Source organism: Halomonas halmophila (assembly GCF_006540005.1).
Taxonomy (GTDB): Bacteria; Pseudomonadota; Gammaproteobacteria; order Pseudomonadales; family Halomonadaceae; genus Halomonas; species Halomonas halmophila.
This window is the reverse complement of record NZ_BJOC01000027.1, coordinates 1-49346: the sequence shown is the minus strand read 5'-3', so window position 1 is coordinate 49346 and position 49346 is coordinate 1. Positions and strand designations below refer to the sequence as shown.

The 49346-nt window shown below is 63.5% G+C and carries 36 protein-coding genes and 1 tRNA gene; 25 read left to right on the top strand and 12 right to left on the bottom strand.

The window, feature by feature from the left end:
* Positions 1-20: 20 nt before the first annotated feature.
* Positions 21-1508 carry a sodium/proline symporter PutP gene (gene putP / locus HHA01_RS10440; RefSeq protein ID WP_141320423.1) on the bottom strand — a complete coding sequence of 496 codons (1488 nt, stop codon included), beginning with the start codon at positions 1506-1508 and terminating at the stop codon, positions 21-23.
* Between the two features lie 112 nt (positions 1509-1620).
* On the bottom strand, positions 1621-2412 hold the full coding sequence (locus HHA01_RS10435) for a pyrroline-5-carboxylate reductase family protein (RefSeq protein WP_141320421.1): 792 nt from the start codon (positions 2410-2412) through the stop codon (positions 1621-1623).
* Positions 2413-2520: 108 nt separating this feature from the next.
* On the opposite strand from HHA01_RS10435, the gene HHA01_RS10430 reads away from it, so the two are divergent.
* Positions 2521-4557 carry an NADH:flavin oxidoreductase gene (locus tag HHA01_RS10430; RefSeq protein ID WP_141320431.1) on the top strand — a complete coding sequence of 679 codons (2037 nt, stop codon included), beginning with the start codon at positions 2521-2523 and terminating at the stop codon, positions 4555-4557.
* An 11-nt stretch (positions 4558-4568) separates the two neighbouring features.
* Positions 4569-5555: an Ldh family oxidoreductase gene (locus HHA01_RS10425; protein WP_141320419.1), complete on the top strand. Its 987-nt coding sequence runs from the start codon at positions 4569-4571 to the stop codon at positions 5553-5555.
* Positions 5556-5618: 63 nt separating this feature from the next.
* Here the strand turns inward: HHA01_RS10425 and HHA01_RS10420 are convergent, their stop codons facing one another.
* Both HHA01_RS10420 and HHA01_RS10415 read right to left on the bottom strand, forming a co-directional pair.
* Positions 5619-6107 (bottom strand): glutathione peroxidase, encoded by a 489-nt coding sequence (locus tag HHA01_RS10420; protein WP_141320417.1) that lies wholly within the window; start codon positions 6105-6107, stop codon positions 5619-5621.
* 87 nt (positions 6108-6194) lie between these two features.
* Entirely contained in the window at positions 6195-6746 is a 552-nt protein-coding gene (locus HHA01_RS10415) for an NUDIX hydrolase (protein ID WP_141320415.1), read from the bottom strand.
* Between the two features lie 134 nt (positions 6747-6880).
* Between HHA01_RS10415 and HHA01_RS10410 the strand changes: the two genes are divergently transcribed.
* Positions 6881-8530, top strand: coding sequence for an acyl-CoA dehydrogenase family protein (locus tag HHA01_RS10410; protein WP_141320413.1), 1650 nt, complete (start codon positions 6881-6883; stop codon positions 8528-8530).
* A 61-nt stretch (positions 8531-8591) separates the two neighbouring features.
* Positions 8592-9128 carry a YgjV family protein gene (locus HHA01_RS10405; RefSeq protein WP_170214864.1) on the top strand — a complete coding sequence of 179 codons (537 nt, stop codon included), beginning with the start codon at positions 8592-8594 and terminating at the stop codon, positions 9126-9128.
* 10 nt (positions 9129-9138) lie between these two features.
* Here HHA01_RS10405 and HHA01_RS10400 read toward each other — a convergent pair whose 3' ends face one another.
* The 5 genes from HHA01_RS10400 to HHA01_RS15005 all read right to left on the bottom strand — a co-directional run bounded on the left by HHA01_RS10400 (position 9139) and on the right by HHA01_RS15005 (position 24247).
* The gene (locus HHA01_RS10400; RefSeq protein WP_141320411.1) at positions 9139-9762 is read right to left on the bottom strand and encodes a LysE family translocator; all 624 of its coding nucleotides are present in this window, start codon (positions 9760-9762) and stop codon (positions 9139-9141) included.
* A 240-nt stretch (positions 9763-10002) separates the two neighbouring features.
* Positions 10003-11331: an HlyD family type I secretion periplasmic adaptor subunit gene (locus tag HHA01_RS10395; protein ID WP_141320409.1), complete on the bottom strand. Its 1329-nt coding sequence runs from the start codon at positions 11329-11331 to the stop codon at positions 10003-10005.
* Positions 11332-11340: 9 nt separating this feature from the next.
* Entirely contained in the window at positions 11341-13176 is a 1836-nt protein-coding gene (locus HHA01_RS10390; protein WP_141320407.1) for a calcium-binding protein, read from the bottom strand.
* Complete coding sequence (locus tag HHA01_RS10385) at positions 13173-14918, bottom strand: type I secretion system permease/ATPase (RefSeq protein ID WP_141320405.1); 1746 nt, start codon at positions 14916-14918, stop codon at positions 13173-13175. The genes HHA01_RS10390 and HHA01_RS10385 overlap by 4 nt, the downstream gene beginning before the upstream one ends.
* Before the next feature lie 92 nt (positions 14919-15010).
* Positions 15011-24247, bottom strand: coding sequence for a peroxidase family protein (locus HHA01_RS15005; RefSeq protein ID WP_218023799.1), 9237 nt, complete (start codon positions 24245-24247; stop codon positions 15011-15013).
* A gap of 1228 nt (positions 24248-25475) precedes the next feature.
* Between HHA01_RS15005 and HHA01_RS10335 the strand changes: the two genes are divergently transcribed.
* Positions 25476-26441 (top strand): zinc-binding metallopeptidase family protein, encoded by a 966-nt coding sequence (locus HHA01_RS10335; RefSeq protein ID WP_141320403.1) that lies wholly within the window; start codon positions 25476-25478, stop codon positions 26439-26441.
* A 165-nt stretch (positions 26442-26606) separates the two neighbouring features.
* Here HHA01_RS10335 and HHA01_RS10330 read toward each other — a convergent pair.
* Positions 26607-26693: transfer RNA gene (locus HHA01_RS10330), tRNA-Leu, on the bottom strand.
* A 137-nt stretch (positions 26694-26830) separates the two neighbouring features.
* Between HHA01_RS10330 and queA the strand changes: the two genes are divergently transcribed.
* The 5 genes from queA (at position 26831) to secF (ending at position 32390) form a co-directional block, all read left to right on the top strand.
* A complete protein-coding gene (queA, locus tag HHA01_RS10325) occupies positions 26831-27883 on the top strand; it encodes a tRNA preQ1(34) S-adenosylmethionine ribosyltransferase-isomerase QueA (RefSeq protein ID WP_141320401.1) in 1053 nt (350 codons plus the stop codon).
* A 42-nt stretch (positions 27884-27925) separates the two neighbouring features.
* The gene (gene tgt, locus HHA01_RS10320) at positions 27926-29044 is read left to right on the top strand and encodes a tRNA guanosine(34) transglycosylase Tgt (RefSeq protein ID WP_141320425.1); all 1119 of its coding nucleotides are present in this window, start codon (positions 27926-27928) and stop codon (positions 29042-29044) included.
* Between the two features lie 80 nt (positions 29045-29124).
* Positions 29125-29463 carry a preprotein translocase subunit YajC gene (gene yajC / locus HHA01_RS10315; RefSeq protein WP_141320399.1) on the top strand — a complete coding sequence of 113 codons (339 nt, stop codon included), beginning with the start codon at positions 29125-29127 and terminating at the stop codon, positions 29461-29463.
* Positions 29464-29600: 137 nt separating this feature from the next.
* Complete coding sequence (secD, locus tag HHA01_RS10310; RefSeq protein ID WP_141320397.1) at positions 29601-31451, top strand: protein translocase subunit SecD; 1851 nt, start codon at positions 29601-29603, stop codon at positions 31449-31451.
* Positions 31452-31460: 9 nt separating this feature from the next.
* Positions 31461-32390 carry a protein translocase subunit SecF gene (gene secF / locus HHA01_RS10305; RefSeq protein ID WP_141320395.1) on the top strand — a complete coding sequence of 310 codons (930 nt, stop codon included), beginning with the start codon at positions 31461-31463 and terminating at the stop codon, positions 32388-32390.
* 120 nt (positions 32391-32510) lie between these two features.
* Here secF and HHA01_RS10300 read toward each other — a convergent pair whose 3' ends face one another.
* Positions 32511-32852, bottom strand: a complete 342-nt coding sequence (locus HHA01_RS10300; protein ID WP_141320393.1) for a hypothetical protein — start codon at positions 32850-32852, stop codon at positions 32511-32513.
* Positions 32853-33012: 160 nt separating this feature from the next.
* The gene (locus HHA01_RS10295) at positions 33013-33807 is read right to left on the bottom strand and encodes an inositol monophosphatase family protein (protein WP_141320391.1); all 795 of its coding nucleotides are present in this window, start codon (positions 33805-33807) and stop codon (positions 33013-33015) included.
* A gap of 215 nt (positions 33808-34022) precedes the next feature.
* Here HHA01_RS10295 and HHA01_RS10290 point away from each other — a divergent pair, with 215 nt between their 5' ends.
* From HHA01_RS10290 to HHA01_RS10220, 15 genes are all read left to right on the top strand, one after another.
* Positions 34023-34814, top strand: a complete 792-nt coding sequence (locus HHA01_RS10290; RefSeq protein WP_141320389.1) for an RNA methyltransferase — start codon at positions 34023-34025, stop codon at positions 34812-34814.
* Between the two features lie 74 nt (positions 34815-34888).
* Positions 34889-35824 (top strand): serine O-acetyltransferase, encoded by a 936-nt coding sequence (gene cysE / locus HHA01_RS10285; RefSeq protein ID WP_141320387.1) that lies wholly within the window; start codon positions 34889-34891, stop codon positions 35822-35824.
* Between the two features lie 99 nt (positions 35825-35923).
* A complete protein-coding gene (gene iscR, locus HHA01_RS10280) occupies positions 35924-36391 on the top strand; it encodes a Fe-S cluster assembly transcriptional regulator IscR (RefSeq protein ID WP_141320385.1) in 468 nt (155 codons plus the stop codon).
* A gap of 88 nt (positions 36392-36479) precedes the next feature.
* Positions 36480-37628 (top strand): aminotransferase class V-fold PLP-dependent enzyme, encoded by a 1149-nt coding sequence (locus HHA01_RS10275; protein WP_141320383.1) that lies wholly within the window; start codon positions 36480-36482, stop codon positions 37626-37628.
* 21 nt (positions 37629-37649) lie between these two features.
* Positions 37650-37976 (top strand): HesB/IscA family protein, encoded by a 327-nt coding sequence (locus tag HHA01_RS10270; RefSeq protein WP_141320381.1) that lies wholly within the window; start codon positions 37650-37652, stop codon positions 37974-37976.
* Between the two features lie 173 nt (positions 37977-38149).
* Positions 38150-38578, top strand: coding sequence for a nucleoside-diphosphate kinase (gene ndk, locus HHA01_RS10265; protein WP_141320379.1), 429 nt, complete (start codon positions 38150-38152; stop codon positions 38576-38578).
* Between the two features lie 54 nt (positions 38579-38632).
* A complete protein-coding gene (gene rlmN / locus HHA01_RS10260; protein WP_141320377.1) occupies positions 38633-39760 on the top strand; it encodes a dual-specificity RNA methyltransferase RlmN in 1128 nt (375 codons plus the stop codon).
* Positions 39761-39868: 108 nt separating this feature from the next.
* A complete protein-coding gene (pilW, locus tag HHA01_RS10255; protein ID WP_141320375.1) occupies positions 39869-40591 on the top strand; it encodes a type IV pilus biogenesis/stability protein PilW in 723 nt (240 codons plus the stop codon).
* Between the two features lie 28 nt (positions 40592-40619).
* Positions 40620-41699 (top strand): RodZ domain-containing protein, encoded by a 1080-nt coding sequence (locus HHA01_RS10250; protein ID WP_141320373.1) that lies wholly within the window; start codon positions 40620-40622, stop codon positions 41697-41699.
* A 5-nt stretch (positions 41700-41704) separates the two neighbouring features.
* Positions 41705-42820: a flavodoxin-dependent (E)-4-hydroxy-3-methylbut-2-enyl-diphosphate synthase gene (ispG, locus tag HHA01_RS10245; protein ID WP_141320371.1), complete on the top strand. Its 1116-nt coding sequence runs from the start codon at positions 41705-41707 to the stop codon at positions 42818-42820.
* Between the two features lie 24 nt (positions 42821-42844).
* Entirely contained in the window at positions 42845-44131 is a 1287-nt protein-coding gene (gene hisS, locus HHA01_RS10240; protein WP_141320369.1) for a histidine--tRNA ligase, read from the top strand.
* Between the two features lie 39 nt (positions 44132-44170).
* Complete coding sequence (locus tag HHA01_RS10235) at positions 44171-44821, top strand: YfgM family protein (protein ID WP_307725350.1); 651 nt, start codon at positions 44171-44173, stop codon at positions 44819-44821.
* The gene (gene bamB, locus HHA01_RS10230) at positions 44818-45966 is read left to right on the top strand and encodes an outer membrane protein assembly factor BamB (RefSeq protein WP_141320365.1); all 1149 of its coding nucleotides are present in this window, start codon (positions 44818-44820) and stop codon (positions 45964-45966) included. The genes HHA01_RS10235 and bamB overlap by 4 nt, the downstream gene beginning before the upstream one ends.
* Complete coding sequence (gene der / locus HHA01_RS10225; RefSeq protein ID WP_141320364.1) at positions 45963-47366, top strand: ribosome biogenesis GTPase Der; 1404 nt, start codon at positions 45963-45965, stop codon at positions 47364-47366. The genes bamB and der overlap by 4 nt, the downstream gene beginning before the upstream one ends.
* Before the next feature lie 334 nt (positions 47367-47700).
* Complete coding sequence (locus HHA01_RS10220; protein ID WP_141320362.1) at positions 47701-49311, top strand: BCCT family transporter; 1611 nt, start codon at positions 47701-47703, stop codon at positions 49309-49311.
* Positions 49312-49346: the final 35 nt, after the last annotated feature.

The following is a 49346-nucleotide window of genomic DNA, read 5'->3' as shown; positions in this document are numbered from 1 at the left end:
ACACGCACTCCCGATGAGTGTTATTGGATTTCTTCAAGCATGCTCTGGAACTGACGGCCAACATCTTCGTTGGGCCTCGGCGTCACCAGCGTGACGAACACAATCGCCAGTGCCGAGAAGAGAAAGGCCGGCACGATTTCATACAGATCGTAGATACCGCCACTCAGTTGCCCCCAGATGATGACGGTCAACCCGCCCATGACAACACCTGCCAGCGCGCCCCACTGGTTCATGCGTGGCCAGAAGAGTGACGCGATGAGGGCCGGCCCGAAAGCCGCACCGAACCCTGCCCAGGCATACGACACCAGGCCGAGTACATTGGAGTCAGGGTTCAAGGCCAGCATGACCGCCACACTGGATACGCCCAGGACCGCCACACGTCCCACCATGACCAACTCCTTTTGCGAGGCGGACTGGCGGAAAACGGCCTTGTAGATGTCGTCGGCAATCGTCGACGAACAGATCAGCAACTGAGAGTCGGCTGTCGACATGACGGCAGCTAGCACGGTTGTCAGCAATACACCAGCGACCAGCGGATTGAACATGATATCGATCATGAACATGAAGATGCGCTCGTGGTCACCCAGGCCATCAGGGAAATAGGCATTGCCGAGTATGCCGATCAGCAGGGCGCCCACCAGGCCAACCGCCGTCCAGATCACCGCGATCCAGCGCGCCATGGGGATATTGCGCGCATCATTGATGCCGGCAAAGCGCGCCAGCGAATGCGGCTGACCGAAGTAGCCAAGCCCCCAGGCCAATGAGCTGACGACAGCCGTCCAGGTCAGCCATTCGCCGGTCGACGCATCCCGCAGGCCATTCAGAACACCGGCCTTGGCGCCTTCTGCGGCGGAGAAGGCCTCGCCGACCCCACCAAGCTCATATATTGCCACCACCGGCACGATGACCAGGGTCAGGAACATCATCATGCCCTGGATGACATCGGTCCAGGAGACCGCCAGGTAACCGCCGAAAAAGGTGTAGGAAATGACCGCCAGAGCGCCGGCCAGTACCGCCAGCGAGTAGTCCATGCCGAAGACGGTGTTCAACAGTTTTCCGCCGGCCACCAGCCCCGAACTGGTGTAGAACAGGTAGAAGATGATGATAAAAATCGCCGAGATTAGCCGCAGCACCAGCGTGCGGTCCTGAAAGCGCTCGGCCAGGTACTCGGGAATCGTCAGGGCATTATTGGCGATGAAACTATAGACCCGCAGGCGGCGCGCCACGATCAACCAGTTGAGCAGCGTACCCGCCAGCAGACCTGCGGCGATCCAGAAGGATGACATGCCGGTCAGAAAGGCAGCGCCAGGCATGGCAATCAACAGCCAGCCGGACATCTCGGAAGCCCCGGACGAGAGGGCCGTGGCGAACGGCCCCAGAGTACGGCCACCGAGCACATAGTCGGAGAAATTGTTGGAACGCCGGTAGGCAACGACACCGACAATCAGCATGATGGCGAAATACGCCATGAAGGTGCCGATCACGACACCGTGACTCGTATCTATCATTGTGGAACCTGATTATTGAATATTGTTGGTCTTGAACCGGAGGTTCGGCGTACTCGTTGTTATGGATCTGGTGATCAATGGCTGGCCCACACAACGTCGGCCAGATACGTGCTTATCCCTCCCTGGCGGTTCGATAGGCCGCCTGCAGCCCCTCGTGGACGACCCGCTCGAAGCCGCCTTCGATCATGGTGCTCAACCCCTCGGCGGTGGTGCCTTGATAATCCACCAGGCGCTTGACCATCTCACCAGGCTCGGCCGCCTGCTGTTCCAGCAACAGGCTGCCGCCCACCAGGGTCTGCATCACGGCTTCTCGGGCGACATCATCGTCGAGCCCCGCCTGTCGGGCGTGCGACAGCATTGCCTGCGCCAGCAGGGCCGGGTAAGCGGGCCCGGCACCGCTCACCGCCGTCAGGTAGTCGATCGCGTCTTCGGACGACACCTCGCGTGCCGTGCCGCAGCTTTCCAGCAACGCCTGCACGATGCCGCGATCGCCATCACTGATGGCCGGTGACGCATACCAGGGAAAGTAGCCACGCTGAATCTCCGCGGCCGCATTGGGCATGGCCCGCACCACCCGCTGACTGCCGAGCTGGCGGGCGACGGACTCCTGGGATGCCATCGCCAGCAGCGATATCACCAGCTTGTCGCCGACCTGGGTGTCGATATCAGCGAGATCCTGCGGACGAATCGACAGCACGATGACATCCACCAGATCAGCGAGCTGCCGGTTATCCTGAACACAGCGCACGCCGGGCCAGTCGACATAGGCGCCGGTGTGTGCCGAACGGGATGACACCACCAGTTGCTCGGGTGCCAACAACCGCTTCTCGAGCAACGCCAGCCCCAGGGCTCGCCCTACCCAGCCCTGCCCGCCAATCACGCCAACCACCAGGTCTTTCAGCATGTGCCGCACCTCCGACGCCTTTTATGTACATCGATGAACATCTGATTGACAATCATGTACAGTCGCTTCTAACGTTGTCAAGAACACAACAAGATGGAGGGCCTGACCGTGGCCACCGATCCGCTGCTGCAGCCGTTTCAGCTCAAGAACCTGACCATCAAGAACCGTCTGATGATGACGTCCCATGAACCGGCCTACCCGGAAGATGGCATGCCCAAGGAGCTCTATCGTGCCTATCACGTCGAGCGCGCCAAGGCAGGCCTGGGCCTGACCATGACGGCCGGTTCGGCGGCGGTGTCCAGGGACAGTCCGCCGGTGTTCAACAACATCCTGGCCTACAAGGATGAGGTCGTCCCCTGGATGCGCGAGCTGACGGATGCCTGCCATGAACACGGCACGGCGGTGATGATTCAGCTTACTCACCTGGGCCGGCGCACGCGCTGGGACAAGGGCGACTGGCTGCCGACGGTTTCGCCCTCGCACCATCGCGAAGCCTCGCATCGTGCCTACCCCAAGCAGGTCGAGGACTGGGATATCGAACGCCTGATCCGCGATTACGCCGATGCCGCCGAACGCATGCATGCGGCGGGGCTCGACGGTATCGAGCTGCAGGCCTACGGCCATCTGATGGATCAGTTCTGGTCGCCGCTGACCAACACCCTAGAGGGTCCTTATGGCGGCAGTCTGGACAACCGACTGCGCTTCACCTTCGAAGTGCTCGAGGCCATTCGCAAGCGAGTGGGACCGGAGTTCATCGTCGGTCTGCGCTATACCGGCGACGAGATGCTCGAGGGCGGTCTGACGCCGCAGGACGGCATGACCATCTCCCAGCGCCTCAAGGACAGTGGCCTGGTCGACTTTCTCAATGTGGTGCGCGGACACATCGATACCGACCCGGGCCTGACCGATGTCATCCCGGTACAGGGCATGCGCAGCGCTCCACACCTGGATTTTGCCGGCGAGATCCGCCGACAGGTCGACTTCCCGACCTTCCACGGTGCCAAGATTCAGGATGTCGCCACGGCCCGTCATGCCATTTCCTCCGGCCTGGTCGACATGATCGGCATGACCCGGGCGCACATGGCCGACCCGCATATCGTCCAGAAGCTGACGGAGGATCGCGAAGCGGAAATTCGCCCCTGCGTCGGTGCCAACTACTGCCTCGACCGCATCTATCAGGGCGGCGCCGCCTACTGCATTCACAACCCGGCCACCGGGCGTGAAACCACCATGCCGCATACCATCCCGCCCGCTGACCAGCAGCGCCGGGTGGTCATCATCGGCGCCGGTCCGGCGGGGCTGGAGGCCGCCAGAGTGGCCGCGGAGCGCGGGCACGAGGTACTGGTGCTGGAGGCGTCCAGCGAGGCCGGCGGCCAGATACGCCTGACCGCCCAGAGCCCGCGCCGACGCGACATGATGGGCATCATCGACTGGCGCCTGTCTCGCTGCGAGGCGCTGGGCGTGGAGATTCGCTACAACGTCTTCGCCGAGGCCGAGGAAGTGCTCGCGGAGAACCCGGACGTGGTGATCGTGGCCACCGGTGGCTACCCCATCGAGGACATGCCGACCCAGGGCCACCAGTTGGTGGTCAACACCTGGGATATCCTCTCGGGCCACGTTGCGCCGGGCGACAAGGTGCTGCTGTTCGATGATGCCGGTGACCATGCCGCCCTGCAGGCGGCCGAGATCATCGCTCATACCGGCGCCGAAGTGGAGATCATGACGCCCGACCGAACCTTCTCGTCGGAGATCATGGCCATGACCCTGGTGCCCTACATGCGCGAATTACAGCGCCCCAACGTGACCTTCACGCCCACCTACCGGCTCAAGTCCGTGGAACGTGCGGATGGCGAGCTGCTGGCGCGTATCACCAGTGACTACATGGACCTGGATCATGAGCGTCGTGTCGATCAGGTGGTGGTCAACTACGGCATCACGCCCATGGCCGATGTGTACTTCGAGCTCAAGGAACATGCGTCGAATGGCGGCGAGGTGGATTATGACGACCTGATCGCCGGCAACCCGCAGTCGGTGGTGCGCCATGCCGAAGGGGGGTTCCAGTTGTTCCGCCTGGGCGATGCGGTGGAGTCGCGCAACACCCATGCCGCCATCTATGACGCCCTCAGGCTGGTCAAGGATTTGTAACAGGAGGCGGCATGACCGAGCGGACCTATACCACGGCGGAGGCGCTGGGGCTCGCCGAACAGGCTTGCCTGGCCGCGGGCGCTGGCGCGGAAAGCGCCCGGACACTGGCCCGGGTCACCGTTGCCGCGGCCAGTGGCGGTCGCAAGAACGTCGGCTTCCCGCACCTGCTGGACTATCTGAGCGCCTACCGGTCGGGGCGCATCAACCCCGACCCGGCGCCAGGTCTAACGCTTCCCCTGCCGGCCATTCTCCAGTCGGATGCCGACGGCGGCATCGCGCAACTCGGCTTCGACCGCGCGGCGCCCACGCTGATCGACCGGGCACATGAGCTGGGGGTTGCGCTATTCACCCAGCGCAACAGCTTCACGACCGGCGAGCTGGGGTACTACGCCCGCCATCTGGCGGAAGCCGGCTTGATCACTCTGGCGGTTTCCAACAGCCCCGCCGTGCTGGCCAGTCAGCCCGGCAGTCGGGCGGTCTTCGGTACCAACCCCATGGCCTTCGCCGCGCCCCTGATCGCCGGCCGGCCCCCGCTGCTGATCGATCAGGCCTCCAGCGTCACGGCACTGGTCAACCTGACCCAGGCCGCCGCCAGCGGGCAGGCGATCCCCGACCACTGGGCGATTGACGCAAGCGGCGCTGCCACCCGCGATCCGGTCGCCGCCTTACGCGGCGCCCTGTTGGCCTTCGGTGGTGCCAAGGGGGCCAATATTGCCCTGATGGTGGAATGCCTGGCGGCCGGGTTATCGGGCGCCGCCTGGTCGCTCGACATGCCGCAGGGCGGCGAGGCCGCTTCCTCGGTGGATGCCGGCCTGACCATCATCGCCATCCAGCCCGATGCACTGGATCCGGACTTTGCCTCACGACTGACGCGACAGCTCGACCGGCTCAGCGAACAGGGGGCCTATATCCCCGGACAGCGGGCGCCCGCCACACATGAGGTGCCTGACGAGATTGCCATCGAAACCTCCGTACTGGAACGCATGGCCCCTTCCTGACGGCCCGTCATTGGCGGTCGACGACCTCAGGCAGTCCTGCCATGGCAAGCTGCCCGTGCCGTGTCACCAGGGCTCATCCAGGATGGACTCCAGCGCCTCGTTGAGCTCGCCGATGCGTGCCCGTGGCGAGAAGCGGCGGACGACACGGCCATCCCGGGCGACCAGAAACTTGGTGAAATTCCACTTGATGAAGCCGGTGCCCAGCACGCCCGGGGCCTGGCGCTTGAGCTCGACAAACAACGGATGGGCATGGCGTCCGTTGACGTTCACCTTGTCCATCATCGGAAAGGTGACGCTGTAGGTCTGCTCGCCGAAGGAACAGAACCCCTGGGCGGATTCCGGTGACTGTCGACCGAACTGGTTGCAGGGAAAGGCCAGGATGGTGAAGCCCCGGTCGCGGTGGCGACGATAGAGGCGCTCCAGCTCGCCGAGCTGGGAGGTGAAACCGCAGCGGCTGGCCACATTGACGACCAGCAGCACCTGGCCACGCAGGGCGCCTAGATTGAAGGGCTCGCCGCTGTGCGTGCGGCAATCATGATCGTGAATGCTCATGGCTCGGGCTCGCTGTCTGTTTCTTCACGATGCCACGCCGACCCGGCCGGCGCCAGCCCCTTCCCGCAACAGATGACAACGCGGCGCTCAAGGGCCGGCATGCAAGCTGCCAGCCGCGACAAGCGCCTCGACCACCTGGCGGGTATCCGGTGTTACGCCTTCCAGCGCCAGCGCCTCCGCGGGTGGCAGCCAGAACGCGTCGGCGACCTCCTCGGCCTGCAGGGTCAACGGACCGCTGTAGTCCACCAGAAAGGCACTACCGAAGATGAAGTTGCCTCCCGCTGCATGCACGAACTCCAGCTGGTGCCTGAGGGGTTCGCGACTCACTCCCAGCTCTTCCGCCAGCTCGCGCCGTGCCGCCATATGCACCGCCTCACCGGCACCCACCACGCCGCCCGCGGCCAGGTCGATTCCACCGGGAAAGACTTCCTTGTAGAGGGTGCGGCGCTGCACGCAAAGCTCTCCGTGGGCATTGCGGACCACAATGTAGGTGGCTCGGTGCCAGAACCGGTAACGCCGCATGGTCGCTCGCGGGGCGCTGCCGCAGGGCCGATTACGCGCATCGACCACCTGGATCCGCTCATCGGAAATACGCTGAACGGCCAGTGCATCGGGCAGGCTGGCGGAATACTGGGGCATGACAATTTCTCCGCGGACGACGCTATCAGCCTAACGTCTCGCACGCAGGCCGTCACTGACACCGGCCCCCTCCCTTTGACCCCACCGCCCGCGCCCACCATGCTGAAGAGAGGAGCCTGCCACTGGAGCCTGTGATGCCGGATCATGCCCCCCGCTCTCGCCTGGCCAGCCATGAGGTGCACAATCAGCCACCGCCGAGCGGCGACCAGGACCTGCTGGCGCAGGACAGGCCGCTGCGCGACGCCCTGGCCCGCGAAGCGCCGGACTGGGTCATGGAACGGCTGGCGCCGCTGGGCCGGGCCGCGGGCAGCGAGGCGGTGCGCCGACTCGGCGACTCGGCCAACCGCCACCCGCCCGAGCTGCGACTCTTCGACCGCCATGGCCGTCGCCTCGATGAGGTCGACTACCACCCGGCCTACCATGAGCTGATGCATCTGGCCATGGATTCTGGCTGGCATGCCGTCGCCTGGCAGGAGGAAGGCCGCGGTGGCCACCAGGCCCATGTGGCGGCGCTCTATCTGCTGACCCAGGCCGAGCCCGGCTTCTGCTGTCCGATCACCATGACCCATGCGGCCTTCCCGGCACTGCGACACTCGGCCGACCTGCATGCGCGCTGGTCGCCCGGCCTGCTGAGCTGGGACCATGACCCCCGAGTGTTACCCGCCGAGCGAAAGACCGCCCTGACCTGCGGCATGGCGATGACCGAGAAACAGGGCGGCAGCGACGTGCGAAGCAATACCACCCACGCCAGCACGACGGCAGATGGCTGGCGACTCAATGGCCACAAGTGGTTCTGCAGTGCGCCCATGTCGGATGCCTTCTTGACCCTGGCGCAGACCGACGATGGCCTGAGCTGCTTTCTCGTGCCGCGCTTCACGCCGGATAACGAGCGCAATGCCATCGAGATTCAGCGCCTCAAGGACAAGTGCGGCAATCGCGCCAATGCCTCCGCGGAAATCGAATACCGCGATGCCTGGGCCGAGCCGCTCGGCGAGCCCGGACGCGGTATCGCCACCATCCTTTCGATGGTCCAGCAGACGCGCCTGGATGCCGCCACGGCCCCGGTGGGCATGATGCGTCAGGCGCTCTCCGAGGCCTGGCGGCATGTGCAGACTCGCCAGGCCTTCGGCCGCTGCCTGGCCGAGCAGCCCCTGATGCGCACTTTGCTGGCCGACATGGCCCTGGAGGTCGAGGCCGGCGTGGCCCTGTGCCTGCGCAGCGCACGCGCCTTCGACGGTGCGGCACGCCATGATGCCCACGAAGCGGCTCTGGCGAGGCTCCTGCCGGCACTCGCCAAGTACTGGCACAACAAGCGCGCCCCAGGCTTTCTCGCCGAGGCCATGGAGTGCCTGGGCGGCATCGGCTATGTGGAAGAGTCGCCCATGGCACGCCTGTACCGCGAAGCCCCGGTCAACTCGATCTGGGAAGGGTCCGGCAACGTCATCTGCCTGGACGTGCTGCGGGTGCTCCAGCGCCATCCGGAAGCCCTGGAGGCACTGCGTCAGGAGCTCGAGCAGGCACGCGGCGCCTCGGCCGCGCTCGACACGGCCATGCAGTCCCTCGCTCAATTGCTCGAAGCACCGGCAGAGACGCTGGAGCGCCAGGCCCGCCGGCTGACCCAGAGCCTGGCGCAGTGTCTGCAGGGCGCCCTGCTGATGCAGCATGCCCCGCCCGAGATCGGCGAGACCTTCTGCCGCTCGCGCCTGCTCGAGGCCAGCCCGGTATTCGGCAGCCTGCCCCCGGATGCCCCGGAGGACGCTATCCTGGCCAGGCTCCAGGACTAGCACCCGGGACGTGATAGAGTGGGCATCGTCCACCCGACCTCCCCGCTACACGGTGCCTGTCATGGAGTTTGCCCTGGAAGATCTGAGTCTGCGCTGGCTGCTCGGCCAGGCCGTCAGCCTGACCGCCCTGGCGCTATGCCTGGTGGCCTTTTCCAGCAAGCGCGACGATCGCCTGCTGGTCATCCTGATCTTTGCCAATGTCGCCTTTGCAGTCCAGTTCGCGCTCTTCGAGAGCTGGGTGGCCTCGGGCATTTCGGCACTGATCATCCTGCGCATCATCCTGGCACGCCGCTATGCCGGCCATACCGCCATCATGGTCGCGATCCTGCTGGCCACCCTGCTCATCGCCGCCCTGACCTGGCGCGGGCCGGACGATATACCGGCGCTCGCGGCAGGCCTGCTGGGCACCTACGGCATGTTCATGCTGCGCGGCATCGCCATGCGGATCATGCTCGCCGCGGCGGCCTTCTGCTGGGTCATCAGCAACCTGCTGGCCGGCTCGATCGGCGGCAGCATCGCCGAAGGCCTGATCTTCGTCACCAATGTGGTGACCATCCTGCGCATCAGGCGCGACAGCCAACGCCAGCCGACACCCTGAAACGGACGGGTCAGCTCCCCATCAAGGGGCCCATCGCCACCCGCAGCGCTAGCGCCAGCAGGAGCACGCCGGTGAGGCGGTTGATCCAGTGGGCGCGGGCCTGCAACCAGGGCAGCACCCGCGAATGCGAGAGTCCGAGGGCTACCAGCACATACCAGCCGCCGTCGATGACCATCGCCGTCAGCACGATGATGGCCCGCTCGAGCAGGCTCATGTCGGGCGTCACGAACTGGCTGAGCAGGGCCACGAAGAACAGGATCAGCTTGGGATTGCCCAGGGCCACCAGCATGCCCTCGCGGGCCGCCTGCCGGTTCGACGTGGCCATGGCGCCAGCCTCGAGGGCACCGCCGCGCCCGGCCCGCCAGGCCTTGATGCCCAGCCAGGCCAGATAGGCCGCACCGCCCCAGGTGATCAACTGGAACAGCGTCGGGAAGCGCACGATCAGCGCCCCCAGCCCCCAGACCGTCAGCAGTGCATAGAGCCCCACCCCCAGCGCATGTGACAACGCCGCCATGACGCCCGGCACGCGCCCGCCACCCAGGGTATGACGCAACACCAGGGCCAGGCTGGGGCCCGGCGACATGGCGCCCATGGCACAGATGGCCGCCAATGACAACCAGAGAGACAACGGCATGATGCTTTCCTGAACACACGACCAAAACGCCACACTACGACATCACCTCCGGGAAGGACAGATGCCAACCCAGTGGCGCAGACGTGAACGCGGCTCATCAGCATGGCCAAGATCATCCCGCGTCCGGGATGCGTCCCTGTACCATGGGCGTCGGTCGGCCTTTATCAATGAGGTGCTCAGGACTCGCACAAGAGGCGCCGGTCCGTCGGCCGATACTCGCAAGACAACGTCCAGGTCACCTCACTCTTCCCTGAAGGCCCTGCTGAACTGGTCGGTAATTGGCTTGATAAAATACGTCAGTGCCGTACGCTCTTCGGTCGTGATGAAAACCTCGACTGGCATACCGGGCAGCAACGTGATGGCGCCAAGTTTCTCAAGCTCTTCTGCAGAAACGTCGACATCGCCAAGATAGTAGGTCTCGCCAGTCATGTCGTCGCGTGTCGTCGCGGGAGAGACATAGATGATTTCGCCTTTGAGCTCCGGCGTCGTTCTCTGGTTGAAGGCAGTGAAACGGAGCCTGACCGGCTGTCCGACCCAGAGCTGATCAATGGTTACCGGGGCAAGCTTCACCTCGACCTTCAGTCTGGCTTCTTCCGGCACGATCGTGACGAGCTCTTCGGCCGGCGTGATCACGCCTCCTATGGTGTGGATGTTCAGCTCATTCACGGTTCCCGAAATCGGAGCACGAATGTCTGTTCGCGCCAGCCGATCCTCGATGGCGATACGCCGGTCACGCAGTTCCGAAAATTCTGCTTCCACGACACTTAGTTCCCGCTGCGCTTCGGTGCGAGCGTTCTCATCGATCGCGATAATCTGGAGGCGAATTTCGCTCATGCGGGTTTTGGCTCTGGCAATGGAGGCGTGAATCTCACCGCGTTCACCGGCCAGTCGTGCTCTGTCACGAGCGACCGGAACGAGGTGTGTGCGTGCAATCAGCCCTTTGCCAACGAGCCCCTTGTTCGCCTCGTATTCGGTCGCGACTAGATGAAACTCCTCGTCTTTCGACTGCCGCTGCGCTTCCAGCCCACTTATCTCTTCTTCGATTTGCTCGACGCTGAGTTCGAGCTGCTGTTTCTTGCTTTGGCGACTCGTTCTATTGCCGTCGAAGAGACGTGTTTCGCCGAGAAACACATCCGGAGCCTCGCTGGCGTCCAGGTCTGGCGGGAATTCGATTGCCGCAAGTCCGTCGCGCTCTGCCAGCAGCCGCGCTCGCCTGATGGCCAACTCCACGAGCTTGGAGCGCACGATCGAAAGCTCCGCCCTGGTCTGTGTGTCCTGGAGTCGCAGCAGCACTTCTCCCGCTTCAACGAAGTCGCCTTCCCTGATGCCTATTTCGCTGACGATGCCACCATCACGATGTTGTATCGACTTCAGGTTCTGGTCCACCGTCACGGCCCCTTGCGCGATTACGGCCCCCCTGAGTTGAGCGCTCGCGGCCCAACCGCCGGCTCCTAACAGCAGAAGCAGAGCGAGTGCCGCACCCGCACAGATGCGTGGGCCGAGTCGATAAGCGTTTTTCGGGTTCGGCGAGGACGTGTCGATACCGCCGGCATGATCCTTGGTGTGCATTCTAGGCTCCTATGATAGCCATTCGAGACCATCATCACGCTCTGTAGACCACGACAGCTCGTACATCCCCTGCAGCGAGACGGCCGTCACCCACATCTCATCGCCTTCGAAGTCGGTCTCGATCACGGTCCACTCGTGTCCGTCGTCCCGATCGTGGCGATAGCGTATCGGCAGATCTTCACCGCCTTCATCGCGGTAGATGTGTTCGAAACGGCCTTGTGGCTCGTCGTCGGCTTTCCAGAAAATTTCGTACTCAGACAGCCGGATACGATCTCCGACCCCGAAGTCCATGACCGCGTGCGAAACGGCATTCGGTTGATCCACATCGGCGCTGACAAACGCGAAGACATCATCACCAGTACCGCCGGTGAGCACGATCGATTCACTTCCGAGGATGAACTGATCGGCGCCTCGACTACCGAGCACTTCCTCGAATCCGCTGATGACGTCATGGCCGATTTCCACTCCGTTGGCGACACCGTTCACGAGATCGACCAAGAGTCCTGCCTCCGCTTGGCTGTAGTCGAGAGTGTCCGAATTGGCGCCTCCGTCGTACACGTCATTGTCCGCGTCGAGTGCCGCCACGACCCGGTCGTTTCCCATGCCGCCGAAAACCTCGTCACGACCCACCCCATCGGCCATCACGTCATCGCCATCGCCCCCGAACATCAGGTCGTCGCCGGAGTCGCCAAAAAGATGGTCATTTCCCGCACCGCCGAAAATAATATCCTCGCCATCGCCGCCGACGACCACGTCATCACCGCCTCCAGCGACGATGTGGTCGTCCCCCCTTCCTCCGGCCAGGACGTCGTCGCCAGCCCGTCCATCAATGATGTCATCGCCCCCTGCACCATCGATCTCATCGGCGTAGAGGCTGCCGAGAAGCATGTCGTTGGCCGCGGTTCCCGGGATAGCGGGCGGCTCGACAACGGAGAAACGCGCGACTGCATCAGCCGTAAGCTCGCCGTCGGTGATCTGATAGGAAAGGGTCACAGGCCCCGCATACCCGCTGTCGCTCTGGAACACCCAGCCGTCTTCCGCTTGTGTCAGCGTGCCGGAGGATACAGCCAGGTTTTGCACCGAGAGGGCGTCGCCATCGGGATCCTCTGCCTTGCTCAGCAACGCATCGAAGGCAATCGGCAGCGCCACACACGGCGCCACGTCCAGCAGATAGACGGGGCCCGACACGCGTGGCGCACGGTTGCCATCGGGTCGAATCGCGTCATCGTCATCACCTTCAGGGTCGAGTGACTCACCATCCGGAGAGCCGCCACCGTCCGTGGGGCCATCGCCTCCGGCGGACGAGCCCTCATTCGGCGGTAACTCACCGCCCGAGGGGCCGTCGCTACCCAGTGGCGCGCGATGACCGCCGGGACTAGCCATGTCGATAGACGGTGTGCCGGTACCGCTGCTTACGCGATCCGTCCATGCAACGTCGGCATTGCCGCTTGCCGATCCGGCGATTACGGAGACGCTGTCGTACTCACCCGGGTAACGAAAAGGCATCGACCGCGGGGCATCGACGACCCCAGGTATTGCGGAGCCGGGAGGGGCGTCATCGGCCGTATCAGTGAATGCTTGCGGTGGAGCAGTTTCGTGCACCAAGTCCACTGGACTGTCGCTCTCCGCGGCAACGCCAGCCGCCGTGTCTGGCTCTTCTGGCTGCGATTGGGGATCGCGCTCCCGGCCCCAGGAAAAGATCGAGCTCAGGTAAGCCGCGACCCCCGTCAGTAGACTGACGACCACCAGAGGCGTCCGAGAGACCTCGTCCCCGTTCTTCAGGACGTAGCGCTGCGCGGCGTCATCTTCCGGCAGTGCTTGTTTCGTACCCTTGACGTTAATCATGGTCCCAGTGCCTCCTTCCGCGACGTCTTGGCAGAATGCACTTCACGCACGTTGGACTTGCCGATGACATCGTCCTTCGGTCCAAAAGCGGCCAACCGGCCGTTCTGAATAACACACACGAGATCGACGGCGGCCAGAGCGCTTGGGCGATGGGCGGCCACGACGGCGATACCGCCACGCTGCCTCACGCCTTCGATTGCCGCTGTCAGCGCTGCTTCGCCTTCGGCGTCGAGATTGGAATTGGGTTCGTCCAGAACGACGATGAAGGGATTGCCGAAGAGTGCGCGGGCGAGTCCGATCCGCTGCCGCTGGCCACCCGACAGAGACGCACCGAGCGAGCCGAGCTGCGTTCGATAACCGTTTGGCAAGCGCACGATCATCTCGTGGACGCTTGCGGCCATCGCCGCTGCCACGATTGCCTGGGAATCCGGCATTTCCTGAAACCGCGAGATGTTCTCTTCGATCGTGCCATCAAGCAGTGCGACTTCCTGCGGCAGATAGCCGATGAACTGACCGAGATCTTCGTCATGCCACTGCGAGAGCTCCGCATCGTCGAGCCGCACGCTGCCACGCAGCACGGGCCAGATTCCTGTCAACGCACGCAGCAACGTCGTCTTGCCTCCCCCGCTGGGACCGATGATCCCGATAGCCTGGCCTGCCTTCAGTTCGAAGCTCACCTCGCTGAGCAGGACCTGTCCGGAATCGGGTGCGGCGACGGTGATGTTCTCGATCTTGAGAGAGGAGCTAGGGTTGGGCAGTTCCATCGGTTCATCAGCCTCCGCCAGCGCCACGACCGTTTCCTTCAATCGTGAAAAGGCGGTTCGCGAAGCGACGACGCTCTTCCAGTTGCCGATCGCCAGATCGATGGGGGCAAGCGCCCGCGCGGAGGCAATGGAAGCGGCGATGATCGCGCCGGCGCTAAGCTCCCCCTGGATCGTGAGCAAGGCACCGAGGCCGAGAACAGCCGACTGCAGGATCATCCGCAAAACGCGCGAGACGGCCCCGAGGGTCCCGCTGACATCATTGGTTCGCGTCTGCAACTCCAGATGATCGTCGTTGGCGCGATTGAAGCGGGCCACCGCGCGACCGGCGAAGCCCATCGCCTTGAGGATTTCGGCATTGCGGGCATTGGAGTCGGCAATGGTATTGCGCGTGACAACCGCCTGCTGCATGGCGCTGCTCAACCTCGAGGTCATCAGTTCGGTGGCAATCGCGAGCATGGCAAGGATAAAGCCGCCGAGAAACACCAGCGCGCCAAGGTAGGGGTGCAGCAGGTAGACGAAGACCAAAAACAGCGGCATCCAGGGAAGGTCCAGCAATGCTATGGGTCCCTGGCTGCCGAGGAAACCGCGCACGGTATCAACGTCGCGACCACGCTCCAGTGATTCAGCTGTCGAAAACCCGAAGCGCGGCATGTCGATAGCAACCCGATGGGCCATCGGCGCGATACTTTTGTCGAGGCGCGCACCCACGCGTACAAGAATCTGGGAACGAATGATGTCGAACATTCCCTGAAAGCAATACAGGCCGAGCGCCAGAATGGAGATGGCGATCAGCGTCGAAATACTCCCGCTGGTCAGCGCCCGATCATAGATCTGCAGCATGTAGAAGGCACCGGTCAATGCGAGGATGTTGATGATCCCCGACATGCTGAACAGAAAGACCAGGATGCCTCGAAAACCTTTGGTCAGCTGCTCTGCGCTCTTGCGCTTCGCCGACGTCTTGGCGTCTCTTTTACGCATGTGAACTCCCCCTGCCCCTAAGTCGAACGGGCTATCCCTGCGGGCGGGAATACCCGGCCCGCAGGGATCGTTATTGTTGTCGCTGTCGTTCGTTAGAGGTTGAAGTCGCTCACTCCCAGTTCATGTCGACCCTTGATGCTGATGGCAAAGTCGGCATCATCGTCCCCGCTCGTATTGCCCTGCACGACGGTGTAGTCCTCGCCATCGAGCGTTTGGTGGCTGAACATGAGCTGCCCGGCGCCGGTGAAGGCCTCGTTCACCAATGTGAAGCTCTGGTTCCCCGAGGCACAGCCATTCGCGTCCAGGCCACTGAGGTCGATAAGGTCGCCCGGCTGAAATCCCATGATGGTATCGCCGTGCGCATCTGCCGTGGTGAGGAAGCGGAAGGTGTCGTTGCCTGCACCGCCATCCATTACGTTGGCCGCGCCGCTCGCCGTAACCGTGTCGTCTCCCGACCCCGTGACGATGTTCTCGACACCCCACAGCCCATCATTGCCGGTTGCAGCGCTCGAGACACTGCCACGTCCCATGAAACCGGTGCCGAGGTCCGCGGTGATTGCCGCCGTGATCGCCGACATGTCCAGCGTGTCGCTGCCATCGGCTCCCACCATGTCGTCGCCGTAGTAGGTGTCGTCACCGTCACCGGCTTCGGCGACCAGCATGTCGTCACCGTCGCCGCCAAAGACCGTGTCGTCGCCGGCACCAGCATTGATGAAGTCGCTACCGGCTTCGCCGAGCATACGGTCATCACCGCCATCGCCGTAGAGCATGTCGTCGCCGGCACCGCCAAGGATATCGTCGTCGCCATCATGGCCGAAGACGACGTCCCGACCGCCGAGCCCCATGAGCGTCTCGCCGTCCGCCGTCCCGACCAATGCATCAGCGCTTTCGCTACCCGCGACCACTGCAGCAGGAGTCGGCACCACGACCTCTGCCTCGTCGGCAGACGGTTGATCGGCATCATTCGCGGGAACGTCATCCTGATCATCGTGACCGGTCTGGTCGGCCGGAGGAGCTACAACGCCATTGTCGTGGTGGTCGTCTTCAGGTGCTGCGACGCTACCCTCGACCTCCTCGGTGCCTGCACCGAAGACCGGTGGCTGGCCACTGCTGCGGAAGGTCACGGAATGGCCTTCTGTCGCGATCGTGGTCGAGCCGTCCTCGTTAGTGGTGGTGACGTAATCGTCGATCGTGGTGCCCGGCATCAGCTCGACCACATCCTGTGGCCGCAATGTGCCGACGATGGTGTCGTTGCCGCCGGCGCCCTTGAACACGACCCGGTGGTCGGAGAGCAGTGACGAAATATCGACGGTGTCGTCCCCGCTCGACCCAAGGATCGTGATCGTATCGGGCCTCAGACTCGTGGCAACGTCGAAGCTGCCGTACATCTCGACGGTGTCGCCGCCGAACTGGCCGCTATCGCTGACCCCACCGCCGTTGACGACGATCTCTTCAATCTCGGTGAGCTCGGCGATGATGGTCTCGGCTTCACCCTGGACCTGCCGCGTGACGATGATCTCGTTCTCGTCGCTGCCGGCGTAGGCTATCCGGGCCACCGCTTCATCGTAGGTATAGATGCGGTAGGTCTCCGCCTGAGCGTTACCGACGACCTGGAAGGTATCGCCCTCGGCACCTTCACCACCGCCATTGATGTTGTCCATACCATCGCCGGGGCGCCAGATGAAGGTGTCGTCGTCGAGCTGTGGCTCCACCACGTCATCGTCGCCGTCACCCAGGTCGTGCCCCTGCAGCGTATCGTTGCCGGCACCACCAATGATGACGTCGTCGCCGTTGCTGCCGACGATGCTGTCATCGCCATCACCGCCGAAGATTATCCCCGGGTCCGCCGACGTCACATCACCGTCGCCGCTGACGATGTTCAGCATGTCTCCTTCGCCGAACTGCAGCCTCTCGATACCGATCAGCGTGTCCTCGTCGCCGCTGTCGAGGTGCGTGACGGTCGAAAGTCCCGCGCCGCTCACGCCGAAGGTGTAGTCACCTGCCGACCCGGCAAAACGCGCGGTATCGATGCCGCTACCGCCGTTGAGGACGTCGTTGCCTTCGCCGCCATCCAGGACATCGTCCTGATTGCCACCCAGCAGGGTGTCGCCGCCGCCATGGCCGATCAGCTCGTCGTTGCCATTGGCCCCGACCAGGTTATTGTTGCCCGCATTGCCGGTAAGCTGATTGTCGACGCCGTTGCCCCGCGCATTGAGGTCACTGCCGCCAAGCAGCACCGCATTCTCCACGGTGTGCCCGCCGATGACCTGATCGTCCAGGTCGGGATGCAGGTTCACCGAGATGGACGAGAGAAGCGTATCGACGCCACCTCCTCCGTTCACGACATCGCCGTCATCGGTGACAACGAAGGTATCGTTTCCAGCGCCGCCGATCATCGTGTCCGCGCCGCCGCCACCCAGGAAAATGTCGTCTCCCGCACCACCGCTCAGACTGTCATTCCCGCCGAAGCCAAGCATGAGATCGGCCTCGTTGGAGCCGGGCATCGGAGGCGTGACGATGTTGTAGGCACTGCCCTCGACCGTCACCCGTTCGATGGCGATGAGCGTGTCGGTACCGCCCGCCACACTGGTCACCGTCAGATTGCTCCCGGCAGGAGCAAAGGTGTAATCGGTGATCGAGCCCTCCAGCACAACCGTATCCGTGCCGTTGGCACCATGCAGGGTGTTATTACCGGCGTTACCGGTAAGCTGGTTGTCGGCTCCATTGCCGCGGGCATCAAGATCCTGGCTGCCGAGCAGCACCGCATTCTCCACGGTGTGCCCCCCGATGACCTGATCGTCCAGGGTGGGGTGCAGGTTGATCGCGATGGAGGCGCGGATCGTGTCGATACCGTCACCACCGCTCACGACATCCCCGTCCGCATCGATCACGAAGGTGTCGTCGCCCGCGCCGCCGTCCATCATGTCCGCACCGGCCCCGCCGTCGATGACATTGTTGCCGTCATTGCCGGTCAGGTTGTCATCATGGCCACTTCCCTCCAGGTTCTCGATATCGATCAGCCGGTCAGTGCCCGCACCAATCGTATCCTGCTCCTCGAAACTGGCCCGGCCCGCCTGCCCGAGTAGCGAGACCGTGATCCCCGCCGCCGCTGCGGCGTACGAAGCGGTATCCCGACCGGCACCGCCATCGATACGGTCGTCGCCATCGCCGCCTTCGAGGGTGTCGTCGCCTTCCTCGCCATAGAGGTCGTCGTCGCCGACGCCGCCGAGGACGGTATCGTTGCCGAAGCCGCCAAGCAGGGAATCATTGCCGTCGCGACCATCGAGTAGGTTATCGAGGCTGTTGCCCGAAAGCGTGTCGTTGCCGGTTCCGCCAGTGACGTTCTCCACGCCGCGGGTAACGGAGAAGCCCGTTGCCGCACCGGTGAGCAGGTTCAGCGTGACATCCTCGGCGGTCGCGTAGATCAACGTGTCGTTGCCACCGGCGAGATCTAGCTCAGTGGCCTCGACGTTAACCAACGTGGTGGTGCCGTTCACGTTGCTGACCGAGCCACCGCTCAATTGCACCTCGACCACATCGTCGGCACCGAAGGTGCTTTCGAGAATCCGCAGCCGGTCCTGATCGGGACCCAGGTTGATCGTGTCGCTACCGTGCCCGTTGCGGTAGATCGCGGTATCGTTGCCGGCGTGGCCGATCAGTTGATCATCGCCCAAGCCACCATCCAGGGTGTCATCGCCATTGGCTCCGAGAAGACGGTCGTCGCCATCGCCACCGTTGAGAGTGTCGTTGCCGCTCTGGCCGTTCAGCTCGTTGGCACTGGCGCCGCCGATGATGATGTCATCGCCCTGGGTCGCGCCGCCCTCGGCGTCGCCGCCGGTGGTGCCGTTGACTACCGCATCGTCGGTCTCGATGTAGTTGCCCACCACCTGGGTGACGTTGGAGACCACCTGGTGCTCGTTCAACAAATCATCGAAATAGTCGACCACCATCTGCAGTCGATAGCCCACCAGTGCTGGGCCGGGAACGAAGCTACGATCGTTGCCGCCGTCCTCTGCCGGAACATTGTTCCAGCCGCTGACACCGTTCGCGGAGAACTGCCACTGGTAGGTCAGCAGCCCCTCCTCGAAGGCATCGGTCATGCCGTCCGGATCGCTGAAGGCCACGGTCGCGGTTAGCTCCTGCCCCTCGGTCGGGGACATGTCGCTGATCAACAATGGTCCCGTCGGCTCGTCGTTGACGCCGATGACAGGGTCCGTCGGTTGCGAGGAGACGATCTCCAGTACCCCACCGGCATCGTAGTAGGATCCCAGCACACGGATACGGAGGCCGTCATGTTCGTCACTCGGCGTGAAGGTCAGGCCATTGACATTGGGGATGTCGATATAGTCGCCGGTCCCGTCGTTACGCTCGATCTGCCAGCGGAAGGTCATCTGGGTCGGATCAACGCTGCCGTTCGGGTTGTTGAGATCCCGGATGTTATCGGCACTGACCGTCAGCGGCTGATCCTCGCGAGCCGGAAGCCCATCGATGACGAGGCGGCCGGTAGGATCGACATTGCCGGTCTCGCGGATGGTGTAGAGACCGTCGGCAAACTGGATCCGCTCGATGCCAATGAGCGTGTCGGTGCCTTCGTCGATCTGCGGATCGACCTCCTCCAGCTCGCGCCGTGCGACGTAGGTCCGGTCGCCGACATGGGTGATCTCGTACCAGTCGCGGTTACCCGCGAAGATCGCCGTATCGGTGTCATTGGTGCTGTTTTCGTCGTACTTGATCTCGCGGACGATCTTCAACTGCTTCGGCTTGACGACCCCTTCCAGCAGGAAGTTGGACAACTCCTTCGTCTCGCCGCCCAGCGTCACCATGTCCGTGAGGCTGTCCACGGTGAAGGCTTCGGTCCCCTCTACCACATTGCCCTCGGCGTCGAGCTCACGGATGCTGAGGCGCACGTTCAGCCAAGCATCGCCATGGATGAAGTCGTCGGCGCCGCGCCCTTCGAAGGTATCGTTGCCATCGCCGCCCAGCAGCATGTTGCCCTCGGCCCAGGCCACCACCTCCTCCAAATCGATGTTTGGATCGGTTGGCGCGTCCTCGATGCTGATGCCAAGAAGCTCCCGCAACCCATCGATTCGGTTGACGCCAGCCTGCGTCAGGCCGTGATTATCGAGGCTGAACTCGACTTCAATCTCCTCGGTGCTACCGCGGTCGTCGCCGCGCAGCACGTCATCGTGGATCCACCCGGACAGCCCTTCGGTCTGGTCGAAGCGGTCGCGCAGAATGTCGTCGGCGACGGTGGTGAAGATCGGAATCCGCATGTCGGAATCTGCGGCGACCGGGCTGCCCTTGTGGATCGCCCAATCAAAGCCGAACATGCCCTCGTTACGCATGACGCTTTCGCCCTGAACCATGATGTCGTCGCCGGACTCGGCGTCGAAGTCGTTCTCGTTGGCGCCGGCAAACATCACATCATGGCCAAGGATGGTGGAGTTGAAGAACAGCTCCGAGTTGTCTCCATTTAGTACGTCAAAGCCGTCGCCGCCCTCCATCCAGTCGTCGCCTTCATTGCCGAGGATGAAGTCGTGGTCGGCACCGCCGAGGATGAAGTCGTCGCCCTCTCCCGCGAACACTTCGGTCGCATCGACGCCGACGAGAATGACATCCTCGCCATCGCCACCCATGACCACGTCGAGACCGTTCGAGTTAGCGATCACATCATCGCCGCCCTCGCCCTTGATGAAGTCGCCGGTGTCGCCAGTGTCGGTGATGATATCGTCGCCGGCGCCACCGATAATCAGGTCGACGCCGTGGCCGCCCTCGATCCGGTCGTGGCCGGTGTCACCCCAGATAGCATCGTCACCGTCGCCGCCAATGATGGTGTCGTCGTTTTCAGTGCCACCCAACACCGCGTGCTCACCGCCGGTGAAACGCAGGTAGTTCTCGTCGACACCGGGTGTTGACGGATCGTCACGTTGCACCTTGTCGCGAATGGCATTGAGCACTGGATCGTCGCCTTCGGGATCCATCGCGATCTGCTTGCTCTCATCCACTTCGAGCACGATGTCATGCTTGGCGAAGGAGTCGACGCCAACATGGAAATTAACCTCATCGTCCTCGGTGCCGAGAATTCCGTCAGCGCCCGGCAGTGCCATGTCGGTGTTGGCCATGACCAACTTTGAAAAAGCATTGTTCTCGAGCTCGTTGAGCAGGTTCAGGCCCTGGGTCCGCGACAGGTAATAGAAGCGGTCGCCTTCCTGAAGGTTTTCGAGCTGCAGCTCGAAAACCGCGTTGAAGGTCGGCCCGAGCATGCCGCCGAAGGGCATGATCTTCTCGGCGAGCCCGCCGATCCACAGGTCGACCAGGTTGAGGCCGGTTTCCACCCCGGCCCAGTCGCCAGTGCCGTTGAGGAAGTCGAGCCGGTCGCCGATCTCCGTTGGACGCAGGACATCGACGCCGACATTGTCGATCAAGATCTGATCGGTGGTACCGCCGGGATGCTGAATCTCGATCGACAGTCCGAGGCCTTCGTGTGCGGCATCGATCAAGCCCGTCTCGAGCGTGACGGTGGACCATTCGCCTTCGGCGGGCTCAGCGAGGCTCACGGATGCAAGCACCACGCCGGTCGCGGTGACAAGCCTAGCCTCGCCGCCTGGCCAGTCCATACCGATGCGGTCGCCGACGTCGATCGTCAGGCGATAGTTGACGCCCTCTTCGAGGGTTTGTCCCGTGTTCTGCGAGAGCATACCGCCCTCTCGCAGCCAGGCGACGTTGCTGCCATCGACACCTGTCTGGTCGACGATGGTTGATGCCGGCGCAATCAGGCCGCCCTGGCCCGTCAGCGTCCAGCCATCCGGAGCCGTCGTGGTGTAATTGCCGTCCACGTGGGTGTTGACCCCCGCCTGCCCCGCATCGAGAGAGTTGGTCTCGAAGCTCGCATTCGTGAGTACGCCCGCCTCGGCCGTGGTCGCCTCGGACAACCCCAGCAGCTGCATCGCCGCGTCGCGCTTCTCTACCAATGTATCCGCCGCTTCCAGCAATGGATGCGTGCCATAGGCAGCGATGAAGTTGATGATCGATGCCGGTGTCTTGAGATTCGCGCCAAAGTCGGCCCAGCTCTCGTAGGGCTTGAGCCAGGTCGAGTTGCTCGCCGCATAGAGTTGCTCGCGCGCCTCGTTCAGCGAGGGCACACCGGCATCGCGGCCGCGGGCGATGTTGATCGCCGGCAGGTCGAGCGGCAGGCCAAGCAGGTTGTTGCGCAGCGAATCGACAACGAACTCGTCGATCTCGTTACCGTGCACATAGGTCATGCCGCGGAAGATGGCACCGGCCGCCTGATCGGCGGTAATGGTTCCGTCTTGATCGTATCTGACCGGGTTCAGGAAGGCCTCGATCAAGCCCACATCCACGCCCCAGTCCTCGATCGGGATGAGGTTGCCATCCGCATCGACGGGTTCTCCGGCCTCGTTCAGGGGCAGGAGTTTCAGGTGGTCGGTCAGCATTGAGTGACCGAATCGGTAGACGGTATGCGCGAACTCGGCAAAGATTGCCGGATCCACGTCGGTCACGGTGTTGAAGACGAAGACGTCAATCAGCGGCGATACCTTGCGACCGAACTCCTCGAAGACGAGGTGTTGGTACTGCATCTCGGTGCTGAACCGCGCCGTCTGGAACAGCCGCTCGCCATCCCAGTTGAGGCTCTCAGGATCGAAGCCCGCGTCGACCGGCTCGAGCAGCCATTCGTTCAGGAAGTCGATATCGCCCGCTTCGGCAAGTTCGAGGATGTACGTCTTGTTCGCCTCGACCTGGCGGTTGTGCTCGGAATGGAACACATGGTGGACGGCAGTGAGGCCGATGTTCTCATTGCCACGCCCGTCGCCGACGATGAAGTGGCGGTCGAGCAATTCGTTGTCATAGAGCGGTTGCTCCGTATCGGGGTCAACCGGGATCGGGTCGCCGATTGGGTCGGTGCCGGAGTTCGTATCCGGCATCAGGATCGCCGGCTGACCTTCCGCACCGGGTACCAGAATCGGGACTGCGTTGTGGGCGATGTCGTCCAGGAACGCATGGGATGTGCGAACCGGACCGCGACCGTCATTCAGTTCCGCGAGCACGAGCGGGTTGTCCGGTGTGCCGCTGGCGACCACGTCGTCGGCAGTATTCGGAATCAAATCCGGTCCGATATTGGTAACGACTTGCGGGAAGCCATTCTCATCACGGATGAACTCGCCGTAGGGATCGGTCCGCAGCAACGGAACGCCGAAGACGTCGCGGTCATCGAGATTGATGCCGAGCATCGCTTCGGCCTGATCCTTGACGTCCTTCCAGGTGGTCAGGCCGCCATTTTCGCCGTCGAGAAGTCGGCCGGTTGCCATCGGCTTGCCATCGACCATCTCGTACTGGCGCAGGAATACCTGGTGCGACGGATGCGAGGTGTAGGTCTGGTTCTGGTCGACGAAGGGCGTGGTCTTGTTCTTCGCCTCTGGCGTGTCATCGGCAGTACCCAGGACTCCATCCTCGCCCGGCGCCATCGTCGGTGTCAGGCGCGTCAGCACCAGCGGCATGTTGATGTTCACTTCGTCGCCACTGTCCGGGATCCCGTCGGGCCCGTGGGTGACCAGTGGATCATCCGCCGTCAGCGGCATGTAGATCGTGCCATTGTCGCCCTTGTGGATCAGGTCGAGGCCGTGATCGAAGAACTGGCCGAAGAAGGTCATCCAGCCATTGAACGGCGCCGAAAGGCCCTCATCCGGGGCGACGTTCGGCAGCAGGATGCTGTTGCCGTCCATCTCGATGCCGTAATTGTCGAGCAGGGTCTGGTCGAGTGCCGTCTTGGCCGCCGCAAGCGCCTCCTCGTTGCCGGGCGTGCCCAGCCCGCCATCCTCGATGGCCTGAAGGTAGTTCGCGTATTCCTCACGTACGCCGGCAACGCCACCCGCCAGGTCTTCGTACTCGGCATATTGCAGTGCTGCCGTGATCGCCGCGGGGTTGTTCAGCGTTTGATCGGAAATCAGGTTCGAGATGATCCGTGGGTCGGCGTCCGCGACATTGCCCGTATGACCGCCGTTCTGCGCCATGCTGCCGGTTTCTTCGCCAACGACTCCATAGTCGTTGTTATTGATCATGTTGTGAAAGTTGTCGTCGCCTTCATTCATGTAGTACGGCTGCATCGCGCGCGGCATGACCTGGTCGGCTGCGCCCCAGAGCTCACGTCCCGGAGTGATGTTGTTGAGGCTTCCGTCGACGGTGCGCAGGCCATAGGGCAGATGCGGCTGCGCGAGCAGTTGGTCGAGAGGCGTGCCAGCGACATGTGCCTCGGCGATCTTGATTTGCTTGAGAATGAACTCCAGGTCGTGCTGGTTCAGTTTGACAGCCATGTTTCCCCCCAGGCCCGATTGGGCACTGCTACTTATTCTTTTCAAAAGAAAATCTATTTGGCGGCCCCATCAACTCAACCAGCGGGCTGCTTATTTTGTCTCTAAAAACCGACATCCATGCCGCGCCACCTCGACGAAAAACCGCCTTAGGCAACTCCCATGACACAATATTAATTCGGAAAAATTCTTTTCACCTCCTCAAAATAACCATCACACACCCTAGAAATATCTAAACCTAACGGATCGAAAAGGATCGAAAACCTCATCTTTTTAAAAAATAAACTCAAAAAATCTAATATAGAAAACCAATAATTAGGCAAAAATATGGATGACAATAAAGCATCATCCCCAAAAAACCCAAAAATCACTCAGCAATAAACCAGCAAAATCTCCAGGAGATTTGGAGACAGAAAACCCCAGAAACACGAAAACAAAACCTAAAAAATAAGAAATATTTTAAAACTCAACTAGTTATATATCAATCACCCTTCATAACTTCTAAAAAAACACAAAACAACACTCTAAAACACCTCCCAAAACCCTAATATATTGAAAAAACTCCGAATCAATAAACGAGGAATAACTGAAAAGCAACCGGTCATGGTGAAGGTTAGCCTCGTCTCTGAAGGGCCTTGGCATTCCGTACACCATGAGGTGGACGCAAGGCGCACGGAGCATAGAAAGCGAGACATAGCGAGTCGTTGGGCGTACTGACGGGCTGGCGAACCAGCACCACGCCCAACTTCACCAGGAGCGAATTTTGCCCCGGGAGGTAGCCGCCAGGGACAGCGGCTATCGCGATGCGGCTTGGATTTGAGAGTGCTTCCTCAAATCCAAGGGCTCTTATCAATCGGCGTTCAGAACCGACGGCATTTTTCACTGCTGCATGCTCGTGGCCACAGGACAACGGTGCCTAGAGCAAGTCGTTGAACCACTAAGGCTTCACGTGAGTTGCGTATACAGCCATAAGCATTACATCGGCGACCTGCCAGCGCTCTTCGCGAAGTAGACAGATGGCCGAGTAAAGGCGCTCCGGTTGATGTTGCCAGCCGACTACAGACAGTCCCCGACCCCGACGGTACCAGGGCCGCATGGCTGCTCGGCCCGGATGGGCCTATACTCGAGGCGCGCACGGAAGGTGGGCGAGTGCCTGAAACGCCTTGTACCGAACCGACATCCCGCCCGATGCCTTCCATCTGCCCTGCCCCTCTGCTGGAGCCTCTGCTGTATGCATATCTTTTCCAATCCGGTAGGCGCCGGCGCCCTCTGGTTCGACAACCTGGCCACCGCCGACGGCACTCCTGTGGCGTATGACCCGCAGGCCAGAGCCTTTCTGCCCATGCCGCCCTTCTGCGCCAACCGGGACGTCATCGGCTGCAACTGGATCGCGCCGGAAGCGGGCGCCTTCTGCCGCTCCTGCGCGATGACAGCCCTCGCCCCGGATCCTTCCATCCCGGACGCCATTCCCAACTGGGCGCAGACCGAAGCCGCCAAGCGCTGGGCCCTCGATAACCTGGGCCGCTGGCACTGGTTCCGGCCGGAGGACCCCGGCACGCGCCCGGTCTTTCACATGCTCGCCGAAGGCGCCAACCCCGTGGCCATGGGGCATGCCCAGGGGGTGGTGACCATCAGCGTGGCCGAGGCGGACCCGGTGCTCAGCACCGCCCGTCGCAAGGAGCTGAACGAGCCCTACCGCACCATGATCGGCCACATGCGCCACGAGATCGCCCACATGCTGTGGTGGCGACTCAGCCTGCGCGCCGACTTCCTCGACGCCTTCCGCGCCATGTTCGGCGATGAACGCGCCGACTACCCCGCGGCCCTGCAAAAGCATTACCAGAACGGTCCGCCGGCCGACTGGCACCAGCATTATCTGACCAGCTACGCCTCCGCGCACCCTCATGAAGACTGGGCCGAAACCACGGCCCACCTGCTGCATCTGACCGATATCACCGACAGCTTCGTTGCCGCGGGGCTGTCATCACCGGAACTGCCCGGACGGGGCTGGGATCCGTATTCGGAGCCGGACGCGCGGCGCCTGATCCATGTAGCCGCCTCGCTCACGGTCGGCGTCAACCACGTCAACCGTGCCATGGGGCTCTCGGACCTCTACCCCTTCGTGCTCTCGGAAGCCGCGCTGCGCAAGCTGACCTTCGTGCATGACTGGCTGCGCCGAGGCGCTCAGGGGCGCTGAACCATACTGCCTGCTGAGATAACGAAGCGGTTATACGACGGTCGCATGGAAGAACTCGACCCGTGACAGGCCCTGGGGACGCCTGAATGCGGCCATCTGCGACCAACCACTGAGGAGGGGTACTGCGAGAAGAGGGGGAATACTGCTAAGCATTGGATTCTGCAGTGGTGCCGGTGGTCGGACTCGAACCGACACGCCTTTTACAGCGGCGGATTTTGAATCCGCTGCGTCTACCAATTCCGCCACACCGGCAACGGCGTTGCATTATACGGAGCCTGATAAGCAGGTCAATCACCGCGCTGACTTCACCGCGCTGAAGCGGTATCCTGTGCGATCGGCTGGCAGGGCCAGCCTTCGAGTGTGTTTTATCCGGTCAACCGAGTGACGTCATGCAGCGCGCCGATTTCCATTACGAGCTTCCCGAGGCGCTGATCGCCCGTTATCCCTCCGAGCAACGCAGTGACTGCCGCATGCTGTGCGTCGATGGCGCCAGCGGCGAGCTCGACCATCAACGCTTTCCGGCACTGCTCGACAAGCTCGACCCTGGAGACCTGCTGGTGTTCAACGACACCCGGGTCATACCGGCCCGCCTGCATGGCCACAAGGCCAGCGGCGGCCGCGTGGAGATGCTGCTCGAGCGGCCTCTGGATGCCCACCGCGGCCTGGCCCACCTGCGTTCCAGCAAGTCGCCCCCTGTCGGCAGCGAGCTGACCTTCGAGGGCGGGATTCAGGCCGTGGTCGAGGGCCGGCGGGATGCCCTGTTCGAGCTGCGTTTTCTGGGCGAGACGCCGCTGATCGCGCTGCTCGAGCAGCACGGCCATATGCCGCTACCACCCTATATCACCCGCGAGGACGAGCTCTCCGACCGCGAGCGCTACCAGACCGTCTATGCGCGTCGCGATGGCGCCGTGGCGGCCCCGACGGCCGGCCTGCATTTCGATGAGCCGCTGCTCGAGCAGCTCGCCGCCAAGGGCGTGGAGAGTGCCTTCGTCACCCTGCATGTGGGAGCCGGCACCTTTCAGCCGGTGCGCGTCGATGACATTCGCGAGCATGACATGCACAGCGAGTGGATCGAGGTCTCCGAGAGCGCCTGTGCCAGGGTCCGCGCGGCTCGGGCCAGGGGCAACCGCATCATCGCCGTGGGTACCACCAGTGTGCGCTGCCTCGAGTCGGCCTGTCAGCAGAGCCCGGACGGCCGCATCGCCCCGCTCAGCGGCGAGACCGATATCTTCATCTACCCGGGCTATGAATGGCAGGTGGTCGACGGCCTGATCACCAACTTCCACTTGCCGGAGTCGACCCTGTTGATGCTGGTCGCCTCCTTCGCCGGCTACGAGACCGTCATGCGGGCCTACCGGGAGGCCGTCGAGCAGGGTTATGCCTTCTTCAGTTATGGCGATGCCATGTTCCTGACCCGCCAGGCTCCTGGTGGCATCCGGTGATACCGCTTATCAATCGAGAGTGACATGCGAAAAGAATGCTTCATGACCTTCGAGCGCCACGCCAGCGATGGCCGAGCGCGTCGAGGGACCCTGACCTTCCCGCGCGGCCGTGTCGAGACGCCCGCCTTCATGCCGGTGGGCACCTACGGCACCGTCAAGGGCATGACCCCGCAGTCGGTGCAGGAGATCGGCGCCGAGATCATCCTCGGCAATACCTTTCACCTGTGGCTGCGGCCGGGCACCGAGGTCATCGAGCAGCACGGCGACCTGCATGATTTTGCTCAGTGGGACAAGCCGATCCTCACCGATTCCGGCGGCTTTCAGGTCTTTTCGCTGGGCGAGATGCGCAAGATCACCGAGCAGGGCGTGCACTTCCGCTCGCCGGTGGACGGCGCCAAGGTCTTCATGGGGCCGGAAGAGTCCATGGCAGTGCAGCGCTCGCTGGGCTCGGACATCGTGATGATCTTCGACGAGTGCACGCCCTACCCGGCTACTTTCGAAGAAGCCAAACGCTCCATGGAGATGTCGCTACGCTGGGCGCAGCGCTCGCGGGACGCGCATGGCGACTCACCGTCGGCATTGTTCGGCATCATCCAGGGCGGCATGTACCCGGAGCTGCGCGAGGCCTCGCTCAAGGGTCTAGACGAGATCGGCTTCGACGGCTACGCCATCGGCGGCCTGTCGGTGGGCGAACCCAAGGAGGAAATGATCGAGGTGCTCGACTACCTGCCCGAGTGGATGCCCGACGACAAGCCGCGTTATCTGATGGGTGTCGGCAAGCCGGAAGACCTGGTGGAAGGCGTGCGCCGCGGAGTCGACATGTTCGACTGCGTGATGCCGACGCGCAATGCGCGCAACGGCCACCTGTTCACCGCCGAGGGCACGGTCAAGATCCGCAATGCCCGGCACCGCCACGACACCGGGCCGTTGGAGGCGGGCTGCGACTGCTATACCTGCCAGAATTTTTCACGTGCCTATCTGCACCATCTGGACCGCTGTGGCGAAATGCTCGGCTCGATGCTCAATACCGTGCACAATCTGCGTCACTATCAGCGCCTGATGGCTGGTTTGCGCGGTGCCATTGAAGCGGGTACATTGGCGAACTTCGTGGAAGTGTTCTATGCGCAGCGTGGTCTGCCGCTACCTCCCGCACCGAATTGACGACTGGTCGACCTTGAAGGCCGGTTGCGAGCGCCCCGATGGCGCCACTTTCTTCACCACGACTCAGGAGATTGTCGTAAATGCTGGACTTCTTCATTTCCCCGGCCCTGGCGCAGGATGCCGGTGGTGCACCGGGCGGTGGCATCGCCCAGATCGTGATGCTGGTCGGCTTCGTGCTGATCTTCTACTTTCTGCTGTGGCGTCCCCAGGCCAAGCGTGCCAAGCAGCACAAGAACCTGATCGCCGGCCTTTCCAAGGGTGACGAGATCGTCATCGGCGGTGGCATGCTGGGGCGCATCACCAAGGTCAGCGACGACAGCGAGTTCCTGTCCATGGAAATCGCCGAAGGCACCGAGGTCAGCGTTCAGAAGAACGCCGTGGCCAACGTCCTCCCCAAGGGCACGCTCAAGTCCATCTAAGCAGACACGCCTGCATCGCTTGACGATGCGGGCTGCCCTGCGACCGCCGCGGCGGGGCCCGGTCGACCGGCTCCGCCCGGTGCTCGTGATGACGTATTGCCCGTCTCCATCATCAGCAACCTGAGGGCAGGGCCCCCATGCTCAACCGTTACCCCATGTGGAAGTATCTGCTGATACTCCTCGTCCTCGTCGTCGGCCTGATCTATGCGCTGCCCAACCTCTTCCCGGCTGACCCGGCGGTGCAGATCAGTAGTGACCGCGGTGAATTCACGCTCAGCGAGCAACGCCTCGACCGGCTCGAGACCACCCTCGATGAAGCCGGCATCAATATTCAGTCCACCGAGCGCCAGCCCAACAGCGTCCTGATCCGCCTGGCCAATGCCGATGACCAGGCAAGGGCGCGGGATCTGATCAGCGAGTCGCTCAGTGACGACTATGTCACGGCGCTCAACCTGGCCGAGTCCACCCCATCCTGGCTCGAGTCCCTGGCCGCATCGCCCATGACACTGGGACTTGACCTGCGCGGCGGCGTGCACTTCCTGCTCGAAGTCGACATGGATGCCGCCCTCACCCAGCAGCTGGAATCCGACGCCAGCGCCATGCGCAACATGCTGCGCGAGGAACGCATTCGCTATCGCAACACCGAGATCGGCGAGCGCTCGATCAGCCTGCAGTTCATGAACGCGGAAGATCGTAGCGAAGCGCGGCAACTGATTGCGCCGCAATATCCTGATTTCCAATACAGCAACGTCGATCTGTCGCAGGGTGCCGGTCTTAAAATGACTCTGACCGACACCGCTGTGGAAGAGATTCAGGACTATGCGGTCAACCAAAACCTGACCACGTTGCGCAACCGCGTCAACGAGCTGGGGGTTTCCGAGCCACTGGTCCAGCGTCAGGGGCCCAACCGCATCGTGGTACAGCTGCCCGGTGTGCAGGATACCGCGGAGGCCAAGCGCATCATCGGCGCCACGGCCAACCTGGAATTCCGCCTCGAGGCGCGCCCCGATACGCCGGAGTCACGGACCGAGAGTTTCCCGTTCCGCAACAACCCGGCGCGCCAGGCGACGCTGATGGAAAATGTGATCATTACGGGAGACAGGGTCTCCAACGCCAACCAGGGTTTCGACCAGAACGGTCGCCCGCAGGTCAACATCGACCTGAACGGCACCGGCGGCACCCTGATGAACCGTGCCACCCGCACCAATATCGGCCGCAACATGGCGGTGCTGTTCATCGAGCATAACTCGGTCGAACGCACCGTGATGAAAAACGGTGAAGAGACCACGGTGCGCACCCAGGACACCGAGCGCGGCATCATCAGTCTGGCCACCATCCAGAGTGCGCTGGGCAACAGCTTCCGCATCACCGGCCTGGAGTCACCCACCGAGGCGGCCGACCTGGCCCTGCTGCTGCGTTCCGGTTCGCTGGCGGCGCCAATGTACTTCGCCCAGGAGCGCACCATCGGTCCGAGCCTGGGTGCCGAGAACATCGAGCGCGGCATCATGTCGGTGCAGGTCGGCCTGTTGCTGGTGGTGCTCTTCATGCTGGTGCGCTATCGGGTCTTCGGCGTCTTCGCCAACATCGCCCTGGCGCTGAACCTGATCCTGCTGGTAGCCGCCATGTCGATGCTGGGCGCGACCCTGACGTTGCCGGGTATCGCCGGCATCGTGCTGACACTGGGCATGGCCGTCGACGCCAATGTGCTGATCTTCGAGCGCATACGCGAGGAACTGCGCAATGGCCTATCGGCGCAACAGGCCATCCATGCGGGCTACGAGCGCGCCTTCTCGTCGATCGTCGATGCCAACATCACCACGCTGCTGGTGGCGTTGATTCTGTTCTCGATCGGCACCGGACCGGTCAAGGGCTTTGCCGTGACCCTGTCGCTGGGCATCCTGACCTCGTTGTTCACCGCCCTGATGGTGACTCGCGCGATGGTCAACCTGCGCTACGGCAGCAGGCCGGTCAACAAGCTCTGGATATAGGAAGTGGCCATGCAATCTCTCATCAATCGACAGCTCGATTTCATGGGCAAGCGGCGTTACGCCTTCATCACCTCCGCCATCCTGTTGCTGGTGTCGGTGGTCGCGGTGGCGTGGCAGGGCCTCAACCTGGGTCTCGACTTCACCGGCGGCACCCTGGTCGAGGTACGCTATGCCACGGCACCGGCACTGAATGCCGTGCGTGAGACACTCGAGGCCGCCGGCTTCCAGAACGTCGTGGTGCAGACATTCGGCACTTCTACCGAGGTGCTGATTCGACTGCAAGAAACCTTCGAGGCCGGCGTCGGCGATCAGGTCGTCGACCTGCTGCGCCAGACCGGCAGCAATGTCGAGCTGGTACGCGCCGAGTTCGTCGGAGCCCAGGTCGGCGACCAGCTGCGCGACCAGAGCGGCATGGGTATGCTGGTGGCGCTGGGCATCGTGATGCTCTACGTGGCCTTTCGTTTCCAGTACAAGTTCGCCATCGGCGCCCTGCTGGCCCTGGTTCACGATGTCATCATCGTCATCGGTGCCTTCGCACTGTTCGGTTTCGAGTTCGATCTGACCGTGCTGGCGGCCGTGCTGGCGGTAATCGGCTACTCTCTGAACGACACCATCGTCGTCTATGACCGTGTCCGCGAGAACATTCGCAAGTCGCGCATCGATGACATGCCCGCCATCTTCAACGAATCCATCAACCAGACGCTGTCGCGGACCCTGGCGACTTCCGGCACGACGCTGCTGGTGCTGCTGGCACTGGTATTCCTCGGCGGCGACATGATCCATTTCTTCGCCGTGGCGCTGTTGATCGGCGTGACAGTCGGCACCTTCTCGTCCATCTACGTCTCCGCCGCCCTGCTGCTGCCGCTCAAGCTGCAGCGCGTGGACCTGATGCCACCGCAGAAGGACGACGACGAAGAAGGCGAGGAAGAACTGCCCTGACCCGCGCGGCCCAGATACCGCTGCCGCAATGCAAAACGCCACCCGATCGCGATCGGGTGGCGTTTTTTATCTGCTGACGTCCGGTACAGTGTCCGGCTTGTCCCGTCGGGGAAGGTGCCGCTAGGCGACACCCTGGGCGTCGGGTTGAAACACCTCCCGAGCATGGTGATAGAGCACGCTGGCATAGCCGTTGCGTTGCATCACCTTGAGAATCTTGGCCGGGTTCTCGTCCTTGTAGGCGCGCAGCAACTTGTCGCGTTGCTCGTCATCCAACGCTTCATGCCAATGAAGCGGGTCATTGTTCGAGCTGGCTGCCTCGGCACGACGCATCAGGTCCATCTCGACGCGGCCGCCGTAGTGGTACAAGAGGTCAAAGCCTTCCTGCAGGTGTGCAGCAGGCACATCACAAGGCTTCTCGAGGCTTTCCAGCACGTTGTAGTAGTAATAGCTGAGGGGTTGCATCGTCACTCCTCTCGCGGATGGTGTTCATGGCCCGAAGGGCATGAAGCCAGCAGCCACCATGACCACTGGCTACCTTCAACGTACACCCAGTGACCGCTCTCGAACAGTCTCGAAAACGTAACGAGATGTTGTCGAGACGCCACGCCCCCATGAGCCCGATTCAGAAGTGCGGCTTGAGCTGCTTGACCAGTGCCTTGTAAAGGCGCGGTCCCGCGGCCATCAACGGCTGGTTGCCGGCAACCGTGGGCTGGCCATCGGGCATTCCCATCAAGGCACCGGCTTCCTTGAGCATCAACGAGCCGACCTGCAGCTCCTGTTCTTCCATGCCCAGCACGAAGGCGGCATCGGCACGCCCCGAGGCCAGCTCGGCGATGTCCAGCAGGGCGTTGCCGGAGGCGCGCATCAGCTCGACGCGAGGCGCCAGCTGCTGGGTCAGGGTCAGGTGGGTCGGCTGCAGGCGCGAACGCAGCGAGGCCTCGGGCAGCCCCATGGCGATACGCGCACCCTCGATGGCGTAATGGCGGGGCACGCGGATACGCTTGCCATTGAGCTGGGCGCCACGGCCACGGCTCATCAGGTATTCGTCATCGCTGAAGGGGCAGATCACCACCGCATGCTCCGGACGGCCCTTGACCATGCAGACCACCGAGAGCGCGAAGCCGGAGGCGGCGACGGTGAGATTGGAATAGCCGTGCACGGGTTCTATCTGCCACATCACGTCGCGACCTTCGCCTTCCCCTGTGCTCTCCGGGGTGTAGCGGCCGACGACGCCGTGCTGGGGATACCCGCGCGCCAGCTGACGCAGGATGAGTGTCTCGGCATTGCGCGCCGTGTCCTCGAGCAGCTTGTCGAGGTTATGTTCTTCATGAGCGTTCTCGATGCGCTCGCGGATGCGCAGGAACTGCTCGCCGGCACTACGTGCAGCACGCAGTGCGAATTGGACCATCGGATGCATGATCGGGCCTTGGGAGTCTCGGTGATGTTAAAGAACGGGAGCCGGGCAGTGACGCAGGGCTCTGATACGCCGGCCCTGTGCCGACTGCCCGAGCCGATGCGATCGGCTGGTTGGCGCGAATCCTAGCAGAAACGCCACGCGCGTGCCATGCAACGCCGCCGCATCGTGCTAAGATGGGCGGTCGTTTCTCGGACAGTCCCCAATTGGAAGCTCTCATGCTCGAGCGTATACGCATCGTTCTGGTGGGTACCAGCCATCCCGGCAACATCGGCGGCACGGCCCGCGCCATGCACAACATGGGGCTCAGTGACCTGGCGCTGGTGGCGCCGCGTTGCGAGCCGATCAGCGCGGAGACCGTGTCCCGCGCCTCGGGAGCCGACACCCTGGTGCACCAGGCGCGCAGCGTGGAAAGCCTGGAGGACGCCGTCGGCGACTGCACCCTGGTGGTGGGCGCCAGTGCGCGCTCACGCACCCTGCCCTGGCCGATGCTCACGCCACGCCAGCTCGGCGCACGCCTACCCGATGAGTTGGCCGACACGGATAGCCGCATCGCCCTGGTCTTCGGCCGCGAGGACAGCGGCCTGACCAATGCCGAGATGCAGCGCTGTCATGCGCATGTGCACATCCCCACCAACCCGGACTTCAGTTCGCTGAACCTGGCGGCCGCCGTGCAGGTCGTGACCTACGAGTGTCGTCTGGCCTGGCTGGAAGGAGCCGGCGACGCCGAAGCGCCGGCAACCGAGCCCCTGGCCAGCCATCAGGAGCTCGAGCACTACTTCGAGCACCTGGAGCGCACCCTGGTCGAGATCGGCTTTCATGATCCGGCCATGCCGCGTCAGCTGATGGCTCGCCTGCGCCGTTACACCTTCAAGGCACGCCCCGAGCGCCTGGAACTGAACATCCTGCGCGGCATCCTGACCGCCACCCAGCGCCAGGTGGCGGCCGCGCAAGCCGAGCCGGACGCGGCGCCCGACTCGCGACACCACGGGCCGCGCGCCGACACCTGATGCAGCGCTTGAACGCCGCGCGAGCGACGCCCACTATGACAGACAACGACTCGCCCTAACCCAAGGATCGCCGCATGTTTCAACGTCTGCGCGAGGACATCAACAGCGTATTCGCCCGCGACCCGGCGGCACGCAACTTTCTCGAAGTCCTGACCAACTACCCGGGCCTGCACGCCCTGCTGCTCCATCGCCTGGGCCACTGGTTGTGGCAGCGCAACCTGAAATGGCTGGCTCGCACCCTGTCCACCCTGGGGCGCTGGTTGACCGGCATCGAGATTCACCCCGGGGCGAGCATCGGCCGGCGCTTCTTCATCGACCACGGCATGGGGGTGGTGATCGGCGAGACCACCGTGGTCGGCGATGATGTGACGCTCTACCAGGGCGTCACCCTGGGGGGCACCAGCTGGCATCACGGCAAGCGCCACCCCACCCTGGGCGACGGTGTGATCGTCGGTGCCGGCGCCAAGATTCTCGGCCCCTTCAACGTGGGTGCCGCTGCCAAGGTGGGCTCCAATGCCGTCATCACCAAGGAAGTGCCGGCCGGCGCGACCGTGGTTGGCATTCCCGGCAAGATCGTGCAGCGCAGTGACCCGGATACCGAAGAAGCCCTGCAGGTCGACCCCGAACGCCGCGAGGCCATCCGCCGCAAGTTCGGCTTCGACGCCTATGGCGTCAGCCAGGACATGCCCGACCCCGTGGCTCGCTCCATGCAGGCCATGCTCGATCACATGCACGTGGTCGACGAGCGCATCGAGCGCATGTGCTCGACGCTGCGCCAGATCGATGCCGGCTTCCGCGACGGCCGGCTGCCCGAGCTGCGCGAAGAGGACTTTGCCGACATCCTGGAAGGCGTGGACCACTGCTGCCCGCCGTCGGAGACGGAGTCGGCACAAAAAGCGGACCCCACGGATGCAACGCCCGACGACAGCCCGCAAGCGGACACGCCGCGCCAGGCCGACCCGGACAGCGCGCCAGAGGACTCCCGCCACGACCGGCAGCGTAATGGTTGACCCGTATACTGGGTCTTTATCATAATGACATCCTGCCGGCCATGCTGCGGCTGGCCGGCAAGATGACCGACGTCCAACCCGGTGCCGAGGTGAAGCACCATGCGCCTGACCACCAAGGGACGCTATGCCGTCACCGCCATGCTCGACCTGGCGATGCACGCCGACCAGGGGCCGATCTGCCTCGCCGACATCGCCAAGCGCCAGGAAATCTCGCTGTCCTACCTGGAACAGCTGTTTGCTCGTCTGCGGCGCAGCGGTCTGGTGGAAAGCGTACGCGGCCCGGGCGGCGGCTACCTGTTGACGCAAGCCGCTGAGCACATTTCGGTGGCCCGGGTGATCGATGCCGTCGACGAGTCGGTGGATGCCACACGTTGCGGTGGCATGTCGGATTGTCAGCAGGGCGACACCTGCCTGACCCACCACCTGTGGCACGAGCTTTCCGAGCAGATCCACGGCTTTCTGGATGGGGTCACCCTCGGGCAACTGGCCGGGCGCAACGAGTTTCAGGCCATTGCCACGCGGCAACGCCGTGTGGCCGACAAGCAGATTCCGGCCTCGTCACCCTGAACCGGGTGCACCTGTTGCCGATTCATCCAACGCTCCACCACCCGGGCCGCCGCCCGAGCGTGGTACCTGGATCAAGGGTTCATCGCCCATGAGCGCACCCATCTACCTCGATTACGCTGCCACGACCCCCGTCGACCCCAGGGTCGCCGAGGTCATGAGCCGGCATCTGACACTGGATGGCGTGTTCGCCAACCCTGCTTCGCGCAGTCACATGCCCGGCTGGCAGGCCGAACAGGCCGTCGAGAGCGCGCGCCGACAGGTCGCCGACCGGATCGGGGCCGACCCGCGCGAGATCGTCTGGACCAGCGGCGCCACCGAGGCCGACAACCTGGCGCTGATCGGCGTTATGCGGGCCAATCGGGAGAAGGGTCGCCACCTGGTGACCTCGACCATCGAGCACAAGGCCGTCATCGACACCGCGGTGGCGCTGGAAAAGGAAGGTTGCGACGTCACCTGGCTGACGCCCGATGCCAGTGGACGCATCAGCCCGCAAGCCCTCAAGGAGGTGCTGCGCGACGACACGGTGGTGGTCTCGCTGATGGCAGTGAACAATGAGCTGGGCAGCATCCACGACCTGGCCGCGCTGTCCGAGGCCGCCCACGCAGTCGGCGCGCTCTTTCACAGCGATGCCGCCCAGGCCGTCGGCCGCCTGCCCCTGGACGTGGCCGACCAGGGCATCGACCTGATGTCGCTCTCCGGCCACAAGGCCTATGGCCCCAAGGGCGTCGGCGCCTTGTACGTGAAGCGCTCGCCGGATATCCGGCTCGAGGCCCTGATTCATGGTGGCGGCCACGAGCGCGGCATGCGCTCCGGCACCCTGCCGACGCACCAGATCGCCGGCATGGGCGAGGCCTTTGCCATCGCCGGCCGCGAGAGCGAGGCGGATCAGGCCCGCATCGAAGGCCTGCGCGACCGCTTCCTCGAGGGGCTCGCCGACCTCGACGGCGTCCATCTCAACAGTACCGCCGAGGCCTCGGTGCCGAACATTCTCAACCTGGGCTTTTCCGGCGTCGACGGCGAGTCGCTGCTGATGGCGCTGCGCAACATTGCCGTCTCGACCGGATCGGCATGCAACTCCGCCAGCGTCGAGCCATCCTATGTGTTGAAAGAGATCGGTGTGACCCGGCCATTGGCGCTGGCCTCGTTGCGCTTCAGCTTCGGCCGTTTCACCACCGAAGACGATATCGACCGGACCATCGCCACATTGAGGCATGCCCTGACCGGGCTTCGCCGCTAATTTATCGAGCAGGAGGCCATCATGGCTAACCTATCCATCACCACTGCCGCTGCCGACCAGATCCATCGCGTGCTCGACGAGCGCGGGCACGGCCTGGGGCTGCGTGTCACGGTCAAGCCCAGCGGCTGCTCGGGCTACAGCTATGTACTCGACTTCGCCGATGAGGCCTCGAACGATGACGTGGCCTTCGAGGAGCACGGCGTCAAGGTGTTCGTCGCCCCGGACGCCCTGGAAATGCTCGACGGCAGTGAAGTCGACTATGTTTCGGAAGGGCTCAACCGTTTCTTCCGCTTCAACAACCCCAACGTCAAGGACGAGTGCGGCTGCGGCGAGAGCTTCAGCGTCTAACCCCGGCGTCAGGCAGCGGGCGGCGTGAATTGTTCATCACCGCTCCGGGACGGTATACTCTGCGCCCATTCGGCAGCTCAGGCCGAACCGCATCAACCATAAGCCCCGCGCCGCGCCGAGACCCTCGGGGCGGCGCGAGGCCATCATTAGCCGATACCTGGAGAGCACGCCCCATGGCTACAGAACGCACCCTGTCCATCATCAAGCCCGACGCCGTTGCCAAGAACGCCATCGGCGAGATCGAAAGCCGCTTCGAAAACGCCGGCCTGAAGATCGTCGCCGCCAAGATGCTGCATCTCTCCCAGGAGAAGGCAGAAGGCTTCTACGCGGAGCACAAGGATCGCCCCTTCTTTCCCGACCTGGTTGGTTTCATGACCTCCGGCCCGGTCATCGTCCAGGTGCTGGAAGGCGACAACGCCATCAGCGCCAACCGTGACCTGATGGGCGCGACCAACCCCAAGGAAGCCGACCCCGGCACCATCCGTGCCGATTACGCCCAGTCGATTGACGCCAATGCGGTGCACGGCTCCGACTCGCCGGAATCCGCCGAGCGTGAAATCGCTTACTTCTTTAGCGACGACGAGATCTGCCCGCGAGGCTGATCCCCCGTCCAGCGGGGGTGCCAGCACCCCCGCCCCGACCGACCGCTGACTATCATGACTGCCACCACTGCTTCCCAACGCCTCAACTTGCTCGGCATGACGCGCGAGGAAATGGAAGCGTTCTTCCTTTCCATCGGCGAGAAGAAGTTTCGCGCCGCTCAGGTGATGAAATGGATTCACCAGGAAGGCTGCGACGACTTCGAGGCCATGACCAACCTGTCAAAAGCCCTGCGGGCCCGCCTTGACGAGGTCGCCGAAATACGCGGCCCCAGCGTGGTCTACGAAGGCTCCTCCAATGACGGCACCCGCAAGTGGGTCCTGGAAGTGGAGGACGGCAGCTATGTCGAAACCGTGCTGATTCCGGCCGAGAACGGCAAACGGCGCACGCTCTGCGTATCCTCGCAGGTCGGCTGCTCGCTGGACTGCAGCTTCTGTTCCACCGGCAAGCAGGGCTTCCAGCGCAACCTCACGGCCGCCGAGGTCATCGGCCAGGTGTGGGTGGCCAGCAACAGCTTCGGGCCACGCCACGACACCGCCAATCGCCCCGTCACCAATGTGGTGATGATGGGCATGGGCGAGCCGCTGATGAATTACGACAATGTCGTGCCGGCCATGAAGCTGATGCTCGACGACAACGCCTACAGTCTCTCCAAGCGCCGTGTCACGCTCTCCACCTCCGGTGTGGTGCCGATGCTGGACAAGCTGGGCGACGAGCTCGACGTGAGCCTGGCCATTTCGCTGCACGCCGCCAATGACGAGCTGCGCAGCGAGCTGGTGCCGCTCAACCGCAAGTACAACATTCGCACCCTGCTGGATTCCTGCAAGCGTTATCTAGCGAAGTGCGACGATGCGCGCGTGGTGACCATCGAGTACACCATGATGAAGGACGTCAATGATCAGCAGGAGCATGCCCAGCAACTCGCCGAGTTGCTCGAGGAGCTGCCCAGCAAGATCAACCTGATTCCGTTCAACCCCTTTCCGCACTCGGGGTACGAAACGCCGTCGCGCAACCAGGTGAAGCGCTTCCAGCAGTGGCTGTACGACCTCAACCTAAACGCGACGATCCGCTCGACCCGCGGCGACGATATCGATGCTGCCTGTGGCCAGCTGGTAGGCCGCGTCAAGGACCGTACACGCCGCCACGAACGCTATATCCAGTCGATTCAGATCGACGCGGATTGAAGCGCGTGACGTCTTGACTTCCATCGGGCACGACGCTTTGATGGACACGCTTTTAGCATGGGCCGGCCGTCAGGCCGGCCCGGAACACGACGCCTCTGCGAGGATGCCATGACGGGTCGCACGAGCCTCGACGGCTACCGACAGCAGCGGATCGCGGCGCTCTTGATCGGCGTATTGTGGCTAAGTGGATGTGCCATGCGTGCCGACCAGATTCCGCAGGACGCCCGGCCAGCCGAAGCCTACACGCGCCTCGGCGAGGCCTATCTGGCCCGGGACAACTTGCCGCGTGCCTCGCAGGCCCTACGCCATGCCCTGGAGCTGGCCCCGGATAACGCCGTGGCGCACCAGGCCATGGCCATGGTTCATCAGCGCCGCGGCGACGAGCGCCTGGCCGACGCCGCTTTCCGCGAGGCACTGCAGGCAGCCCCCGATTTGACGCGGGCACGCAACAATTACGCGGCCTTCCTGTATGATCAGGGGCAATTCGACGCCGCCTGCCATCAATTGCAGCGGGCCAGCCAGGATCGCCACTACGCCGAACGTGCTCGCCTGCTTGTCAACCTGGGCCGCTGTCAGCTGGCACTCGGCAAAGAGGCCGCTGCCCGCGCCAGTTTCGAGGAGGCCCTGAGCATCGCCCCCGACCATGCCGGCGGCCACCTGCACCTTGGTGAACTCGAGGCGGCACGGGGTAACCTGGGCAGCGCCGAGCGACACCTGGAACATTACCGACGTCTGGCTGGTCCAGATAGCCAGGCGGCCCGCCTGGCCGACAAGATTTCACGCGCCCGGGATGGCCAACGGCTCCCGGCCGCATCGCCAGGCACGTCCTGAGCCCTGTTTTCAATCAAGGATTCACGCCATGAGCGACACACCTTTCCAGGAACCCGACGCGACAGCCGACCAGGCATCGCCTGGCGAGTTGCTGCGGCGGGAGCGGGAAACCCTGGGACTATCGCGCGAGGAAGTCGCTGCGGCGCTCAACCTGCGCCCGGCCGTGATCAGCGGCCTGGAGAAGGACAGTTACGAGGAAGTACCGATTGCCACCTACCGGCGTGGTTATCTGCGCAGCTATGCGAGCCTGCTCGGCCTCGATGAAGAGCGCGTGCTGGCAGCCTATCATGCGCGTTTCGGCAAGGAAGACCTGGAGCACAAGGTGGCCCCCGTCCATGTACTCAACAAGCCGCCCTCCCGGCTGGGTACCTGGCTGTTCCGGCTGGTCACGCTGATTGTCATCGCCGGCCTGATCGGCCTGACCCTGATGTGGTGGCAGAGCCGCGGTGGCAGCGAGCCGCCCGCACCGGGAGACAACGCACCCGTGGCAGTGGATGGCATGGACGGCAATACCGCCCTGGTCGAGGAATCGAGCTCGCCGACCAGCGGCAATGCGTCGACGACCGGTAGCGATGGCAGCTATGGCGTCTCGAATAACGACGGCAGTGCCGGCGCCACGGACAACACGGCAAACCTGCTGGAAGCTCCGGAAGGCACGGCGGCCCCGGCCGACGACGCGACCGGCAACAGCACGACCGACGGCACTGCCGAGACGGACAGCAGCCAATCCGACGGGGCGGCGGACGAAGCGGCCCCGGAAAGTGCGTCCACAGGGGATGAGGCCGCACCCGCCGAGTCGCAGGGCAACGCCGACTCCGAATCCGCGCCCCAGGCCGAGGCGGCATCACAGACTGCCCAGGCCACAGCGCGGGTACTCAATCTGACCTTCAACGAGCAGTCCTGGACCGAAATCTTCGATGCCAGCAACCAGCGGGTCTTCGTCGGACTTCAGGAACCGGGCACCACGGCACGCGTCGAGGGCGAACCGCCCTTCCGACTGACCGTGGGCAATGCCACCGGCGTCGAACTGAACTGGAATGGCGAAGCCATCGACCTGAGCGAGCGCGCAGGCGCCAACAATGTCGCTCGTTTCACCCTGGGAGAGTGAGTCATATGCACGCACCATCGCCCATCCAACGCCGTCAATCCCGCCGCATTCATGTCGGCGATGTGCCGGTCGGCGGCGGCGCTCCAATCTCTGTGCAGAGCATGACCAACACCGACACGCTCGATGTGGATGCCACCGTGGCGCAGATACAGCAACTCGAGAACGCCGGTGCCGACATCGTGCGCGTCTCGGTGCCGAGCATGGACGCCGCCGAAGCCTTCGGACGCATCAAGCAGGCCGTGAAGGTCCCGCTGGTGGCGGATATCCACTTCGATTACCGCATCGCCCTGCGCGTGGCCGAACTCGGCGTCGATTGTCTGCGCATCAACCCCGGCAATATCGGTCGTGAAGACCGGGTCGCCGCCGTCGTCGGTGCCGCCCGCGACAACGGCATCCCGATTCGCATCGGCGTCAATGCCGGCTCGCTGGAGAAGGACCTGCAGAAAAAGTACGGCGAACCGACGCCGGCGGCCCTGGTCGAATCCGCGATGCGCCACATCGACCACCTGGACCGCCTCGACTTCCCGGACTTCAAGGTCAGCGTCAAGGCCTCGGATGTGTTCATGGCCGTGGCCGCCTACCGCGAGCTGGCCTCGCGCATCGAACAGCCGCTGCATCTCGGCATTACCGAAGCCGGCGGCCTGCGTTCGGGCACCGTCAAATCGTCCATCGGCCTGGGCATGCTGCTGATGGACGGCATCGGCGATACGCTCCGGGTCTCGCTGGCGGCCGATCCGGTGGAGGAAGTCAAGGTCGGCTTCGACATGCTCAAGAGCCTGAGCCTGCGCTCCAAGGGCATCAACTTCGTGGCCTGCCCGAGCTGCTCGCGCCAGAACTTCGATGTCATCGGCACCATGAATGAGCTCGAGGAACGCCTCGAGGACGTGCTGACACCCCTCGACGTCTCGGTCATCGGCTGTGTGGTCAATGGCCCCGGCGAGGCCAAGGAGAGCGACATCGGCCTGACCGGTGGCAGCCCGGCCAACCTCGTCTACGTCGACGGCAAACCGTCGAGCAAGCTGCGCAATGACCATCTGGTCGATGACCTCGAGCGATTGATTCGTGACAAGGTGCGCGAGAAGCAGCAAGCAGAACAGGACGTGATCGCCCGGGACGCCTGATCCCGGCACGTGAAGGAGTCATCATTGAGCAAGAAAATCCAGGCCATTCGGGGCATGAACGACCTGCTGCCGGCACAGGCTCCCCTCTGGCAGTACTTCGAGCAGCAGATCCGTTCCCTGATGGGGCGCTACGGCTATGACGAGATGCGCACGCCCATCCTCGAGCAGACGGCACTGTTCAAGCGCTCCATTGGCGAGGTCACCGACATCGTCGAGAAGGAAATGTATACCTTCGAGGACCGCAACGGCGACAGTCTGACCCTGCGGCCCGAGGGCACCGCCAGCTGCGTGCGGGCCGCCATGGAGAATGGCCTGCTGCACAACCAGACCCAGCGTCTCTGGTATCAGGGGCCGATGTTTCGCCACGAGCGCCCCCAGAAGGGCCGCTATCGCCAGTTTCACCAGGTCGGCGTGGAGACCTTCGGCCTCGAGGGCCCGGATATCGACGCCGAGGTGATCCTGCTGTCGGCACGCCTGTGGAAGCAGCTCGGTCTGTTCGAGCAGGTCACTCTGGAGCTCAACACCCTGGGTTCGCCGGCAGCGCGTGCCGCCTATCGCGAGACCCTGGTCGGCTACTTCGAGCAACATTACGAGCTGCTCGATGAAGACTCGCGGCGTCGGCTGTCGACCAACCCGCTGCGTATCCTGGATTCCAAGAACCCGGCCATGGCCGAACTGCTGGCCGAGGCGCCACGCCTGATGGATCACCTGGATGCCGAGTCGCGGACGCACTTCGAGCGGCTGACCGCCATCCTCGATGCTGCCGGGATCGCGTACGTGATCAACCCACGCCTGGTGCGCGGCCTGGACTACTACTCGCGGACCGTTTTCGAATGGACCACCGAGGCACTGGGCAGCCAGGGCACGATCTGTGCCGGCGGCCGCTATGATGGGCTGGTCGAACAGCTGGGCGGCAAACCGGTGCCGGCCGTGGGCTTCGCCATGGGCGTCGAGCGCCTGGTGCTGCTGCTCGAAACGCTGGACCTGGTGCCCGACGCCGCCCTCGATACCCTGGACGTCTACCTGCTGCCGATGGGCGAGGACGCCGAGGCCGCGGCCCTCGGCATGGCCGAACGCCTGCGTGACGAACTGCCCGGCCTGCGCCTGCAGTTGCACTGTGGTGGTGGCGGTTTCAAGAGCCGTATCCGCAAGGCCGACAAGAGCGGGGCGCGTCTGGCGTTGCTGCTCGGCGACGAAGAGCTGGCCAGTCAGAGCGTCACGCTCAAGTTTCTGCGCGAGGAGCGCGAACAACGCCGAATCGAACACAGCGAACTGGCCACGACGCTGGACGAGCTGTTAACGGAAGCCTGACGGACCGCATAGCCAATAAGGAGGCCGCCCGTGGCGGAAATGAGAACCGAAGAAGAACAGCTCGAGGCCATCAAGCGCTGGTGGAAGGAAAACGGCGTATCGCTGCTGATCGGTGCGGCCATTGCGGCCGCCGGCGTCTTTGCCTGGAACAGTTGGCAGGACTATCAGACTGGCAAGGCGGAGGCCGCTTCCCAGCGCTATCAACAACTCTTGCAGCTGACCAGTCAGGGCCAGCTGAGTGATTCCGCGCACAGTCGGGCCGAGGAGCTCGCCACCACCCTGGTCGACGAGCATGGCGGTAGCCTGTACGCCGACCTGGGCCAACTACTCTCGGCACGCCTGGCTGTCAGCGACGGCGACCTGGGCGCGGCTCGCCAGACCCTGAAAGGCATCATCGCGGACAGCGAGCGTGCCTACCTCCAGGGCCTGGCGCGCCTGCGCCTGGCCCGTCTGCAGATCGCGGCCGACGAGGCCGAGTCGGCCCTGTCCACGCTCGAGGGCAAGATCCCCGAGACACTCTCCGCGCAACGCGCGGACATTCGTGGTGACGCCCACTTTGCCCTGGGGCAGAATGCACAGGCCGCAGACGCCTGGCGAGAAGCCCTGCAACTGGCGGAACAGGGTGGCAACTCCCTATTCGGCGTACAACTCAAGCTCGACAACCTGAGCACTCAGGAGACCGCGTCATGAAACCGACACTGGCGATTGCCGCCATCACGGCCATGGGACTGCTGGCAGGCTGCGCCGGCCAGGTGGATTCCAAGAATGCGCCGCGCGAACTGCAGGACATCGGTCACAGCACCACCGCCACCACCCTCTGGGATGAACAGGTCGGCGATGGTCTGGGGCTCGGCGGCTATAGCCTGGCCCCGGCCCAGGACGGCGACACTGTCTTCGCCGCCGACCAGCATGGCCTGGTCATGGCCATGAACGCCGACAACGGCGAAGTGCTGTGGGAAACTCGGCTCGAGCATGGCGTCTCCAGTGCCCTGACCGCCGTCGCCGGCCACGTCTACCTCGGCACGCGCAACGGCAACATCCTGGCCCTGGACCAGTCCAGTGGCGAGGAAGTCTGGCGCTCGCGCGTCAGCAGCGAAGTCCTCTCGGCTCCCCAGGTCAATAACCAGCTGGTCGTGGTACAGACCATCGACGGCAATATCACCGCGCTGAGCCGCCGCAACGGCACCGAACGTTGGGTGCACAGTACCTCCCAGCCCTCGCTGACTCTGCGCAACACCGGCACGCCGCGCACCATCGCCCCGGTGACCTTCGCCGGACTGGCCAATGGCAACCTGGTGACCCTCGACAACAGTAACGGCCGCGCGCTCTGGGAACGTCGCATTGCGGCTCCCCAGGGTCGCAGCGACATCGATCGCATGGTCGACCTGGCCGGCCAGCCGGTACTCACCCCGGACGGCCGCCTCTTCGTCACCAGCTACAACGGCCGTCTGGTCGCGCTGCAGGCCACCAGTGGCCAGGTCCTGTGGTCGCGGGACGTTTCCAGCTACCGGACGCCTGTGCTCGTCGGCGATACCCTCTACGTGGTCGATGCCGACAGCCACCTGGTCGCCCTCTCGGCCACCAACGGCAACGAACAATGGCGTCTGGCCGACCTGGCGCACCGCCGCCTGACGGCCCCGGCCTTCGCCGATGGCCGACTGGTCGTGGGCGACATGGAAGGCTATGTGCACTTCATCGATGCTCAGGACGGCACCCTGGTAGGCCGGACCGAGGTCGATGGCTCCGGCATCAGCGTGCGCCCGCTCACCGATGGCAAGCGCGTCTACGCCCTGGCCGATGACGGAAGCCTGGAGGCTCTGGAACTCAACCCATGAATCCCGTGATCGCTCTGGTCGGCCGCCCCAATGTGGGCAAGTCGACCCTGTTCAACCGCCTGACACGCTCGCGTGATGCGCTGGTCGCCGACTTCCCCGGGCTGACCCGGGACCGCAAGTATGGCAACGGCATGCTCGGTGGCAAGACCTATACGGTGATCGACACCGGTGGCATCAGCGGCGATGAGGACGGCATCGATGCGGTCATGGCGGAGCAGTCGCTGCAGGCCATCGACGAAGCCGACATCGTGCTGTTCATGGTCGATGGCCGCACCGGGCTGCACATGGCCGACGAGGCCATCGCCAACCACCTGCGGGTCAACCAGAAGAAGACCTGGCTGATCGTCAACAAGACCGACGGTCTCGAGGAACACTCGGCCATGGCCGACTTCTGGCAGCTGGGTATCGGCGAGCCGCGTTCCATCGCCGCATCACACGGGCGCAATGTAACCGCCTTGATCGACCAGGTCCTCGAGCCCTTCCCCGAGCGAGACGAGGACCTTCCCGCCGACACTGGCACCAAGGGCATTCGCATCGGTGTCATCGGGCGCCCCAATGTCGGCAAGTCGACGCTGGTCAACCGTCTGCTCGGCGAGGAACGCGTGGTCGTCTTCGATGAGGGTGGTACCACCCGGGACGCCATCGAGATTCCCTTCGAGCGTCGTGGCGAGCCCTATGTGCTGGTCGACACCGCCGGCGTCAGGCGTCGCAAGAATGTTTCAGAAGTCGCCGAAAAGTTCTCGATCATCAAGACCCTCGAGGCCATCAAGGAGTGCCACGTCGCGGTGATGGTGCTGGACGCGCGGACCGGTCTGGTGGAGCAGGACCTTCACCTGCTCGACTATGTGCTGACCAGCGGCCGGGCCCTGGTACTGGCGGTCAACAAGTGGGATGGCCTGGAAAGCGAGGCCAAGGACCGCATGCGCACCGAGATCAAGCGTCGCCTGGGTTTTGCCGACTATGCCGAATTGCACTTCATTTCGGCACTGCACGGCACGGCCGTCGGCGATCTCTATCCGTCCATCGAGCGGGCCTTCCAGTCCGCCCACAGTCGCTGGTCGACCAACCGCCTGACCAACATACTGCGCGATGCCGTCGAGCAGCACCAGCCGCCGATGATCCATGGCCGCCGTATCAAGCTGCGCATGGCTCACCAGGGCGGCACCAATCCGCCGATCATCGTGGTCCACGGCAACCAGACCGGTTCGCTTCCCGAAGCCTACAAGCGCTTCTTGACCAACACCTTCCGCAAGGTGCTCAAGGTGCGCGGCACCCCCATGCGCTTCGAGTTTCGTTCGGGCAAGAACCCCTACGACAACATGGCCGAGGCCAGCGACCGCGACAAGGCCAAGAAACGCGAACTCGACCGCACCAAGGAATCACGCCGCAACCGACGCTGATTCGGCACAGCCCACCAGGATCTTCTCTTTTTCGCACCTCACGCAGAAAATCCTTCGCCACCGCCGACCGCCACCATTGGCATGACGCTCGGCTGCTTGCGTCATTTTTGTGTAACTCCCGGTCGGGTTAGCGAATTTTCTGCCTGCTCGGGGCCGTGGCATACCAAACCGGACAGCACGGCCTCGCCACCTGCAACACAGTCTCCCCCATCCCATTGAGCGGCGCATGGCGCCACTTAGGCGCCACTTGTAGACTGCAGTGGTTATGGTCGGCCAAGGTGGGCCGGCCTTCCTCCAGACTCCGCATCGCCAACAACAAGGTGGAGGCACCACGATGGACAAGCTCGCCAAGCAGCTGGGATTGCGAACCGATCCCACTATCTTTTTTGTTTCAGCAGGCCTGATGCTGCTGTTCCTTCTGGCGCTGGTCATAGCGCCTGACGCCATCGGCGAGGTATTCGCCCGGGGCCGAGAATGGGTGGTTACCAACCTCGGCTGGTTCTTCATCTTCGGCGTGAGTATCTGGTTGATGTTCCTGCTGTGGGTGGCCCTGAGCCGTTACGGCAACATCCGGCTCGGAGGCGATGACGATCGCCCTGCCTACGGCAACATCTCCTGGTTTACCATGCTGTTCGCCGGCGGTATCGGTACCGTCCTGATGTTCTGGGGCGTAGCCGAGCCCATCTTCCACTTCTCGACACCGCCGCACGGTGACATCGAGCCGTATTCGGTGGAAGCCGCCCGGGAAGCCATGGGCTTCTCGCTATATCACCTCGGCTTGCATACCTGGACAATCTTCACCCTGCCGGGCCTGGCCTTCGCCTACTTTGTCTACCGTTACGACCTTCCGGTGCGAGTCAGCTCGGTCTTCTACCCGCTACTCAAGCAACGTATCTACGGTCCGATCGGCAAGACCATCGACATCTTCGCGGTGCTCGGCACCCTGTTCGGCGTCGCCGTATCCATCGGCCTGGGTACCTCGCAGATCAATGCAGGCCTCTCGGAACTGTTCGGCATCTCCGATGGGGTAACCAGCAAGGTGCTGATCATCGTGGTGCTGACGGCGGTGGCCGTGGGGTCCATCGTCGGCGGGCTCGACAAGGGCGTGAAGATGCTGTCGAACCTCAATATCGGCATGGCCACGGGCCTGATGCTCTTCGTGCTGCTGACCGGTTCGACGGTCTTCCTGTTGCGCGGCATCATCGAGACGCTGGGCATCTATATTTCCAACCTCGTGCCGCTGGCCTTCTGGAACGATACCCTGGCGCAATACACCAGCGAGGACGGTCGCTGGGGCTGGCAGGGTAGCTGGACGGTCTTCTACTGGGCCTGGACCGTGACCTGGTCGCCTTTCATCGGTCTCTTCGTGGCGCGCATTTCCAAGGGCCGCACCATCCGCGAGTTCGTGCTCGGCGTGTTGTTCGCGCCCTCGCTGTTCACCCTGGTGTGGTTCGCCATCTTCGGCTGGTCGGCCATGCAGATCGACGGTATCGGCGAGGTTGCCCGCGCCGAGCTCGGCGCTCAGGCCGGCAGCATGACGGCGGCCGTCATGGAAAGCGTACCCCTGGCGATGTTTGCCTTCTTCGAACATTTCCCGGCCTCGACCCTGATCCAGGGGCTTGCCGTGGTCATCGTGGCGATCTTCTTTGCCACCTCGTCGGACTCGGCTTCGCTGGTCATCGACCTGCTGTGCACCGGCGACACCGACCCGGGCCCGGTGCACCAGCGCGTCTTCTGGGGCGTTTCGGAAGGTGCCGTGGCCGCCATGCTGATCGTGCTCGCCGGCGATACCGGACTCGAGGCCTTGCAGCAGGTCATCACCGTCATCGGCCTGCCGATCTTCGTGATGACCTTCGCCATGGTCTTCGCGTTGTTGAAAGGCTTCTTCAACGAGGACCTGGCCGTGGTCAAGCCCCGACGGGCGCCCTCGCTGGACAACTTCTAGCCCCTGCCCATCTCCAGCCGCGCCGCCCGAAAGGG

Excerpts from the sequence above, each read along its gene's own strand:
- putP (WP_141320423.1), bottom strand. The coding sequence starts at position 1,508 with ATGATAGATACGAGTCACGGTGTCGTGATCGGCACCTTCATGGCGTAT.
- HHA01_RS10435 (WP_141320421.1), bottom strand. The coding sequence starts at position 2,412 with ATGCTGAAAGACCTGGTGGTTGGCGTGATTGGCGGGCAGGGCTGGGTA.
- HHA01_RS10425 (WP_141320419.1), top strand. The coding sequence starts at position 4,569 with ATGACCGAGCGGACCTATACCACGGCGGAGGCGCTGGGGCTCGCCGAA.
- HHA01_RS10420 (WP_141320417.1), bottom strand. The coding sequence starts at position 6,107 with ATGAGCATTCACGATCATGATTGCCGCACGCACAGCGGCGAGCCCTTC.
- HHA01_RS10415 (WP_141320415.1), bottom strand. The coding sequence starts at position 6,746 with ATGCCCCAGTATTCCGCCAGCCTGCCCGATGCACTGGCCGTTCAGCGT.
- HHA01_RS10410 (WP_141320413.1), top strand. The coding sequence starts at position 6,881 with ATGCCGGATCATGCCCCCCGCTCTCGCCTGGCCAGCCATGAGGTGCAC.
- HHA01_RS10405 (WP_170214864.1), top strand. The coding sequence starts at position 8,592 with ATGGAGTTTGCCCTGGAAGATCTGAGTCTGCGCTGGCTGCTCGGCCAG.
- HHA01_RS10400 (WP_141320411.1), bottom strand. The coding sequence starts at position 9,762 with ATGCCGTTGTCTCTCTGGTTGTCATTGGCGGCCATCTGTGCCATGGGC.
- HHA01_RS10395 (WP_141320409.1), bottom strand. The coding sequence starts at position 11,331 with ATGCACACCAAGGATCATGCCGGCGGTATCGACACGTCCTCGCCGAAC.
- HHA01_RS10390 (WP_141320407.1), bottom strand. The coding sequence starts at position 13,176 with ATGATTAACGTCAAGGGTACGAAACAAGCACTGCCGGAAGATGACGCC.
- HHA01_RS10385 (WP_141320405.1), bottom strand. The coding sequence starts at position 14,918 with ATGCGTAAAAGAGACGCCAAGACGTCGGCGAAGCGCAAGAGCGCAGAG.
- HHA01_RS15005 (WP_218023799.1), bottom strand. The coding sequence starts at position 24,247 with ATGGCTGTCAAACTGAACCAGCACGACCTGGAGTTCATTCTCAAGCAA.
- HHA01_RS10335 (WP_141320403.1), top strand. The coding sequence starts at position 25,476 with ATGCATATCTTTTCCAATCCGGTAGGCGCCGGCGCCCTCTGGTTCGAC.
- queA (WP_141320401.1), top strand. The coding sequence starts at position 26,831 with ATGCAGCGCGCCGATTTCCATTACGAGCTTCCCGAGGCGCTGATCGCC.
- tgt (WP_141320425.1), top strand. The coding sequence starts at position 27,926 with ATGACCTTCGAGCGCCACGCCAGCGATGGCCGAGCGCGTCGAGGGACC.
- yajC (WP_141320399.1), top strand. The coding sequence starts at position 29,125 with ATGCTGGACTTCTTCATTTCCCCGGCCCTGGCGCAGGATGCCGGTGGT.
- secD (WP_141320397.1), top strand. The coding sequence starts at position 29,601 with ATGCTCAACCGTTACCCCATGTGGAAGTATCTGCTGATACTCCTCGTC.
- secF (WP_141320395.1), top strand. The coding sequence starts at position 31,461 with ATGCAATCTCTCATCAATCGACAGCTCGATTTCATGGGCAAGCGGCGT.
- HHA01_RS10300 (WP_141320393.1), bottom strand. The coding sequence starts at position 32,852 with ATGCAACCCCTCAGCTATTACTACTACAACGTGCTGGAAAGCCTCGAG.
- HHA01_RS10295 (WP_141320391.1), bottom strand. The coding sequence starts at position 33,807 with ATGCATCCGATGGTCCAATTCGCACTGCGTGCTGCACGTAGTGCCGGC.
- HHA01_RS10290 (WP_141320389.1), top strand. The coding sequence starts at position 34,023 with ATGCTCGAGCGTATACGCATCGTTCTGGTGGGTACCAGCCATCCCGGC.
- cysE (WP_141320387.1), top strand. The coding sequence starts at position 34,889 with ATGTTTCAACGTCTGCGCGAGGACATCAACAGCGTATTCGCCCGCGAC.
- iscR (WP_141320385.1), top strand. The coding sequence starts at position 35,924 with ATGCGCCTGACCACCAAGGGACGCTATGCCGTCACCGCCATGCTCGAC.
- HHA01_RS10275 (WP_141320383.1), top strand. The coding sequence starts at position 36,480 with ATGAGCGCACCCATCTACCTCGATTACGCTGCCACGACCCCCGTCGAC.
- HHA01_RS10270 (WP_141320381.1), top strand. The coding sequence starts at position 37,650 with ATGGCTAACCTATCCATCACCACTGCCGCTGCCGACCAGATCCATCGC.
- ndk (WP_141320379.1), top strand. The coding sequence starts at position 38,150 with ATGGCTACAGAACGCACCCTGTCCATCATCAAGCCCGACGCCGTTGCC.
- rlmN (WP_141320377.1), top strand. The coding sequence starts at position 38,633 with ATGACTGCCACCACTGCTTCCCAACGCCTCAACTTGCTCGGCATGACG.
- pilW (WP_141320375.1), top strand. The coding sequence starts at position 39,869 with ATGACGGGTCGCACGAGCCTCGACGGCTACCGACAGCAGCGGATCGCG.
- HHA01_RS10250 (WP_141320373.1), top strand. The coding sequence starts at position 40,620 with ATGAGCGACACACCTTTCCAGGAACCCGACGCGACAGCCGACCAGGCA.
- ispG (WP_141320371.1), top strand. The coding sequence starts at position 41,705 with ATGCACGCACCATCGCCCATCCAACGCCGTCAATCCCGCCGCATTCAT.
- HHA01_RS10235 (WP_307725350.1), top strand. The coding sequence starts at position 44,171 with ATGAGAACCGAAGAAGAACAGCTCGAGGCCATCAAGCGCTGGTGGAAG.
- bamB (WP_141320365.1), top strand. The coding sequence starts at position 44,818 with ATGAAACCGACACTGGCGATTGCCGCCATCACGGCCATGGGACTGCTG.
- der (WP_141320364.1), top strand. The coding sequence starts at position 45,963 with ATGAATCCCGTGATCGCTCTGGTCGGCCGCCCCAATGTGGGCAAGTCG.
- HHA01_RS10220 (WP_141320362.1), top strand. The coding sequence starts at position 47,701 with ATGGACAAGCTCGCCAAGCAGCTGGGATTGCGAACCGATCCCACTATC.